The 56585-nt window shown below is 68.3% G+C and carries 53 protein-coding genes and 2 pseudogenes (1 of these 55 running past the window's edge); 19 read left to right on the top strand and 36 right to left on the bottom strand.

Translation table 11 applies throughout. From position 1 onward, the window contains the following. The 5 genes and pseudogenes from ABFX81_RS40360 to ABFX81_RS40340 form a co-directional block, all read right to left on the bottom strand. Positions 1-419, bottom strand: the 5' portion of a protein-coding gene (locus tag ABFX81_RS40360) for a hypothetical protein (protein WP_086851842.1). 136 nt of this gene lie to the left of the window's left edge; 419 of the gene's 555 nt are visible here — the first part of the coding sequence; the start codon lies at positions 417-419; its stop codon lies off the left edge, out of view. Position 420: 1 nt separating this feature from the next. Then, positions 421-1161, bottom strand: a complete 741-nt coding sequence (locus ABFX81_RS40355; RefSeq protein WP_346139510.1) for a hypothetical protein — start codon at positions 1159-1161, stop codon at positions 421-423. Positions 1162-1173: 12 nt separating this feature from the next. Further along, on the bottom strand, positions 1174-1344 hold the full coding sequence (locus tag ABFX81_RS40350) for a hypothetical protein (protein WP_346139509.1): 171 nt from the start codon (positions 1342-1344) through the stop codon (positions 1174-1176). Positions 1345-1627: 283 nt separating this feature from the next. After that, the gene (locus ABFX81_RS40345) at positions 1628-2068 is read right to left on the bottom strand and encodes an ASCH domain-containing protein (protein ID WP_086851905.1); all 441 of its coding nucleotides are present in this window, start codon (positions 2066-2068) and stop codon (positions 1628-1630) included. Further along, positions 2065-2373 (bottom strand): annotated as a pseudogene (locus tag ABFX81_RS40340) (nucleotidyl cyclase domain-containing protein); the annotation flags it as partial. The gene ABFX81_RS40345 and the pseudogene ABFX81_RS40340, both read right to left, overlap by 4 nt. 124 nt (positions 2374-2497) lie before the next feature. On the opposite strand from ABFX81_RS40340, the gene ABFX81_RS40335 reads away from it, so the two are divergent. After that, positions 2498-3127, top strand: coding sequence for a methyltransferase domain-containing protein (locus tag ABFX81_RS40335; protein WP_086851846.1), 630 nt, complete (start codon positions 2498-2500; stop codon positions 3125-3127). 44 nt (positions 3128-3171) lie between these two features. Here ABFX81_RS40335 and ABFX81_RS40330 read toward each other — a convergent pair whose 3' ends face one another. The 5 genes from ABFX81_RS40330 to ABFX81_RS40310 form a co-directional block, all read right to left on the bottom strand. Further along, complete coding sequence (locus tag ABFX81_RS40330; protein ID WP_346139508.1) at positions 3172-4587, bottom strand: tyrosine-type recombinase/integrase; 1416 nt, start codon at positions 4585-4587, stop codon at positions 3172-3174. A gap of 74 nt (positions 4588-4661) precedes the next feature. After that, entirely contained in the window at positions 4662-5063 is a 402-nt protein-coding gene (locus tag ABFX81_RS40325; RefSeq protein ID WP_428837264.1) for a GGDEF domain-containing protein, read from the bottom strand. 90 nt (positions 5064-5153) lie between these two features. Next, positions 5154-5456, bottom strand: a complete 303-nt coding sequence (locus ABFX81_RS40320) for a hypothetical protein (RefSeq protein WP_086851907.1) — start codon at positions 5454-5456, stop codon at positions 5154-5156. 103 nt (positions 5457-5559) lie between these two features. Next, on the bottom strand, positions 5560-5895 hold the full coding sequence (locus tag ABFX81_RS40315; RefSeq protein ID WP_086851850.1) for a hypothetical protein: 336 nt from the start codon (positions 5893-5895) through the stop codon (positions 5560-5562). An 11-nt stretch (positions 5896-5906) separates the two neighbouring features. Beyond that, complete coding sequence (locus ABFX81_RS40310) at positions 5907-6371, bottom strand: Pycsar system effector family protein (RefSeq protein ID WP_086851852.1); 465 nt, start codon at positions 6369-6371, stop codon at positions 5907-5909. 372 nt (positions 6372-6743) lie between these two features. Between ABFX81_RS40310 and ABFX81_RS40305 the strand changes: the two genes are divergently transcribed. Both ABFX81_RS40305 and ABFX81_RS40300 read left to right on the top strand, forming a co-directional pair. After that, on the top strand, positions 6744-7406 hold the full coding sequence (locus ABFX81_RS40305; protein ID WP_086851853.1) for a hypothetical protein: 663 nt from the start codon (positions 6744-6746) through the stop codon (positions 7404-7406). A gap of 272 nt (positions 7407-7678) precedes the next feature. Then, positions 7679-8233 (top strand): YrhB domain-containing protein, encoded by a 555-nt coding sequence (locus ABFX81_RS40300; RefSeq protein WP_086851855.1) that lies wholly within the window; start codon positions 7679-7681, stop codon positions 8231-8233. Positions 8234-8891: 658 nt separating this feature from the next. On the opposite strand, the gene ABFX81_RS40290 is transcribed toward ABFX81_RS40300, so the two are convergent. Continuing rightward, positions 8892-10283 (bottom strand): Mucin-2, encoded by a 1392-nt coding sequence (locus ABFX81_RS40290; RefSeq protein WP_086851857.1) that lies wholly within the window; start codon positions 10281-10283, stop codon positions 8892-8894. Positions 10284-10861: 578 nt separating this feature from the next. Here ABFX81_RS40290 and murJ point away from each other — a divergent pair. Together murJ and ABFX81_RS40280 are read left to right on the top strand one after the other, a co-directional pair. Continuing rightward, positions 10862-12544: a murein biosynthesis integral membrane protein MurJ gene (murJ, locus tag ABFX81_RS40285; protein ID WP_086851859.1), complete on the top strand. Its 1683-nt coding sequence runs from the start codon at positions 10862-10864 to the stop codon at positions 12542-12544. A gap of 288 nt (positions 12545-12832) precedes the next feature. Next, entirely contained in the window at positions 12833-13315 is a 483-nt protein-coding gene (locus tag ABFX81_RS40280; RefSeq protein ID WP_346139507.1) for a hypothetical protein, read from the top strand. On the opposite strand, the gene ABFX81_RS40275 is transcribed toward ABFX81_RS40280, so the two are convergent. The 19 genes from ABFX81_RS40275 to ABFX81_RS40185 all read right to left on the bottom strand — a co-directional run bounded on the left by ABFX81_RS40275 (position 13312) and on the right by ABFX81_RS40185 (position 30879). Continuing rightward, a complete protein-coding gene (locus ABFX81_RS40275) occupies positions 13312-13761 on the bottom strand; it encodes a hypothetical protein (RefSeq protein WP_086851861.1) in 450 nt (149 codons plus the stop codon). The two genes, ABFX81_RS40280 and ABFX81_RS40275, sit on opposite strands and share 4 nt — an antisense overlap. Further along, on the bottom strand, positions 13761-15296 hold the full coding sequence (locus ABFX81_RS40270; RefSeq protein WP_086851863.1) for a hypothetical protein: 1536 nt from the start codon (positions 15294-15296) through the stop codon (positions 13761-13763). The genes ABFX81_RS40275 and ABFX81_RS40270 overlap by 1 nt, the downstream gene beginning before the upstream one ends. Before the next feature lie 11 nt (positions 15297-15307). Continuing rightward, positions 15308-15646: a helix-turn-helix domain-containing protein gene (locus ABFX81_RS40265; protein ID WP_346139506.1), complete on the bottom strand. Its 339-nt coding sequence runs from the start codon at positions 15644-15646 to the stop codon at positions 15308-15310. A gap of 45 nt (positions 15647-15691) precedes the next feature. After that, positions 15692-16717, bottom strand: coding sequence for a tyrosine-type recombinase/integrase (locus ABFX81_RS40260; protein WP_346139505.1), 1026 nt, complete (start codon positions 16715-16717; stop codon positions 15692-15694). Positions 16718-17364: 647 nt separating this feature from the next. After that, on the bottom strand, positions 17365-19548 hold the full coding sequence (locus tag ABFX81_RS40255) for a hypothetical protein (RefSeq protein WP_086851867.1): 2184 nt from the start codon (positions 19546-19548) through the stop codon (positions 17365-17367). Beyond that, a complete protein-coding gene (locus ABFX81_RS40250) occupies positions 19548-20621 on the bottom strand; it encodes a hypothetical protein (RefSeq protein WP_086851869.1) in 1074 nt (357 codons plus the stop codon). The genes ABFX81_RS40255 and ABFX81_RS40250 overlap by 1 nt, the downstream gene beginning before the upstream one ends. Positions 20622-20633: 12 nt before the next feature. Then, positions 20634-21872 carry a hypothetical protein gene (locus tag ABFX81_RS40245; protein ID WP_086851871.1) on the bottom strand — a complete coding sequence of 413 codons (1239 nt, stop codon included), beginning with the start codon at positions 21870-21872 and terminating at the stop codon, positions 20634-20636. A 2-nt stretch (positions 21873-21874) separates the two neighbouring features. Continuing rightward, on the bottom strand, positions 21875-22147 hold the full coding sequence (locus ABFX81_RS40240) for a hypothetical protein (RefSeq protein WP_086851873.1): 273 nt from the start codon (positions 22145-22147) through the stop codon (positions 21875-21877). A gap of 3 nt (positions 22148-22150) precedes the next feature. Beyond that, entirely contained in the window at positions 22151-23098 is a 948-nt protein-coding gene (locus ABFX81_RS40235; RefSeq protein ID WP_346139503.1) for a bifunctional lytic transglycosylase/C40 family peptidase, read from the bottom strand. Between the two features lie 215 nt (positions 23099-23313). Further along, positions 23314-25194 (bottom strand): FtsK/SpoIIIE domain-containing protein, encoded by a 1881-nt coding sequence (locus ABFX81_RS40230; RefSeq protein WP_086851877.1) that lies wholly within the window; start codon positions 25192-25194, stop codon positions 23314-23316. Positions 25195-25229: 35 nt separating this feature from the next. Further along, a complete protein-coding gene (locus tag ABFX81_RS40225) occupies positions 25230-26402 on the bottom strand; it encodes a hypothetical protein (protein ID WP_086851879.1) in 1173 nt (390 codons plus the stop codon). 26 nt (positions 26403-26428) lie between these two features. Next, complete coding sequence (locus ABFX81_RS40220; protein WP_086851881.1) at positions 26429-27286, bottom strand: hypothetical protein; 858 nt, start codon at positions 27284-27286, stop codon at positions 26429-26431. A 102-nt stretch (positions 27287-27388) separates the two neighbouring features. Next, the gene (locus ABFX81_RS40215; RefSeq protein WP_346139502.1) at positions 27389-27592 is read right to left on the bottom strand and encodes a hypothetical protein; all 204 of its coding nucleotides are present in this window, start codon (positions 27590-27592) and stop codon (positions 27389-27391) included. 145 nt (positions 27593-27737) lie between these two features. Then, a complete protein-coding gene (locus ABFX81_RS40210) occupies positions 27738-27926 on the bottom strand; it encodes a DUF5999 family protein (RefSeq protein ID WP_346139549.1) in 189 nt (62 codons plus the stop codon). A 208-nt stretch (positions 27927-28134) separates the two neighbouring features. Further along, a complete protein-coding gene (locus tag ABFX81_RS40205) occupies positions 28135-28311 on the bottom strand; it encodes a hypothetical protein (RefSeq protein ID WP_346139500.1) in 177 nt (58 codons plus the stop codon). Then, complete coding sequence (locus ABFX81_RS40200) at positions 28304-28570, bottom strand: WhiB family transcriptional regulator (protein ID WP_086851887.1); 267 nt, start codon at positions 28568-28570, stop codon at positions 28304-28306. Before ABFX81_RS40200 ends, ABFX81_RS40205 begins: the two co-directional genes overlap by 8 nt. 148 nt (positions 28571-28718) lie before the next feature. Next, positions 28719-29216 carry an ATP-binding protein gene (locus ABFX81_RS40195; RefSeq protein ID WP_346139499.1) on the bottom strand — a complete coding sequence of 166 codons (498 nt, stop codon included), beginning with the start codon at positions 29214-29216 and terminating at the stop codon, positions 28719-28721. A 210-nt stretch (positions 29217-29426) separates the two neighbouring features. Continuing rightward, positions 29427-30197: a hypothetical protein gene (locus tag ABFX81_RS40190; protein ID WP_346139498.1), complete on the bottom strand. Its 771-nt coding sequence runs from the start codon at positions 30195-30197 to the stop codon at positions 29427-29429. Positions 30198-30480: 283 nt separating this feature from the next. Then, positions 30481-30879, bottom strand: a complete 399-nt coding sequence (locus tag ABFX81_RS40185; protein ID WP_086851891.1) for a hypothetical protein — start codon at positions 30877-30879, stop codon at positions 30481-30483. A gap of 240 nt (positions 30880-31119) precedes the next feature. Here ABFX81_RS40185 and ABFX81_RS40180 point away from each other — a divergent pair, with 240 nt between their 5' ends. The 6 genes from ABFX81_RS40180 to ABFX81_RS40155 all read left to right on the top strand — a co-directional run bounded on the left by ABFX81_RS40180 (position 31120) and on the right by ABFX81_RS40155 (position 40056). After that, positions 31120-31878, top strand: a complete 759-nt coding sequence (locus ABFX81_RS40180; RefSeq protein WP_086851893.1) for a UTRA domain-containing protein — start codon at positions 31120-31122, stop codon at positions 31876-31878. Positions 31879-32413: 535 nt separating this feature from the next. Then, positions 32414-34120 (top strand): helix-turn-helix domain-containing protein, encoded by a 1707-nt coding sequence (locus ABFX81_RS40175; protein WP_086851895.1) that lies wholly within the window; start codon positions 32414-32416, stop codon positions 34118-34120. A 38-nt stretch (positions 34121-34158) separates the two neighbouring features. Beyond that, positions 34159-35142, top strand: coding sequence for an asparaginase domain-containing protein (locus ABFX81_RS40170; RefSeq protein ID WP_086851897.1), 984 nt, complete (start codon positions 34159-34161; stop codon positions 35140-35142). A gap of 27 nt (positions 35143-35169) precedes the next feature. Continuing rightward, positions 35170-35631 carry a PCC domain-containing protein gene (locus ABFX81_RS40165; RefSeq protein WP_086851899.1) on the top strand — a complete coding sequence of 154 codons (462 nt, stop codon included), beginning with the start codon at positions 35170-35172 and terminating at the stop codon, positions 35629-35631. A gap of 52 nt (positions 35632-35683) precedes the next feature. Beyond that, entirely contained in the window at positions 35684-36439 is a 756-nt protein-coding gene (locus ABFX81_RS40160) for a GNAT family N-acetyltransferase (protein ID WP_086851901.1), read from the top strand. A gap of 1148 nt (positions 36440-37587) precedes the next feature. Further along, positions 37588-40056, top strand: coding sequence for a hypothetical protein (locus ABFX81_RS40155; RefSeq protein WP_346139496.1), 2469 nt, complete (start codon positions 37588-37590; stop codon positions 40054-40056). A gap of 303 nt (positions 40057-40359) precedes the next feature. Here the strand turns inward: ABFX81_RS40155 and ABFX81_RS40150 are convergent, their stop codons facing one another. The 3 genes from ABFX81_RS40150 to ABFX81_RS40140 all read right to left on the bottom strand — a co-directional run bounded on the left by ABFX81_RS40150 (position 40360) and on the right by ABFX81_RS40140 (position 44758). Continuing rightward, positions 40360-41952: an ROK family protein gene (locus ABFX81_RS40150; protein ID WP_346139495.1), complete on the bottom strand. Its 1593-nt coding sequence runs from the start codon at positions 41950-41952 to the stop codon at positions 40360-40362. A 206-nt stretch (positions 41953-42158) separates the two neighbouring features. Further along, the gene (locus ABFX81_RS40145) at positions 42159-44495 is read right to left on the bottom strand and encodes a tyrosinase family protein (RefSeq protein WP_346139494.1); all 2337 of its coding nucleotides are present in this window, start codon (positions 44493-44495) and stop codon (positions 42159-42161) included. An 11-nt stretch (positions 44496-44506) separates the two neighbouring features. Beyond that, positions 44507-44758 carry a hypothetical protein gene (locus ABFX81_RS40140; protein ID WP_086850326.1) on the bottom strand — a complete coding sequence of 84 codons (252 nt, stop codon included), beginning with the start codon at positions 44756-44758 and terminating at the stop codon, positions 44507-44509. Positions 44759-45889: 1131 nt separating this feature from the next. Between ABFX81_RS40140 and ABFX81_RS40135 the strand changes: the two genes are divergently transcribed. Further along, on the top strand, positions 45890-46636 hold the full coding sequence (locus tag ABFX81_RS40135) for a DUF5131 family protein (protein ID WP_086850327.1): 747 nt from the start codon (positions 45890-45892) through the stop codon (positions 46634-46636). Positions 46637-46687: 51 nt separating this feature from the next. Here the strand turns inward: ABFX81_RS40135 and tcmP are convergent, their stop codons facing one another. Continuing rightward, positions 46688-47848, bottom strand: coding sequence for a three-Cys-motif partner protein TcmP (gene tcmP / locus ABFX81_RS40130; protein WP_346139492.1), 1161 nt, complete (start codon positions 47846-47848; stop codon positions 46688-46690). A gap of 691 nt (positions 47849-48539) precedes the next feature. On the opposite strand from tcmP, the gene ABFX81_RS40125 reads away from it, so the two are divergent. From ABFX81_RS40125 to ABFX81_RS40110, 4 genes are all read left to right on the top strand, one after another. Next, a complete protein-coding gene (locus ABFX81_RS40125; RefSeq protein WP_346139491.1) occupies positions 48540-49502 on the top strand; it encodes an IS481 family transposase in 963 nt (320 codons plus the stop codon). A 14-nt stretch (positions 49503-49516) separates the two neighbouring features. Then, the gene (locus tag ABFX81_RS40120; protein ID WP_086853835.1) at positions 49517-50062 is read left to right on the top strand and encodes a sigma-70 family RNA polymerase sigma factor; all 546 of its coding nucleotides are present in this window, start codon (positions 49517-49519) and stop codon (positions 50060-50062) included. After that, positions 50059-50727 carry a hypothetical protein gene (locus ABFX81_RS40115; RefSeq protein ID WP_086853837.1) on the top strand — a complete coding sequence of 223 codons (669 nt, stop codon included), beginning with the start codon at positions 50059-50061 and terminating at the stop codon, positions 50725-50727. Before ABFX81_RS40120 ends, ABFX81_RS40115 begins: the two co-directional genes overlap by 4 nt. A gap of 107 nt (positions 50728-50834) precedes the next feature. Continuing rightward, entirely contained in the window at positions 50835-51038 is a 204-nt protein-coding gene (locus ABFX81_RS40110; RefSeq protein ID WP_086853839.1) for a hypothetical protein, read from the top strand. A gap of 109 nt (positions 51039-51147) precedes the next feature. Here the strand turns inward: ABFX81_RS40110 and ABFX81_RS40105 are convergent, their stop codons facing one another. After that, positions 51148-51600 carry a hypothetical protein gene (locus ABFX81_RS40105; RefSeq protein ID WP_346139490.1) on the bottom strand — a complete coding sequence of 151 codons (453 nt, stop codon included), beginning with the start codon at positions 51598-51600 and terminating at the stop codon, positions 51148-51150. Between the two features lie 99 nt (positions 51601-51699). On the opposite strand from ABFX81_RS40105, the pseudogene ABFX81_RS40100 reads away from it, so the two are divergent. Next, a pseudogene (locus tag ABFX81_RS40100) lies at positions 51700-52708 on the top strand (telomere-associated protein Tap); the annotation flags it as partial. A 353-nt stretch (positions 52709-53061) separates the two neighbouring features. Here ABFX81_RS40100 and ABFX81_RS40095 read toward each other — a convergent pair. Next, positions 53062-53583 (bottom strand): hypothetical protein, encoded by a 522-nt coding sequence (locus ABFX81_RS40095; protein WP_346139489.1) that lies wholly within the window; start codon positions 53581-53583, stop codon positions 53062-53064. A gap of 234 nt (positions 53584-53817) precedes the next feature. Here ABFX81_RS40095 and ABFX81_RS40090 point away from each other — a divergent pair, with 234 nt between their 5' ends. Both ABFX81_RS40090 and ABFX81_RS40085 read left to right on the top strand, forming a co-directional pair. Beyond that, positions 53818-54264 (top strand): DUF6247 family protein, encoded by a 447-nt coding sequence (locus ABFX81_RS40090; protein WP_346139488.1) that lies wholly within the window; start codon positions 53818-53820, stop codon positions 54262-54264. 319 nt (positions 54265-54583) lie between these two features. Continuing rightward, positions 54584-55939 carry a hypothetical protein gene (locus ABFX81_RS40085; RefSeq protein WP_346139487.1) on the top strand — a complete coding sequence of 452 codons (1356 nt, stop codon included), beginning with the start codon at positions 54584-54586 and terminating at the stop codon, positions 55937-55939. Positions 55940-56585 lie beyond the last annotated feature (646 nt).

The raw sequence follows: 56585 nt of genomic DNA, 5'->3' as shown, positions 1-56585 counted from the left end.
AGCTCGGTCAGGTCCCCGATGGTCTCGGGGCCCAGGGCAACACCGTCGGGGTGTTCGTTGTCCATGAAGCAGTTCATGGCGTCGACGTAGTCGGCGAGCCCGTGGGCCATGGCCGGGGTGACGTCGAAGCTGTGGCAGTGCTCCAGGCCTGAACCGAGGGCACCTGTGGGGCTGATGTGGATGCGGATGCTCTGCCCGGGGCCAGGGGTGGCCTGTCCGAAGCCTGTGAGGACTTCGGCGAGAGCCGCGATCGCGCTGTTGCGGTCGGCGTCCGCGTCCGTCGCGGTCGCGGCGTCTGTGTCATCCCCGGCCGCGTCCAGCAGCGGTGCTTCCCAGAGCACTTCGAGGCTTTCGGCGTGCAGTCGGATGATCCCGTCGGCAGTGTGCGGGAGCGTGAGGTGGCCGATGACGCGCAGCATGTCACCGGGCTTCCTTGCTGCGCTTGCCGGTCTGAGCCGCCGGGGCCGGGGCGGGGGCCAGGGGCGTGGCGTCCTGCGCCGCCGTGGTGGCGCGGACGCCGGCCTTCACCTTGCGCAGCTGCGCCTGCGCGGCCTCGAGTTCGGCCTTGGCCTTGGCGACACGTTCCTCTGCCTCCCGCTGGGCGGCGTCGGCGGCGCGGCGCTCGGTGAGCTCGGTGAGGTCGGCGCGGACGCGGTCGGCCCGGTTGCGGATGCTGGCGGCGGGGTGGTTCTCCGCCCAGGAGAGCAGGGCCTCGATCCCGTCGAAGTCCGCCGTGCCGTCTGACACCGGGATAGCCGCCTCCGGGGCGCTGGGGCTGTCGTCCGTGTCCGGGGCCAGGACGGTGGCGGGCAGGTCGGCGTACTTCACGGCTTCGGCGAGCTCGCCCTCGGACAGTCCGAGCGTGCTGCGGACGCGCTCGGGGCTGTCGCCGTTCTTGAGCATGGAGGCGGCGGTGGCGGTGAAGGCGGTGACGGTCATGGAATCTCCGGTGCAGGTATCAGAACTGGCCAGGTGCGGAAGCAGCCGCACGAGGTCGTCTTCGGCACAGGGCAGTCCGAGCGCGCCCAGCAGGTCGGCCAGGTCGTCCTTGTCGCGGGCGTGGTGGGCGACCACCTGGCAGGCGGCGGCGGACTGGTCGCTGCCGAGCGGGGTGAGTTCGAGGTCCTCGGCTGCGAGGGCCTCTTTCATGTCGGTGAACATCGACTGGCCCTCCTACGCGGCGGTGGTGCGGGGCTTGCGCTGCGCGAGCACCAACAGCTCGCGGTTGCGCTTGCGCTGGGCGTCGGTGAGCGGCCGCACCTTCGCGCCGTGCCGGTGCCACAGCGGGGACGCGGGCGGCTCGGGGTAGGCGAGGGCGTGGTCGATGTCGCGGTTGCTACTCATGGGTCCTCCAGCTGGAGGTAGAGGTCAGGCGTGGTCGGTCGTCCCGCCGCCCTTGGGCGGGTCGGAGACGAACCGCAGCTCGCCGGGGTGCCGCGAATTCCAGAGCACCGCGCAGGCCTTGTGCACGGGCTCCTTGGCGTGGGACCTCAGCGGGGTGGTGGTGCCGCACAGCACGCAGGGCGCGGGCGGGCCGAAGTGCCAGTAGTGGCGTCAGTCAGGAGCTGGACCGGCGCCACAGGCTCGGGCGGCGTGGGCACCGCGCGCAGATGGCGGCGCCGGGCCGTCACGGCCGGAAGGAGGGCAGCTGCTGGAACACGCGCTCCAGCAGGTCCTGTGTCGGCTTCCAGGGCACGACCTGCCCGCGTGCGGGGACGGGCAGGGGCAGTTCCTGGACGTCGGTGAGCACCAGGTGCCAGGCGCCCGGGTGCGCCCACTCCGAGCAGAGCGGCGCTCCTTCGGGGTCCTGGTGGCAGTCGGTGATCCGGGCGATGCCGACCACCGCGCCCGTGACCAGCTCGCGGCCGCGGATCGTGCGGCCGATCAGCGGGATACGCAAGGCGGGATGGTCGATGGTCTTGCTCGTATGCAGCAGCACCCAGCCGGTCCACCACCGGCCGGGCCGGTTCTCCACGTCCTTGGCGCCGGCGAGGATGCAGGCCGCGTAGGGCTGCCTGATGCTGATGCCGCGGATCCAGTCGCCGCCGGGCAGAGTCGCGATGCTCATGCGGCTCGCCCCCACAGGGCCGTTCCCGGCCGGCCAGCCCGGCGGCCGTTGATAGACGGCACCGCGACGTTCGCAGAGTTGGCGATGACCGCACGGCCGGAGTGCTTGCCGTCGTACAGAGCAGCGTCGGCGGCCCTCTGCAACACGGTCAGGTCGCGGGAGCCGACCGAGTGCGGGGTCGCGGCGCCGACCGAGGCGGCGACGTCGACGGTGCGGCCGTCGTCAAGGACGACCGGGGTGTGGAGCATGCGGACCAACTGCGCGAGGCGCTGCTCCAGGCGCGCGTCGGGCAGCTGGAGGACGACGGCGAACTCTTCTCTGAACTAACGAGAGCGTCCCGTGATCAGGTGACGGGACGATCAGCCCTGAGGGGAACCGGTGTGGGGCCGGAGAACGGCTGCGAACGGCGCGGGTGTTAGTTTCCTTCCCGTGTTAGGACACCAGGACGAGACGAGGGCGGCCTACAACGGGGTCGTCGATCTGTACGCGTCGATGTTCGCCAATGGGCTGGAGACGCACCCGTTCGCGCGGAACATGATCGGCACTTTCGCCGAGCTCGTGCGTGGCACGGGGAACCTGCGGGTAGCCGACGTCGGGTGCGGCCCCGGTCATGTGACGGCGATGCTGCATGACTTGGGGCTGGACGCCTTCGGGCTCGACCTCTCCCCAGCCATGGTCGCCCACGCCCGGCGGGCCCATCCGGCGCTGCGGTTCGACGAAGCGCGGATGGAAGCCCTGCCGGTCGAGGACGGTGCGCTGGGCGGAGTGCTGTCCCACTACTCGATGATCCATACCCCACCTGGAGAATTGCCCGCGCTTCTCGCCGAGCAGGTGCGTGCCTTGGCACCAGGAGGCCTGCTCTTGGTGTCCTTCTTCGGGACCGAGGGACCGGAGCCGGTTCGCTTCGACCACAAGGTGACGCCCGCCTATAGCTGGCCGGCGGAGCAGTTTGCCGAGTTGCTGGCCGGGGCCGGTCTCGTCACATTTGCTCGGTTGCTCCACGACCCAGCTTCCGAGCGGGGTTTCCTCGACACTCATTTGCTGGCCCGCCGCCCGTAGAGCGAGGGTCGTGACCTGCGGATCATTCCGTGGATGAGGCTCGGCTAACTTGAAGGTCCTCTTGCCGTACTGATTCGTGTCGCGATCTGGCTGAAGCTGGGCATGCCCAGATCGATCACTTGGCGTTGACGGGCTTGCTCTGCATCGAGCTGGATGAGCTTCTCCTCTGCGCTGACGAGGCTGACTTGGAGTCCTTCGATCTCACCGAGCCATCCCTCCTGTTCTGCTTCGGTGATTCGGGCGATCAGGTTGTCGCGGATCTCGACGAGGCGGTGTCTCTGATCCGGGTCCGGCCGGAGCATGGAGCATCGAATACACGCGTGTTCGTGGATGCAGGGAGTTCCGAATGCGCGAGCGCAGATTCCGATGGACAGTTTGCGTCGCTCGAAGTGCCCGAGGAACGCATCCCATTCTTCGTTGGTGGGGGTTCGGTACTCCTCGCTCGGTCGGAGTGCTCGGCGCCGGGCGATGAACGCGCGATGGGCTTCGATAGCCTCGCCGGGGTAGATGGCGTTGTATCCCATGGTCGTGTTGATGCTGGTGTGCCCGGCGATGACCTGCGCGATGTGCGGGGGAAGGCCGCTGCGGATGGCATCGGTGATGAAGATCCGCCGGAAGTCATGGGGCGAGAAGTCCAAGGGCTGTCCGGCTGAGTCGGTCAGATTCGTGGAGGCCAGCACCTCTTGGAGTGCTTGGCGCAGGAGCTTCGGGGAGAGGCGGGAGCTCTCGCCACTGCGGCACCACTGGAAAAGTAGTGGCATCTGCGGATTCCAGGTCTTCTCGGCCATGTCATAGCTGGAGACGTAGGGGACGGCACCGGTGCGCGGGTCGCGGATGCGGGCGATGATCGCGCTGAGCACATCGGCGAGTTCCGGGCTGACCAGGATGACTCGTTCCTCATCGGTTTTGGAGGGCGCGATCTGCAGAAGGGGGACAGTCTCGCCGGTCGTGGGCAGTCTGTACTGGATCAGGCTGTGATGGCTGGCCTCCAGCATCTCCTCGATGCGGACACCGGTGTGCTGCAGAAACTCGACCATCGCCCAGGCCCAGAACGCGCGGCTCTCGGCGAGGGCCAGGTCGACGCGCCGGCCGGTGGCGATGTTCACCGCCCAGGTCGTTCCATCCTTCGCTGCCCGCCTGAAGGTGTCGCCCGCGAAAACAAACTGACCGCCTGGCGGGGTGTCCATCAGAGCCTGTAGTCGGGCTTTGGCCTCTTTCAAGCATGATGAAGCCGCTCGGGCGACGACAGGGAGAGCCGGAAGTCGTTCCCTCGTCCGGTGGTCCATCCGAGCTTTGCGCCGCTTGTTGTCTTTCACGACAGCGACATCCGCGTCCTTGATCGGACTCGGCACTGCCCACGGCCCCCAGCGCGTCGGCTCGTCGATGGCCCATTGGGCGATGTCGAGATAGAACGCCCGGACGGAAAGCATGATGCTGGCGACGTTGGCGCGTCCGGTCACTACTTCACGCACTTTGCCGTCTGGCTGGCGGCGCCGTTCGATGCGGGTCCGGCATCTCTGCTTCCAGGCCGCGCTTACCTCCGGCGCAAGGTGGAGAGAGTCGATCCCCGCGGTTCATCGCCTCCGAGCCGACCGACGGATGCGCGCGGGCCCGCCCATGCGGTGAGCCGGACGGCGGTCGCCGTGAGGACGGCGTCGCCGGCCGGATGGCCCATCGTGTCGTTCACGGCCTTGAAATCGTCCTGGTCGACCAGGACCACGGCCGTGTCCTCGCCGTGGCGGCGCAGGACCTGCCGGGCCCGGGCGATGTACGCGTCGCGTCGCAGCAGCCCGGTGAGCGGGTCGCGCTTGGCAGCGGCGAGCCGCCGGTGCAGCGCGACGGCGTGCACGGTCCAGCCGGCCAGCGGCACAGCGGCGGTCGTGATCAGGAGGGTGCGCTGCCCGATCCGGGCGTGTAAGCGCAGGACGGAGTCCATACTGGGGATCTCCCTCTCGTTTTGTACGGGTTGGGATGGGCCCGGGGCAGCCGTCAAGCCGCCAAGCAGAGCGGCTGTCCCGGGGCGTAGCTACAGCTCGAAGTCGCTGACGCGGGTCCAGCTGTACGGGTCGTTCCAGCGGCCGGCGGTCGCGGCGGGCCAGTCGAGCTCCCAGCCGGGCCGGTAACCGCAGGCCCCCCAGCCGTCCGGCCGTCCGTGGGGGATCTCAAATCCGGCCTCGCACGCGGCGCGTGCCGCGTCATAGACCTCGTGCGCGATCCGTACGGCGGCGCTGCGGCTGTCGGCCCGGCCGGTGAAGACGTGCACACCGCTCAGGCCGGGCTGGGCGGTGCTCCTTGCCGGGACGTCGACCTCGTAGACGGGCAGGGTCATGACGTCCATCTCCTCTCGTGCTCGCGGTAGTTGAGGGACCACCGCGACCGCCCCGGCCCGGCGCGTTGGCCAGGGGGCGGGGCAGCACGGAGGGTCCGTCAGCTCATCCGTGGACCGCTTCAAGGGAGTTGGCCGCCCAGATCAGGCGCATCCCGGCGTTGTCGGTGATCAGGGCGGCGGCCTCGTGCAGCGGGCAGGAGGCGTCGCCGTCACGGTCGGGCTCGATCTGCTCGGCTCGCCGCGCAGCGACGGTGACCAGCTGCGCGAGCATGCCGACGAGGCCGCCGGGCGTGTCGGTGTCCTCGCACAGCTCGCGCAGGATCGCGGCGAGCTCCACCTGGTCGACGTCGTCGGCGGCGAGATCGTCCTGAATCTGCTGGAGAGCCAGAGATGCGATCCCGACGGACGCGCGGACGCGGTCCAGACGGGTACGGGTCATCGCGGCTGCCATCACAGCGCGAGGCCAGTGGCGGCCAGAGCCAGCAGGGCCAGGGCGGCGAGCGACAGGTCGACCGCTCGCCGCAGGTGCGTGAACTTCCGCACCGCGAGGGTGGACAGGACCCGGATGCGGGCGGCTCGGGTGTCGCCGTCCATGCATGCCTGGATCTTGTCTTCGTCCAGGTGTGCCCAGTACGGGAAGGACGCCCGGTCGTCGCCGCGGAGGCGGGGCCGGACGACCAGAAGCAGCAGCACTGAGGCCACGCCCAGGGCGAGCACGGCGAGCGCACCGAAGACTTTGGTCACAGGCGGCAGATCCTTGTCGGCGACGGACGCGAGCCCGGCGAGCACGGCGCCGTTGAAGGCGAGCAGTAAGGATGCCTTGCCGTCCGTGCGGGCGATCTCACTGGCGACCGAGGCGCAGGCGCTGTCCAAGTTCTTGTCGGTGACGGAGTCGGGAGCTGTGAACGTCGTCATGGGCGGGTTCTCCTTGTCGTGGCGCGAGAGAGGCGGCCCGCGCGCTGCGGGCCGCCGGGAGGCTGAGGCTGCGGTGGTCAGGCCGCGAGCCGGTGAGGGCCCGGGGCAGTGGGTGTCATGTAGCTGCTGGGGTCCACGGGCGTTCCGTCGAACTCCAGGCAGCACCCGAGCTTCTTCGTACTGGAGCAGCGCACTTGTTCCGTGGCTGTCGTATTCCTGCGATGGCGCTTTCCCCCGGCCCTTTGCCTGGGGTGGGCAGACCTGCTCGCTGAGATCCCAGCAGCCCGTCGACGTCACGCACAGCCCCTCATGCGGTCCTGACCGGTGCGGCACAATCGCGGTCAACTGGCAGGCAGCGGTGGGGGTGGGAACATGGGGCTTTTTGGCTCGCGAAGCCGGCGTAAAGGCATACCGAACGAGCCGGCACTACGGGCGGCGGCTGCTGAGAATCCCGGTGGCAGCGTCGCCGAGATCGACCCGACGTATATCGACGACCCGAACGGCTACGTACCACCCGAGGCAATCCGCGGCGCATGGTTGGTGGACAGCAGCGGGAAACTGACAGGGGAGTATCAGGAGAATCCCCGTCACGGGGTGCCGCAGGACGACTTCAGCAAGCTCACTGACCCTGATCACTGGCTTGGCTGGCTGGGCGATGATCCCGCGACCGCCGTCCGGAAGGGCATCGAAGAGTCCTTGCGCGCCCAGGTGGCAGACGCAGTGGTCGAGTGGGTCAAGATCCTTGAAACGCCTCGGTTTCTCACGGGTGGGCGCCGACATTCTGAGGACGAACAGGTCATGTTGGTGACCCGCGCGGCACTCGCCGCACCGTTTGCGTTGTCCGTGCGCACCACGCAGCACGGGCGTTCCATCCTCCTGGGGGTGTTCTCGTGGGCGGCGGTGAACCTCTCACCGCCCGGAGTCCGCAAGGATCGGCACTGGTTCGACCTGGGTGTCGAGTTGGACTGGGCCGGTGAACGGCTTCAAGGGCGGATCTACGAGATTGACGGTGCGGACGGCACCGCCGAGCGGTAGAGCGGGAATGTCACTCTGTACCGGCGGTCAGAGCCGATACATGGGCGCCGTAGGCGCCCTTGACGGGGGGAGGAGCCGTCCGAACCCTCAACTAACGGGCGAATCTCGCCCCTTCGCCCACCGTGCAACAAAGTGGCGAACGCGAGCGGCCCTGGGGAACGCCGAGAATCCTCATCGCCTGAGTAAGAAGGTCGGTCAGGCCCCTCGTACGCGGTGCTCTTCCGGTGCGAATTCGCTGGTCGGCGGAGGGGCCGGTCCGGGATGCTGCACGCGTGATCGAGCGAGAAGCCGCCGTTCGGGCTGTCGAAGAGCAGCTGGAGCGCGACTATCAGCAGTGGCGGGCTGTAAGCGCGGAAGCAGTGAGGATGGCTGTGGTCCGTGTCGAGGAGCACGAGCTGGTGTGGATCGTCTCCTGCCAGTCCGAGGAGTTCGTACGCACTCGGAACCAGGAGCACATGCTGGTCGGCAATGGGCCGTATCTGGTCGACCGCGTCGACGGGGGACTGCACCAGATCGGTGTCGTCTCCGCGGTAACCGGGGAGTGGGAGGCCGACTACCGGACCCGGATACGTGGGCTGCCGGTGCGTACCGCAGTGGACGATCTACACGATGCGCTCCGCGGAGTCGCCGATACTCGCGGACGCATGCATGCTGTGCGGACATTGCGCCAGAGGCTGCCTGGGCTCTCGCCCGCGGAGGCCATCGAGTACGTGAGCGTGTTGCTGGAGGGTGATGCGTCCGCGCGCCTCGTGGCCGTCGCCACCAAGGAACTGGTGGAGCCCCTCAACCCGGTGCTTGCGGTGAAGACCATCCGAGCGGAGCGGTGATCCGAGCCGGTCAGAGCGCGGCCTGGTGCCACTTGCGCAGCTACGAGACCCGCCACGGGATCATCCGAGCCGACCTCACCCTCCGCCCGGCCGCTGAAGCACGACGGCAGACGCCCATCTCCGCCGCTGGCGTCCTGCGACCGGTGTGGAACATCGGCAACGGGACCGCGACCGGAGAACCGGCTCTCAACATCGCTCAGCTCTGGGTGGAGCTCACGCCCTCCCTGGAACCCGGCGGGCGAGCCTCGGTGCGGCTGGCTCCTCTTGACCCCTCGCAGTGGCAGCACCTTCAGCCCAACCAAGTCATCACCATGCACGAGGACCGAACCGTGGCAGGCACGGCAGTTGTCCTGGAGGTCCAGCGACCTCTGGCCACGCCCACTACCTAAGACCGGGCGCCTACGGCTCATGCCGTTGGTGCAGGCACAGTCGAGGTGGACGGCGCCGTTCAACAGGTCGCCGAGCTCCGCGACCAGCTCTCCGAACGTGAAGAAGACCTCCAGGCATCCCGAGCCACTAACCGTGAGTTGATGACTCAGCTCAACAGCATCCCTCACCGCCCCCGCTGACCTGCGAACCCAGTTATCAACCGCCTAGGACTGGTCGGTGGATCGCGGCTTTCGCTTTGGGGTGCGAGCAAGTCGGTTCTGCTCGGCGGTCAGGCGGGAACAACGGCCCGGTCCAGGACGGCGACCATCTCGTCCTCGGGGAGCGCCGGGTTGGCGCCCGCGCTGGAGGCCAGTTCGGGGACATGGAGCGCCTCGCGGAGCCGGTGGAGCGGGAGGCGCGGGTCACCGGCCGCCGCCTGGCGCGTCCAGACCGCGGGGTCATGGCTGAGCCGTTCGATCAGCGCGGGCGTGGCGGCCGGATCCCGGACGACCAGCCGACGGTAGTTCCCGTCCGGGTGGTCCGCATAGCGCGCGGCGAGACCCTCGCGGGGAAAGCGGGGGTGCGTCTCCGCCATCCAGGCGGAGAACGTCCCGCCGAGCCGCGCGTACACACGCATCAGGACCTCCTCCGGGGTGTCGGGGTGGTGCACACTCAAGAGGTCCTCGACCAGGGGGTCCTCGGTACGCGCGAGCAGGCGCACGAGGTCGGGTGGCAGGTGGGGGCTCTGGGCGGCGGCGCGCCGGAGCATCGGGTGGACGGAGGCCGCGGCCCGACGCAGTACCTCGGGGTCGGCGAGCCCGTCCCGTACCCACTCCACGTCCCCCCTGTCGAAGGCCTCCACCGTGAAGTCGATCGCCATGCGCCGTGTCTCGTCCAGCTCGGGCCTGAGGGAGACCGCGAGCCGTACGGCCTCGTCGGGGTCGACGGCGAGCCGCTCCACGAGGTCGGCGGGCAACGAAGGATTCTCGGCGAGGGCCACCAGGTGCGTCCGCTCGGCGACGCCCCGCTCGGCGTCGGCGCGGACGAGGAGCCCTCGACGCAGCGCCTCGGCTGCGGACTTCGGATCGCGGAGGAGTTCGGAGGTGACGCGTGCGTCCCGCCGGCACTCCCACTGCGCGGCGGCCCGCCGCACCTCGGGATCAGGGTCGGCCAGCAGCGCCGACCGCTCGCCCGGCGGCAGGATCTCCCATGCACGCACGGCTTCCCGGCGCGCTGCCGAACTGTGATGAGTAGCCATCGAGGCCACGAACGACGGCGCCAAATGGGGCGAGTCCAGCAGTGCCGTCCGGACAGAAGGGACGGGGTCGTCGAGCAGGCGGACGCACACGGCGTCCGGGAGCGGCGCGACCTTTGTGCGCGGGTCGTACACCTCGGGTCCGTACGCAAGAGCTGCCCGCACCTTGGGAGAAGGATCGTCCGCGAGCCGGGCCCGCTGTGCAGGCTCCGCCCTGGCGCTCATGGCGAAGTCGATCCGGGCGCTCGGGTTCGGGTGAGCCAGGATCGCCACGACGGCCAGCTCAGGGAGTCCGGCCCGCTGGAGGGCGTCACGGGGCGGACGGTCACCGTCCCCCTCGAAGGCGAGCAGGCGCAGTAGCAGCGGTGTCGGCAGCGCCGAATTGCGGGCGACTCCGTCCAGCGCGGATGCGTGGAACGCCACCATGATTCCCCTACCCCGTGTGTATTCCCCGATCGGTCCGCGACCATGATCTCCCGTAGGTCCTTCAGGAACCGCCGAACGGCACCAGCTGTCCGGCTGGGTCTGCGTTGTCCGGGTACCGGGAAAACCCGGCCATGCCGAGTGACATCGGCTCCTTGCCATGCAGGACATCTGTCAGCCACGGTTCCACCCGCCCTTTGAGACTTTGACCAGCACAGATCTGTCCGGCCCCTTCGCACCGTCCCCGGGCCAGCGCATGAGGCTGATCGGGGACGGCACGGGGAGCCGTCAGAACGCGGGTTCGTCGTAGGGGACCGAGCGGCATGGCAAGAGCCGAAGGGGCACATGTCCCGCTCCGCTACGGAATGGTGGTTGGTCACGCGGCGAGCCGGTGTGCGGCCGGGGCTGGGCTCGAAGCCAGGGGTCGCATCGGCCATCGGCTCTAGGTGCGCAGCGGTACTGGCGCGGAACGCTTGTTCCATTGCTGTCGTATACCTGTGGCCCCGGGCACGGCGATGGTCGCTGAACTGCTGTGAGAGGAGCAAATTGGGGCCTGAGACCTTGGGGCATAGGTTGACGGCATGGTGGAGGGGGAGAACTCCGCGGCGCAGACCATGTCGCAGGAGCAACAGAAGAGTGGGCGGCATGCCGCCCAGCGGAAGAAGGACAAGGGCGGGCTGGCTCGTTCGTCCTTGCTGATGGCTGTTGGCACGGTGGTGTCCCGGGCGACGGGACTGATCCGCCAGGTGCTGCAGGCCGCAGCGCTAGGCACGGGCTTGCTGGCCAGCACATACAACACGGCGAACACGGTGCCAACGAGCCTGTACACGCTGCTGATCGGTGGCGCGCTCAACGCCGTGCTGGTGCCGCAGCTGGTCCGGGCCAGGGCAACGCAGCCCGATGGCGGACGCGCTTACGAGCAGCGTCTGGTCACGCTCGTGGTCTGTGTACTGGGTGTGGGCACGGCGCTGGCGGTGTGGGCGGCGCCGCAGATCGTAGGCCTGTACATGCGGGACACCCCGGACAGTCACGAGGCGTTCGAGCTAACGGTGACGTTCGCGCGGTTCCTGTTGCCGCAGATCTTCTTCTATGGGCTGTTCAGCATCTACGGACAGGTGTTGAACGCCCGCGAGAAGTTCGGCGCGATGATGTGGACCCCGGTGCTGAACAACGTCGTGCTCGTCGGAATGTTCGCCGCCTATCTGGGGCTAATGACGGTTCCCGACCGGGTGGAGGACATCACCGCCGACCAGGTGCAGTTGCTGGGGATCGGGACGACGGCAGGCATCGCCCTGCAGGCCTTGGCACTGATCCCGTTCGCGGGGGCGGCTGGTTTCCGTTTCCGCCCGCGGTTCGACTGGCGAGGCGCCGGCCTGGGCAAGAGCGTCCACGCGGCAAAGTGGACGCTGCTGTTCGTCTTGGCCAACCAGGTCGCCCTGACCGTGGTCACGAACTACGCCAATGCCGCCGACCAGGAGCTGCCGCAGGCCGGCGCGGGCTACTCGGCCTACACCTACGCGCAGACGATCTGGATGCTGCCGCAGTCGATCGTGACGGTGTCCCTGGTGACGGCGCTGCTGCCGCGCATGAGTCGGGCCGTCGCTGAGGGGCGCATCACGGATCTACGCGCGGACCTGTCCCGGGTGCTGCGGATCAGCGGCGTGGTCATCGTGCCCACCGCGTTCCTCTTCCTCGCTCTGGGGCCGCAGATCTCCTCGCTGCTCTTCGCCCACGGTGCGGCGGACGCCGCCTCGGCCCGCCCGCTGGGGTACATGCTGCAAGCGTTCGGACTCGGCCTCATCCCGTTCTCCGCTCAGTACCTGCTGTTGCGTGGCTTCTACGCCTTCGAGGACACGCGCACGCCGTTCTTCATCGCGGCTTGGATCGCGGGCGTGAACATCGCCCTGGCCACCGCGTGTCATTTGCTCTTGCCCGCCCGCTGGGCGGTCGTCGGCATGGCCGGCGCCTACACCCTCTCCTACGTGGCCGGTCTCGCACTCACCGCGCATTTGCTGCGCAGGAGGCTTGGGGGTCGCATCGACGACGGCGGCCTGCGCCGCACCTACGTGAAACTGTTCTGCGCCGCGGGCCCGGCTGCTGGGCTGGGCTGGGCTGCAGCGCGTGCGTGTGCGGGCCTGGGAAGTGGAACGTGGCCTACGGCCGTCGCACTGGCTACCGGGGCGCTGGCGACAGCCGTGGGGTACCTCCTTCTCGCCCGGTTGATGAAGATCAACGAGTTGCGTCGCCTGCCCGGGATGCGCTGAATCCATGCAGACGATGCAAGGAGGCGTGCTGCAGGCCTTGCAGCACAGGGTCGCGACGGGCTCTTGCCCGCCGGTGCGCAGTTGCTGGGCGCGCAACTGGCGGCGCGTGGCCAGCGCGTCCGGGGCGGTGCGCCAGTCGTACTGGGAAACCAGCGGGTTCGCGGATTCTGACGGTTCACGTGACAGGAACCCGCTGGTGGGGTGTGGGTTCTGGAGTGGGGAGGCACGCGGGTTCAGTCGCGACGTGTCAGGCAAGATGAGGCTCCAATCGGTTGGGGAGGGCTCGGGGTGGGTTACGAATTGCAGGCGGTCATCGCGAGTGACGGGGTGCTGCGCGTCGGGTCGCGCGAGGTTCCTGGATCCCAAGTGGTGCCTCTTGGCCAGGGCCTGTCGCTGATGCCGATGACCGATGAGGTCTTCGATGCCGTCACGGACGGCAGCGACGGACGAGACCTGGGGTTCTGGCGGCTGCCAGGGGGCTTCGACTCGCTGCTGGCTCAGTGGTCTGCTGCGGGGCCGATCGCCTATGTGGAGGCCGAATACTTCGGCGGAGTCGGCGAGCAACGAGCCGCTGTCTGGGCTGACGGCGCGCTGGCACTGGGGCCGCTGGATGAGCCGACGAAGAAGCGGTTCTCGCGAGCAGTCAGCCCCATCTCCCAGGCCCTGCGGCGGCTGGGCGCCCGAAGGAGTCTGGGCGAGGACGAGTTCGAGGCCGTGGGGCTGGGCCGCCATCGCAGCAACGAGGACTGGATTTCGTCCAGCGCCTGCTAGGCCTGAGTGGGATCGATGGTGAAGCGCTCGGCGTAAGCCGTGCGGACGTAGTGGATCGCGGTGTGCGAGGTGATCCCGAACAGTCGCATCAGCCGGATCGGGTCGGCGGTTTCGCGGGCCTCGTCGAGGAGCCGGTCCTGCCGGAGCTGGGTGGGGTTGATGCCGATTCGGTCGCGGAGTGCTTTGAAGTTGGAGGGGCCGACGGCGGGCCGGTCGACGTGCAGGGCGGTGATGGGGCTGACGATCAGGTAGGGGTTGGTGCTCAGTGGCCACAGCTGGTGGCGCTCGATCAGCCAGTCCTTGACGAGTTGCAGTGTGAAGTCGTCCAGGTGGATCTCGTGGTCGAGCCGGTTCGGTCTGCGGATCCGCAGGCGCCCGATGGAGCGGTCGAGGTCGTCGAGCCGAATCTCGGCGACTTGTTTGGGACGGACGGCATAGACAGCCATCAGGACGAGAGCGAGCTTGTCTTGATGCCGGGGACCTGGTCCAAGAGACCCTTGAGCCGGTCCGCCGGGATGGGCCGCGGGACCCTGACGGGCGCGGTCAGGTGCACGTTCCTGGCCGGGTCGCGGAAGATCCGGCGCTCGCGCCGCAGGGCCCTGAAGAGCGACCGCAGCCCGGTGAAGTACGAGTAGTTGACGGCGGCCGTCTTCACCTCCTCCTCGGTGACTTCGTTGAGTGACCCGAGGTGGTCCCAGACGGGAAGGACGGCCACGACGTGCAGCATGTAGCCGCGGATCGTGTTCCAGGGCATGGCTGGTGAGGGCCGTTTGCCCTCGCCGCGGAGCACGGACACCCAGGCGCGAAGGTCCGCCTGGAACTGCGCGGGTGCCTGGCCCACCCACCGGTGCACGGATGCCTCGTCGGTGCCGACCGCCTGTGAATCCGGGGCCAGCAGGCCCTTGGTCTGCAGGAATCCGGCGACTCGGACGGTGTTGTAGTGCTCGGTGATGCTCCCGGCGCCGTAGACGTCGCGCTCAGGTATCGGGGTGTCGGTGCCTAGCCAGGCCAGCAGCACCCGCAGGGTGCGGAGGCTCTTCTTGCGAGTGGCGCTGGACCAGGACTGCGCTCGGGCGAGTCGGTCGAGTTCGTCGACGAGGTACTGCGCCTCGGGCGTGATCTTCAGTAGCCCGGGGTCGCGGATCGCTGTCCAGTCCCGCTCCGGCGCCGGGAAGAGTTCGAGTTGAGCGGGGTCGATCAGGTGCTCAGGCCAGTAGCGGCGGGCCGCTCTGGCTCGGCGAGCCTGATGCCGTCGTGCGGTTTTGAGGTCGCGACCGGTCTTGTTCGCGTAGATGTCGATTTCACCGCCGAACCAGAGTTGGTCGAGGACCGGGGCGTCGGCCAGAGTCTGCTCCAGATGGACGACACGGCAGCTTCGGCAGCGCCCCAATGAGAGCGGAAGGACTCGGTGGCAGCGCCGGCACTCGCCGGTGTCGTTGAACCGATTCCAGTTCTTGCAGGCGGAACAGAGCTTCGCGGTGGTGCCGGACCAGGACAGGCAGTGTTCGCAGCTCACAGCCGAGGCATGGGGATGCAGTGACAGATGCCACCGGTTCGGGCGGCGCCGCAGCAGCCCAGCGCGACGGAACAACTCCACCAACGGTCCGCGCAGTTCCGGGAGTCGAGCGAGGTCCTGCTCGCGTACCAACTGCTGGTCGGCTTCCCGGCCGGCCAGCGCGAGACGGGCCATGTGAAGGGCCAGGCGCTTCCATGCCTCGCCCAGCTGCCGTTCAGCCGCCATGTGATCGACCGCCGCGGCGACCGCGGGCAGCTCCGGGAAGGAGCGGTCCGCGATCCGATGCGCGTGCTCGATCGTCAGCGTCCGGGGCAGTTGCGTCCAGGACAGCTGACCGGGGATCTGCGGGGGACAGACTCGCGGATCGTCACAGACGGTCGGTGAGCTCGGCCCTGGCGACCAGGGGCGCCAGCGCGGGACCGGCAGGTCCGGGCCGAACCGGAAGACCACCTGACGCCAGTGCATCCCGTTGCCGATCAGTTGGGCGGAAGCCCGCGCAGGCCAGGGCCGTTGCCCGGAACGGGACGGACCGCGGCGCCGTGATCGGGCCGGGCGCCGGCCACCCGTCGTTCGTCGTGCTCGCGGGAGGCGAGATACGACTCCGGCTCGGCCTGCATAAGGTCAGCGACGGTGCAGTCCAACGCTGCGCAGATCTTGTCCAGGTCCTCCAGCCGGACCGTGACCGGCTTGCCGCTCCAGAGTGCCGCGACCTTGCTCAGCGACGGCGTGAACCCCACCTCCGCGAGGACCGCTTGCAGCTGCGTCGGCCTCCAGATGTCGCGCTGTGCGGCGACCATCCGCAGGTTCCACTTCATCGCTCATGCCTCCATGCTCAACCGTCGAACTGCCCGGCGTGCGGACTACAGGCTGGCCAGCTCCGGGTCCGCTTGGACGGTCGACAGGTAGCCGACCGTGGTACTGGCCCAGATGTGGCCAAGGACCTTCTGGACGTCCCACAGCGCCATGCCGCTCTCGTAGAGGTGGGTGGCCCGCGCGTGCCGCAGCAGGTGGGGAATCAAGCAGGTCACCGGCCCGGGAAGATAGAGCTCACCGGCCGTCCTGAGGGCCTTGCGGAACGCGTCGGGCTGCACGGCCGTGGACACGGTGATGCCCGCGGAGGCCAGCGCCCGGGGACGCCGTTCGGAGGGGAACAGCGGTGCTGCCGGATCCAGGGGGTCGTCGCTGAATGCCCCGCGGACTTCCTCGATGTACCACCACAGCAGTTCGCGTCCCTCGGCGAACAGGTACGCCTGCCGCTCACGCTTGCCCGAGCCGCCAGCCCCCTTGCCCTGGACCACGAACCGGCCCCACTGGCCAAGCTCCCAGTGGATGTCTCCGAGGCGGACCGCGCACAATTCGCTCGCGCGGACCCCGGAGATGTAGGCGAGTTTGGCCATCACGTAGTCGCGTACGGCCACCTGGTACTTGCGCGCCGCCGGGAGCGATGCCCGCCACTGCGCGAAGCACTCCGTCAACGCTCGCTGTGACGGAGGAATGCGCAGGCCGAAGTCACCCCGGTGAACTGGCCTGTTGAACGTGTCGACCGGCGACTCGACCGTCGCACCGAACCGTCGGGCGATCTCACCTGCATAGCGCTGTTCCAGGAACGCGAAGTAGCTGTCGACCTTGGTCAGTTTGCTCCGCACCGTAGAGCGGGCCCGGCGGCCCTGGCCGGTGTAGAAGCGGTCCACGTGCCGCGGCGTGAGCCGCCAGGGGACCAGGTCGTAGAAGGAGCACAGCTCCATCACCGGCTGGACCAGCTTCTCCAAGGTCGTGGGAGCAAGCCCGGCGACGTCCCGGGCCCACAGATACTCCGACACGGTCTCCAGGTAGAAGCCCTGCTCGTCGACGGCATGGGTCTGTGCGGCGGCCCGCCGCTGGAGCACCTGGACATCGGCCAGACCACTGCCGTCAGGCCCATCGGCATCGTGTAAGTCGCCGTCCCCCGACTGCCCGGTGAGCAACGTTAGGCGGCGGCGACTTCCCGATTCCCCCATAGCCTCGCAAGTTACTGGCCGTACTCGCAGAATCTGACAGCAACTCGGGGAATCCGACACGAACGAGTGACAGTCGACGAGAAGGCTCTCACCTCCTCACTTGCACTGTTCTCGCACCAGAGGGCTCCAAGGAACCCGCGTGAACTCCAGTTGGTAAGCCCTGCGGATCCGCTGGCTGTGCGCGTGCGGTCACCTCGTCTCCCACCGGCAGGGGCGGTAGGGGTAGCGAGGGCCGGGGCGGTGCGGGCGCGGCCGACCAATCCGGCGGCGCGGGCGGCGAGTGAGCACGGGCGTCTCCTTCACGCTGCCGGGGCGACTGGACAGCACCGCGCCCCGCCGACGTCGAACGTCGATCGGCGGGGCGTGGCTTGGACAGGAGCTGTTTTGAGGGGAGGCCGGGCGGCCTGTCCGGTCCTCGCATCCCGGGCCGGAGCGCGGGTGCGAGGGCCAGGCAGAACCTCCGGAGTGGTTTGGACGCGTTGAGGGCCCGCACCCCTCAAGGGGTGCGGGCCCTCAACGCGACTCCCTGCTCGGAGTCAGCGATCGGAGGAGAGATCGGATGGGAGTTTTTCACCGGTCTCTGCGTCGTACGCGACCCCGGTGGGCGAGAGACGCACCGTCCGGGAGTCGGCCCGGGCGCCTTCCTTCCAGGTCTTTCCCCCCACCGCGACTCGGACCGTCACGTCGGCGAGGGGGTCCGTCACCGGCAAGGCGACCTCAGGAGCCTTGGGGTACCAGCGGTCCTCACCACGGGTGGTGTAGGCGCTCTTCCCGGAGGCGTCGATCCGCAGATACTGCGCGTTGCGGTCGAAGAACGTGCGCAGCTCCACGATGACGCGGTCCCTATCGCCGCTCCACTGCGCAACTAGGTCTGCCTCCACGCCATCCATGTGCAGCGCTGCCCCCGACCGCCCCTTGTAGGCTTCGGCCTTCTCTTGCCGCTCCCGGCTCTGCCGGTCGTTCTCCGCGTTCTGGTACACCGCGGCGATGGTGATGGACAGGGCGGCGACCGCGGCGACGTAGGGCCAGCGCCGGCGCTTCGGCGCGGGCGCTGCGTCGTCGACGGGCAGGTCGGCGGGCGGCACGGGGGTGGATGGTTCGGGCCCACGGTGCCACTGCGGTGCTGTGCGGTCGTCGGTCTGCTGGATCCAGTCGCCTTTCCCCATGCGGGCGACGGTAGCGCGCAGTTGGGTCGCCTGGTCAGTGCTTCCGCTCAGTTCAGCCACCTGCGCCCGGGTCTCCAACCAGGCAAGGGCCTGGGCAGAGTAGAGGCCGTGGGTTTGGATGTCCTCCCGCTCGTGGAGGGCGGCCAGCTGAGCGGCTTCGTCGCACCGGCCGTCCAGCGCGGCCTGGATGACGGTCTCGTGCCGGGCGAGAATGGCGTCCCTGGTATCCACGACGTTCGGAGGCAGCTCCCAGTCCCAGTCCCCCTCGTCGGCAGCGTCTTCGGTGGCCTGCTCAACTGGCGCCGACAGGTCCTCAAGCTGGACTTCATCACTGCACTCGCCGGATTCCGCCACCACCGCGGCAGGTTCCTGTTCGACGACCAGGGGTTGCTGCGCCTTGCGGCGGCGGGACGAGGTGTCCGTGAGCTTGAGTTCCTCGTCGCTGAGGACGGTCTGGATGATGTCGACGTAGTCGGGGCCGACCTTCCACACGGCCTGTCCTGGTTCGAGCGTCGGGATCTGCTCGACCGCCCAGGCGGGCAGACCGAGCAGAGCTCCGACGGCTGCCGCTTCCTCCGGTCCCAGGCGGCCGACGTGCGCGATCTCGCACAGCCGCGCCAGGTCCTGCGCCTTGCCGTCGCCCAGGTCGGACAGCGTGTGCATCACGACGTCCAGGGACAGCCCCGCTTTCCGGGAGTTCTTCAGCTGCCGCTGGATCAGCTCGCTCGTGGCCGGGGACAGCAGGATCTGCCACGCTTCCTCGAGCACCAGGTGCCGGTGCACGGCGGTCGACTGGGGCAGCCACACGTGCTCCGCCCAGCACGACACGGCGGCCATCAGGGACGGGATCGCCGGGGAATTGCGGTCCAGGCCGGTGAAGTCGAAGCTCAGGATCGGCAGGTCCGTCTCCGGCAGGCTCGCGTCCTGCCCGTCGAAAAGTCCCCGCAACGAGCCTTCGGTGTAGCGGGACAGGGCGATCGCGGCGCCCTCGCCCCACTCGGTGAGCCTCGCGGCCGGCCACCGGCCGTCCTCGGGTCGGACCAGAGCGTCGACCAGCCCGGTCAGCGACGTCGCCTTCGGGTGGGTCAGGGCGTGCTGGAGCGCGTGGGCGGCCTGGGGAGTGAGCGCTCCGGGCTCGACAGCGGCGATCAGCGACCGGATCAGCTGCTCGCGGACCTCCGGCGGGAACAGGGAGCTGCACGGGTTGAGGGTGAAGGCGCCGGCCTCGATGACCCGCCCGCCCAGGGACCGCACGAGCGGTGCCCACTCTCCGGCGTTGTCCTCACCGAAGCTGTCGATGACGACGGCCTGGTGTTCGTGCTGGAGGATGTCGCGGCGGATCCGTGCCTTCGCCGTCGTGCTCTTGCCGGAGCCCAGGCCGCCCAGGCCGAGGCTGTTCGTCGACGGGAGCACCGCGGTGTCGGTCAGGACGGGGGAGAGGTGGAAGGGCCTCCCGTCCAGCAGGGACCGTCCGATCGGGATGCCGGGGAAGCTGCTGTTGGAAGCGACCAGCGGCGCCGTGATCGCGGCGTGAGTGGAGGGCAGGCGAATCATCAGAAGATCACCCCTTTCCGGGTGGCGGCTCCGTGGGGTGTGGTCATCACGTGAGCGCGGTGCTGCTGGCCAGCGAGCCAGTCCAGGTGAATGCGGTGCCGGTCGGCGGTGAGGGAGGCCTGCCAGCGGCCGTCCGTCACCGTCTCGGGGCAGTCGCCCCACACGGTGAGGTAGGCGTCGATGTCCACGAGGGTGGCGCCCTGGACCAGCGCGCCGTGGGTCGTTCCGCTGGCGATCTCGTGGGCGTCTTGCTTGACCTTGTCGGTGGTGAAGGCCTCCGCCGCAGCCCGCTGCCACTTCGCCGACCGGCGGGACTGGCCCGCCGGCAGCGGCCGGTACAACACCGCGAGGGAGCGGTCGGCCTCATGCCCGAGCAGGAGTTTGGGCATGAGGTCTCCGTCGGTCTCGTCGGGCCAGGAGGTGATCCGTGCGGTGGCCGCGTAGCGGCCGTCCTCAAGCGCGGCCCAGCTGGGGCCGCGTTCGGTCACGGCCGGAATGGGCTCCGGCTCGACGGGGGTCAGGGCACCGAGGGAGGCGAACTCGCTTGCCAGGGTGTCGATGACCCGGGCGGGCTGGCCAACAAGCCCCTTGGGCACGTGGACGGAGAGGGTCTGGGTGTGCGTGGTGTAGTCGCCGGTGGTGGCGTGGTGCGTGACGTGAACCTGGATCCCCGCAGTGCGGGCCTGCCCGCCGGCGAACACCAGAGCCTTGGAGAAGGCGGCGTGGAAGTCGGCCCGCCGCTGCGGGTCCTGCATCGTGCCGTGTTCCGGATACAGCGCCCACGTCGCGGTCGCTCCCGGGGCGGTGACCACGGAGTCGGGCACGGTGCGCTCGCGCAGGTGCCGGTAGCCGACCGCCGCCCACCGGGCGAGCGAGCGCGGCCCGGGCGCCACATTGAGCAGCGCCGCGGCCGCGCCCACCACGCCGAAGGTCCACACAGGCGGCGGGGTGATCATCGCCGACATCAGGACTGCACCCCCGACCCCGGCGTTCGCTTTCGTCAGCAGAGTCTCCATGGGGCTGAGCCCGCGCTGGAGGGCGGGGATGCGATAGCCGGGGGTCAGGGAGTACATGACTTCTCCTCCTTAGGGATTGCCCGGCCGGGCAGGTGCCGGCCGGGGATTTCGAACGGGGTTGGCGTTGGGGGTGGGTGCCGGAGACGGGACGGTGGCGCGCGCCTGCTGGCGCGCCTGGCGCATCTGCGTGTTGCGGGTCGCGCGGTCGGTCTGATCCCGCGTGGCCTTGGCGACGGCGGACTCGGTGGTCAGCCGTCCCGGCCGCTGGTGCGGCTTGAGGCCGTAGGCGGCGAACAGCACCCCGCGGTCCTTGGACATGGCCCGGCCGGGCGTGTCCACCGTGCGCGGCACCCGCGGAGCGTTCTCCTGCTCGTAGACGGTCGGCGCGCCGACCCGCACAGCGGCCCGGGCCAGGGGAATGTCCGTGTGGCGTTCCACCAGGGCCCGGGCGGCGCCGGCCACCTTGGGCCCGAAGTAGGGCACACCGTGGAAGATCATCCGCAGCATCAGGGCATCTGCGGCGACCAGCAGGACGGTGTCCACCACGAGCGAGCCCTTGGCGAACTCAACGAACGGCGAGACCAGCAGCAGCGCGAACGGGGCGAACATCAGCCCCAGCAACCGCTGGGCCCAGGCCTTGACGGCGGTCATGTCGCCGCCGCGTGCCAATGAGGCCAGCACTAGGGGCGCCAGGCACACGAAGGCGAGGATGCCGAGCTGGCGCGTGATGAAGACCAGCGCGGCGAAGGCCAGGGCGACGACCAGCGCGGAGATGATCAGCAGCATCGCCAGGGGGTTTTCTGAGTCCGCTCCGTTCTCCAGATCGTCGCGGATCGCGCCGAACAGGGTCGCCTCGTTGCTGTCGAACGCGGCCGTGAACGCGGCGCTCACGGCCTTGTTCAGGAGCATCACGGCCCCTGGGACCGACGCCATGCAGGCGACGGCCACGAGGGCCCATCCGGTGGAGGCGCCCATCTGCTTCAGGCGGGGTGCGCCCTGCCAGGCGGTCAGGGCGCACACGACGACCACGCACACGAAGATGGCGACCGCCAGGTGCTGACCGAGCCACAGGAACGGCTCGTACAGCACGCTGTCGGCCTTCGCCGGCGCCCACGCGTGCTCCGGCGCGATGAGCTGCTCGATCTTCTTGATCAGGATGTTGGCGAGGTCTTCGACGCGGCCGGCGGCGCCGTCGGTGATTCCACCGCCAGCGCCTCCACCGCCGCCGCCTCCTTGGTCGCCGGTGTCCTGCTCGCAGTACTGCCGGGCGAGCCCGTCCAGCTGGCGGCAGTTGTTCTTCTCCGCCATGGTCAGCCCTTGGCTTCGGTCACGGTGGAGAAGAGCGTGTCCCCGTACAGGGCCAGCACCACCGCCACGAACAGGGTGCCGATGGCCATCGAGCCCTTCCGCAGGGCGCCCTTGGGGTCGCTGGACAGCTGGAGCAGCATGCGGACAGCGATCACGGCGATCACGGCGGCGATGCCCTTGGTGACCAGGCCTCCGCCCGTGAGGCCGATGGTGTCGAAGAAGTCCTTGAAGCCGGTGGACATGTCGACGGGCTTGGCCAGGATGAACTTGCGCATGGATCAGATCTCCTTGTTGTTGGGGGATACGGGTCGTGCGAAGGCGTACAGGTCGCTCATGGAATCCAGGGGGGAGAAGCGGACCTGGGTTCCGGGCCGGGGGGCATCGAGCATGTAGCCGCCGCCGACGTAGATTCCGACGTGGTGAATTCCGGAGGCGCTGGGGCCGTAGAAGACGAGATCCCCGGGTTTCGCCTCGTCGCGTTTGACGGGTTCCGATGCGGCGTATTGCTGGGCTGCCGTGCGGGGCAGGGTGATACCGGCCTGCGTGTAGGCGTATAGCGTGAGCCCGGAGCAGTCGAAGCCAGTGATGGATTCACCGGACCGGCCCTTGGGCGAGCAGCAGGTGCCCGTGCTGGGGCCGTTCGCGTTTCCTCCGCCCCATGCATATGGTTTGCCGAGCATTTTTTGAGCCGCGTTGACAGCAGCAATGCCTTGGTCCGTTGTGGCGGACTTCCCGCCGCCGGAGTTCTGGTTGGCGAGTGCGGTGATTGAGCGGACGTATGTCTGTGTTTCCTTGTAGGGCGGTATGCCGCCGTATTTGCGGACGGCGCCGCTGCCTGCGTTGTAGGCGGCCAGCATGTTGCTCTGCTTGTTACCGGGAACGTCGTTCACGTCCTCGGCAATGGTGCAGAGATACTTGGCCGATGATGGGATCGCGTCTTCGGGATCCCACACGTTGCGCTTTCCGTCTCCGTTGCCGTCGATGCCGTGGGTTTCCCAGGTGGACGGCATGAATTGCGCGATTCCCTGCGCGCCGACCGGCGACGAGGCTTTCGGATTGAAACCCGATTCCTGCGTCAGGAGCGCGGCGAGCAGATTCGGGCTGACCTCCGGGCAGGTGTTTCCCGCGTCCTCGATCAGGCGTTGGTACTGGGCTGGGACGGCCAGGCTGAGGGCCGTGCCGACGGGGTTGTCGCCGGCGCCTTGCACGAGCGCGGCTGCGGCCACGGCCGCCGTGGCTCCTATGCCGACGGTGACCGCTGTAGAGGCTCTCAAGAGCGTCTTGCCTCCTTCCTCGGGGGTCTTGGAGTGTTTTCGCAGGTCAGCTCCGCCATGGCGGCCCGCCATGGCACCGCCATGTGCTCGTGCTGGACCGCCATGGAGCCGCTGAGATGGCGGTGTCGTGGCGGTCGGCGGCGGCGTGGTGGCGGTGCTCGTGGCGGTCAGGTAGCGGACTGCGCGAAGGCGATGAGGTCGTCCAGGCGGTAGCCACGGCCCTGCGCGTTCTTGTAGGTCCGAGGGCCGCCCAGAAGCTCGTTGAGCTTTTTTCCGCGCTTTACCGGATCGTCTTCCAGGATTCCGAGGGCGGGCGCCATGTCGGGTGTGGTCATGAAGTCCACGCCCTTGCTTCGCATCAGGTCGATGGCTTGCCTGAGCGGAGTTTCTTCCGGCACCGCTTCCACTCGCTTGGTGACTTTTTCGTCCACCACGTCCCAGATGAACTTGTCGTCGAAGTTGAATCCCCGGATGAGGGTGGATCGCCCGTTGGCAAAGAGGACCGCCTGACCCTTGATATCCGGGTCGAGGAGTACCGGGTTGATCGGTGCGACCGTTTCGAAATAGGTGTCGCCGAGAGCAACCTTGGCAGTTCCCGCCGATGCCACGTACAGGCACATGCGGTAGAGGAACTGGTCCCTTACCTCTACGGGAATGGCATTCACGGATGGGCGCTGCGTCATGAGCACCGTGGAGATTCCGGATTCCAGGGACTTGGAAACGAGCTGCCGTGTGTCCTTGGCGATCTCCTTGGCCTGGTCCTTTTCCTCGTTCGTGGAGCCTGAGGCGAAGAAGTCGGCCGCTTCGTCCACAATGAAGATGACCGGCTTGAATTTGGGAACGGGCTGACGGTTACGAATAGCTTCCGTAATTTCCGCGTACCGGCTGTCCGAGCGGGCGTTGAGTTCCTGCACCATGTCCCAGAACACGGCCGGGTCATCGGACGACTCGTAGCGGGTGGCGATCGGCTCGAAACGGGTCAGTCCGCAGAACTTGCCGTCGAGCAAATACAGCTCGAATTCGCCGTACGCGATCAGCAGGCAGGTGATGAGCCCGTTGACCAGGGTGGTCTTGCCCATCTGCGTCATGCCCGCGACCAGCAGCGACGCCTTGTCGAACGTGGGCACGCCGGCGAGCTGGCCGGTGACGTCGTGACCGAGCGGGACCCCGGCGAACGTCTCGATCTCTTGGCGGGTCGGGGCCGGGAACGGGCGGGTGAACGGGGGCTCGTGCAGCTTGAGCAGCTTCACCCGGCGTTCGTTGTCGCGGCTGCGCTCCAGGGTCAGGTGCAGGCGGGTCACGCCGAACATGCCCGCCACGGTGCCCAGGCGCTTCTCGACGTCCTCGTATGTGCGGCCCTTGGGGACCAGGAAGTCGTAGAGATCGCCGGTCTGCATCTGAGAGATCGTGACCTCGTCGGCCCGGATCACCTGTTCACTGCCGATGACGCCGGCCGTGCGCAGTGCTGCGGTGAGTTCCGGGTGCGCCGGGGTCGCCTCAGCGTCCTCCTGCTCCCCGTCCAGGGAGGCCGCGGGCACGTCCTGCTTGAGGGCTACGGAAGCGCTGCGCCCGCCGGCCGACGGCTTCGCGGTGCCCGTCAGCAGCCGGTTGGCCCCGGTACGGAGCCGCCATGCGCCGTAGCCGAGGGCGACCAGCGCCCCGGCGGTGAGCAGGACGGTGGCCGGCCAGGACAGGCCGAGTTTGTCCTTGATGGCGGCGAGGACGCCGAAGCTGGTGGCGAGGACGCCGATCGCGCCTGCTGCCTGTCCCGCCATGTCGTCGCTGGCCTGCTGTTTCTTCTTTGCCACACCCCTCTCCTTCACGATGATCATGAGCGGGTCGGCGGAACATATAGCCGCACGCGCTTTCGATTTCCAGTGGGTTTGTCCAGCGCTCGCCGGGTCTGCTTCCTGGGTCTGCGAACCAGGGGGTTCGCTCGCCGGGTCACTCGCCGGGTCTGCGCTGGTCGACTGCGGTTTCGCTTCCGGCAGTCGCAGCAAGGGCCAGCCCGCAACTGCGGGCTGGCCCTCACTGGTGGTGCCGGACATAACAGGGCGTTCACCCCGTCTGAGAGGGGTGTCAGTCAGGCGTCCGTTTCCGCGTCCTCGTCTTCGTCGGCCGTGTCGGTCTCCTCGGCCGTGTCGGTCTCCTCGTTCGACAGCAGTGCGCTCCAGGCGCGGCGCACTCGCTTCTCGCTGCCGACGAAACCGGCGTCGCGGAAGGCGGCGCCGGCCTGGCGGTAGGACGCCGGCGGGTCGTCGCGGTAGCGCAGGTGCCGCAGCACGACGTCGAGCTGCTGGTCGGTCAGCTGCTCGCCGGGCTGCGGGGTCGGCACGCCCGCGACGGCCGCGAGGTCGGCGAGCGTGACGGCGTCACGGTCGGCGTCACGCCCGGTGTGACGCTTGCCGTCACGGTCGCCCGTGAAATCGCCCTGACCTGCGTGACGGCGGTCAGCGCCCGTGCCGGAGGCGTCACGCCCGTCGGTCAGGGCCAGAGGATTCGACCCGGAGGCGTCACGGTCGGCCGTGACGGGCAGGGCGGGCGCGGTCGGCGTCCACGTCTCCAGCTGCTCCAGTTGCGGCAGGGCGATCGCCGCGACCGAGGGCGGCAGAGCCTTGTCCTGGACGGTCTTGGCGGTGGCCTCGGCCGTGGTGTGCAGCTCCTCGGTCATCTTCTTCTGGGCTTCCAGGACGGCCTTGCGGTAGTCCGTCTCGGCCTCGGTGACGCGCTTCTGGAGCTCCTTGGCCACGTCCAGGAGCTCGATGCGGTGGGCGGCCTCGGCCTCCATCGCCTCCAGCTGGTCCGCGACCTTCTGACGCTTCTCAGCGATCGTCTGGAGAGTCTCGGCCGACGTCTTGCGCCCGAGCGACGGCAGGGCCAGCCACCAGGCGCCCTTGGTCGCGACGATGGCGATCGGAGTGAGGACGACGGCCAGGTCGAAGCCGTCGGTCCGGGACACGATCAGCTCGGCCGTGGGGATGGCCGCATTGACGAACGTCAGGGCCAGACCGGCGTACTGGACGCGGCGGACACGGGCACGGTTGTTGCCCGCCAGCACTTCCGTGGCCTGGAACACGACCCACAAGGCGTCCAGGGCGCCCACGGTCGGCACTGCCCAGCCACCGAACCGGGGCTCCAGGATGTCGTAGGACACGGCCACCGACAGGATGGCCACCCCCAGGGTGATGACCCCCAGGATGCTCAGCACCACCCCGCGCGGGGATGGCCGCCAGTTCATGCTCTTGGTCTCGCTCACTGATGGGCTCCTTCGATTGCTTGAGGTCAGCCGGCGCCCATGCCGGACAGGCGGGCGACCTTGGTGACATGGGCGTCCTGCTGCTCGATGAGGCGGTCGACCGATTCCTTGAGGGAGTCGCTGAAGTGGCCGCCGAATCCGTCCCCGACGTGCCAGTCCTTGGCCTCGGGGTAGCCGGCCTTCGTCAGGGCCTGGACCCGGCCCAGGTCGGCATGCAGGTGCTTATAGTGGGCCGCGGCGATGTCCCTCGCTCGCTCGTCGAACGCGACGGCGGCGGCCCGGGCGCGCTCCTGCGCGTCGATCAGGCGGGAGATGGCGGCCGGCCACTCGGATCCGGCCTGCGGGGTGCGCAGGTAGTCGTACGCCGCCTGAAGCGCCTTCAGCTCCCGCTCGTAGGCCTTCCAGCGGTCGGGGGCGTCCTGGACGGCCTGGCGCAGGTCGGCAACGTAGGCGGCGTCCTTCCACTCCTCGTACGCCTGGTCGTACAGGTCGCTCAGGATGCGGTCGGCCGCTTTGCGCACCCGGTGTTCGGCCGGGTCCTCCGACTCCCAGACGTACTTCAGTCGAGGGTCGTCGTAGAAGGAGCGGGGCACGGCCGGCGCGTCTTCCCGGCCGGTGAACGGGAGGAACTCAAAGCGCAGGCCCCAGCCCGAGGGGTGGTTTTCGACCTTCCTGAGGTACCGCGGCAAGTGCGGGCTCAGGCGTTCCCAGATCTGCCGGTGCTCGTCGGGCGTGATGGTGAAGGTGTCTCCGGCGGGCATGGTGGTGCCTCCTTGGCCAGCGGTGCTCGGGCGCTGAACGGCGGGACCGCTCGCGGCGGTCAGGTTCTTGCGCGGCAGCCCGGTGTCGTCCAGGGGCGCGCGTAACGGGATGGTGTGGGACATGGGACCTCCCAGCAGACAGACGGAGCGCGGCTGCGCGGCTCCCCTGGACCGCGCCCGGACCAGCCCGCAGGGCGGGGCCAGGCCGGGCGGGTCAGGCAGCCGTCAGACAGCGGTCGCGGGCTTGTGATCAGTGCTGTAGCCGCGGGCGACCAGGGCGGCGGCCAGGTAGTCGGCGGCCTCCTCCTCGTCGATGCGCAGCTGATGCCGCGCGAACGCCAGGCAGGCAACCTGAGCGGTGGTGACCCGTTCGGGTCCGGAAGAGGACGTCACCGCCGCGTCTCGGATCAGGTGGTCGGCGACCTTCATCAGGCGGTTGTGTCGCCGCCTGGCGCGCATCGTCTTGAATATTTCCGGGGTCCTCCTACTTGTGCCGGGCTGTCCGGCTCCCTGGACCGCGTCCCGCCCCGCCGCTTGAGCAACTGCGGGCAGGGCCGGGCGGGTCAGGCCTCCGTCAGGCCAGCGCGAGGTGCCGGTGTGGGGCGATGACCTGGCCGTCGGGGAGGAGCTCGCCGTTGTCCTCGAAGATCAGGACGCCGTTGCACAGCAGGCTCCAGCCCTGCTCCGGGTGGCTGGCCACGGCGTGGGCGGCCTCCCGGTCCGGGCTGTCGGCGGTCGGGCACTTCGGTGTGTGGGTGCACAGCGAGTCCGGCAGCCGAGTGGCGCCCGTGGCGGTCGTCGCGGTGTCGAGCGGTGTGCTGCTGCGCATGGGCTCTCCTGGCGGGGAAGCGGGCCCGAGACTCTCCCGGACCGGAGGCGTGCGAAAGGCTGGCCGCCCGTGGTGCGGGCGACCGGCCTGGGGGAGCGGCATGGTGCGGGCGGGGAGTTGAGTTTCCGTTCCGCGCTGCGGGTCAGCCCCGCTTCTGCTTCTGCTTGGCGAGGTAGGCGTCCTGGAGTCGGGCGAACGACTCGTACAGACGCTGGCCGGGGTCGCACCGCGCGTCCGGCGAGCACCTGGTGCAGGTCTCACCGTGCGCGCGGTTGGCGGCACGGGCCTTCATATAGCGGTCGTACAGGGATTCAGCCACGGGCCTGTGCCGCGGCCCGGGCCCGGTTACGTGCGGCGCGGCGCTTCATGCGGCGGCGGTCGTCCTCGCTCAGCCCGCCCCAGACGCCGTGCTCCTGGCCGGAGTCCAGCGCCCACTGCAGACACTGCTCGATGACGGGGCAGCGACGGCAGACCGATTTGGCTTCCTCGATCTGCAGCAGTGCCGGGCCGGTGTTGCCGATGGGGAAGAAGAGCTCGGGGTCCTCTTCTCGACAAACGGCGTTGTGACGCCAGTCCATGTGTGTCCTCCGTAGCGGGCCGTTCAGGCGGGGTCGTGTGTGCGGGCAAGCCGAAGGGGCAGGGTGCGGTGATCAGCGGACCTCCAGCGCAACGTGCGCGCCATCACCGGGCTGACCTTCCTCACACCCGCCCCTTCGGCGGGAGGTGCTACTTCGTGCCGCCGACGTGGCATCGGATCTGCTTGCCGAGCGGTGTGGGGACGACGCGCCACCCGGAGGTGAGCACGTCCAGCAGGTCCAGGCCGCGCCCGGACTCCGCGTCATCGCTGTCCATCGCCACCGAGCGGCGGACCGGCAGCAGCTCGCCGACGGGGTCGTGCACGCTCACCACCACACCGCGGCCGGTGGCGTACACCTCCGCGATCAGCGGTACGTGATCGCCGCAGGCCCGCACGGCGTTGCCGAGCAGCTCCGAGACGACCCACTGCGCGGTGTCCGCGGCCTGCTGGTCGGCTCCGTGCGTCACCGGCACCGTCGCGGTCAGCCGGCGAACCTTGCTGAAGGTGTTCGGGGATGCCGTGATGTGGGCGGTGAACCCGCCCTCGCGGTGGCGCACGTACAGGCCGGGGACGACGGCGGGGAGCTCCGGGCGGGCCGCAGGCTGGCCGGAGTCGGCCCGGCGGGCCCGGCGCAGCATGTCGTCCATGCACGGGCTGCTGTCACCGCGCGCACCAGGAGGCGCGGGAGATGTCATCATGGGACTCAAGGTTTTTCCTCCACTGGATTGACCTGCTGACGGCCCTGGGGCGCTATCCCGGGGTCGTCTTCGTTTCGGCTGTCGTACGAGCAGCCGCGGCCCCGGCCTCCCCGATCGCTCGGGATGGCCGGGGCCGCGGTCGTTCGTGCGGCCTCAACCTCATTTGGCGTCGCGGCCGTCCGAGGCGGCGGTCGCGGTCCGGACGACGAAGCCATTGCGGGTGAGGTGGACTGTCGGGACCTGGCGTGTGGTGCGGTACAGGTCGGGACGGGTGCTACGCATCTGGTCCTGTGCGAGGTCGGACATCCGGGCGGTGAGTCGGCGGCCCCCCTCGCAGGGCGTGCCCGCCTTGCACGGCGAGCAGGTGGCGCGGTGCTGCTGCAGAGCCGTGCGCAGCTGCCCGTACAGAGCGGGGACTTCGGTCTGGACGATGCGGCTGATCAGCTTGCGCAGCTCGATCACCGTGGCGCAGTGCCCGAGGCGGCACTGCGAGCAGTCGTCCTGGAGGTGCTGGGCAAGCTGCTCGCGCGGGCTCCGAGCGGCGGAGTTCATCTGGACGGTCGCGGGCGGGGCCTGGGGGCGGGGCTTGCGGACCGGGTTGGTGGTGCGTCGGCTCGAGGCCGTGCTCTCAGCGGCGAGCAGCCGCTCGGTCCACTGCTCGGGGGTGATGTCGATCTCGATGCGCTGCGCGCTGCCGGGGCAGCGGCGGCCGTTGGACGGCTTGGCCTTGACGGAGGCGTCGCGGTAGCGGCGGCCCTCGGGCTTCGGTTGCTCCACACCGTCGCGGTGGGGGTGGATCATCGACCGGGTCAGCCGGTGCCAGGTCTTGCATTCGGGGCAGACGACCATGCGGGTCTCGCCCTCGCGGAGGTTGAGGTGCTCGGGGCGAAGGCTGCTGGCCTTGATGGGGGCGCGGCCGTTGTGGCGCATCGAGTTGACTCCCTGGGTAGCGATTGCGTTCTCCTTCAGCCAGGAGCCGGGCGGGGCCCGGTTTCCTGACCGGCGGGCAGCGCAATAGCTGCGGGTGGCTCACCTGGCTGTGGCTCCAAGGGACCGCGTCGAACTCGTCACCAAGGCCGGCGTGTAAGCACGGACAGCCAGACATATGAAGTTGATTCGGGATGACCGTGGGTCCGGCTCCCTCATCCGGCGCCGCCCGCGGGCGGTTCCGGGTGGGGGAGCCGGGTCCGAAGACCCGGCGGGAGGCGACCGGTCAGGCCGCGACCGGCAGGGCCGTGGCGGCGGCCGGCGGCATGACGCGCAGCTGCGCGGCGTAGGGGATGAGCGCGTCGACCAGGCGCTCGCGGACCAGCTCGTTGATCGAGGGGTCCGTCGCGAGGATGTCCTCGGCAGCCGCCCTGCGCGCCGCGAACTCGCTGGCGACCTTCTCCCGTGCGGCCTTCCCGCCCTTCTTGGAGCTGGCGGCGGCGTCCCAGCGAGCCAGCTCGCCGGGGGTCACGAACTCGTACATCTCCAGCGGCGTTCCGAAGGCCACGTCCAGGTCAGCGTCGCCGAACTCCGGAAGGTCCACCTCGATGGCGTCCAGGAGTGCGGCGGTCTCTGCGTCGAAGGGCTCGGAGGGGCCGGCGGCGGGACGACGGGTGACGTTCATGGAGTGGTCCTCTCGCAAGGGGTCTGACCTGGCGGTTCTGAGCGGTGAGTCGAGTAGGGCGGCACCGGGTGATCAGCGGATCACTTGTCGTGACCTCGCGATGCCTTCAGTAGAGCAAATCTCTTTATAGAGGTCAACGTTTCATTGGAGAGAAATCTAAAATTGTCGAGAGCGGCCTTCGTCCGCCTCGGCCGTATGCCCGTACGATCAGCTCTATAGAGAGCCGCCACAGGGAGACAGATGAGCCGCGAGGGACAGACCAGCCAGCCCAAGTACCTGCGGATTGCCGCAGAACTGAGGGGTGCGCTCGAACGCGGCGATTACCAGCCCGGCGACCGCCTCCCGGGCGAGAACACGCTGGCTGCCGACTTCGACGTGGCCCCCTTGACCATGCGCCAAGCGCTCGGAGTGCTGCGCAGCGAAGGCCTTGTGGGGTCCCGCAAGGGATCCGGTTGGTTCGTTGAGTCGTTCCGCCCGATCAGGCGCCGGGGCATTCCCCGGCTGGCCCGCGGCCAGTGGGGCAGCGGGAAGACGATCTGGTCCGCAGATGACCACCGCGCTCCAGACGTCGACCAGATCACGGTGCAAGAGGACACGCCCCCGCCGGAACACATCAGCGACGTGTTCGAGCTGGCGCCCGGCGAGACCGTCTGCGTCCGCAGTCGGCGGTATGTCATGGAGGGACGCCCGGTCATGGTGGCGGAGTCGTACCTTCCCCAGTCGCTTGTGGCAGGCTCGCCGATCACTCAGGCCGACACCGGCCCGGGTGGCATCTACGCCCGCCTGGCCGACCTTGGTCATGCACCGGCTCGCTTCCGCGAAGAGATCCGCGTACGGATGCCCTCCGCGGAAGAAGCGGCCCGGCTGGCCATTCCTGCTGACAGGTCCGTCATCAAGCTGGCCCGTACGGCGTTCGACTCCGAGGGACGAGCGGTGGAGATCAATGAGATGACCATGGACTCGGCGACGTACGTCTTGGACTACGAGTTCGACGCGTGAAGCTGACCGGCCGGCACCTGACGGAAGTAGGCGGCATATCCGCGCCAGGCGCGGTTGACGTCGCAGGCTGGACACTGCGCTCACCGCTCTCGTCGGCTGGCCGGCGTCAACAGGGATCGCAAGATCAGGCCGGTAACGCTAGTGCTGACCACGGTGGTGACGACGTCGCGGATCACCAAAAGCAGCACCGATGCGACCAGGCCAGCGGTCAGAATCACGGCGACGCGTATGACCACGGCGCCGGGTCGACCACGGGCCCGGGGTTCTGCAACAGGTCTCGTGCAGGGGCAGTTCGGTGTCGTCGTCGGCCTGGTAGGAGTGAGGTCGATGGTCCGACCGTGCGCGTCGGCCACATTGTGCGTCGCGTTGTGGACATGCCGAAATCCAGTCATCTCGCCCTCCCGGAGAAGAAGTTGGGGGTTCCGGCTGGAGGAGCCGTCACTCCAGGTGTAGGCGTGGTGTCCGGCGACTTCTACGGTTGCCGTGTATCCGTCCGCTGGATACACGGACTTGGATACATGGAGGGGGCCTCAAAATGGGGCAGCAGCCCAAGGCGCTGACGCCGGAACAGTCGCCCCAGCACCGTCTTGGCTACGTGATCCGAGAGCTGCGCAATGCGCGCGGTCTGTCCATGCGGGAGCTGGCCGCCAAGACGTTCGTTTCGCACGCCAAAGTGCAGCGATGGGAGAACGGCGACCGCCCACCGAAAGACCTGGCTGAGGTAGAGCTCATCGACCGGACCCTTGGTGCTGGTGGGTTCCTTGTCGAGCTGTGGCGGGAGATCCCACAGGGTGCCTCCGAGCCCAGCCATGTATCCGATGCGGCGCCCCATGTATCCGATACATCGTTAGACCTGGCCACCGCCCTGTCCCAGACGGCAGCGTCTGATGGCGAGGGAATCTTCGTCCCTCGACGTCTAGACGATGGAACGGTGGTGCTTGTGGCACTCGATCGACGCGCGCTGCTGCGCGCCGGGGCGGGGATCGGTGCAGCAGCAGTGGCTGGCTTCCCCATGCCGGCGACCGCAGTGGTCAGTTCGGCAGAGGATCCCTTCGGCTTCGCGAGAAGTACCACCGAGAACTGGTCCGGGCTTCGGCTGTCCCGCCCTGCCCCTGACTTCGGGATCGACTGGCAGGCGCTCATCCCGGGAGGCCGTTCCATGCTCGGCTCCCAGCTCTCGCTCCAGGTCCACCCCGCGCGCTCAGATGGGAGCCGGGTGATCGTGTCCATCCCGGACCAGCGACGCACGGAGGAGTTCCTGGCCCGGCCCCATCGCAGTCTGCTCGTCGGTGCAGTCAGCACCGAGGGCGCCGCGAGGTTCTACGCCCTGGATGGCCGCACGGCCCGCAGCAGACTCACGCGGAACGGCGGCGTGTACGAAGTCGCCGCACCCACCGCCTACGAGCTGGACGATCTCACCTACGGCATTCTGTGGGCGGTCAGCAACTACGACGATGCGCTGCAGGCCGATGACCAGGCTCTTGCCGAGACGCGCAGCGATCTCAAGGCCTACGAGCGGCTGTCCGCCTCTGCTGTCAGCCGGGAGGCCGCACCCGGGCTGAACACCGTCGCCCACATGTGGCTGGGCTCGGACTTCTGCGCCCGCCACATCATCCGGGCGCTGCCAGATCTACCGGCGCTGCCCACGTTCTGGACCCGGGAGCAGCGAGGGGAGGAGGCCAGCGCGTGGCTGATCTTCGATCACAAGTACCCGTACCTGCGGGAGACCACCAAGGCACTCGGCAGTACGAGCACGCGGGCCTTCTGTGTGCCGGAGGAGGTCGTCCGCTCCTCTCCGAGGTATGAGCGGATCCTGCTGTTCCTGGCCGTGGCCCTGATGGAGTCATTAGGGATCCAGGCCCAGTTCACGGCCGATCCCGCGTACGAGGCTGTCGAAGGCTTCGTGGTCGCGCCCGACAAGGAAGCCGTGATCGCCAACTGGGTTCGCGGGGACGGTATGTGGCATGTCGATGTGACAGCCCGGTCATCAGTCGTCCGCGAGTTCACGATCGCAGTGCGAGACGTCGACGCGGACTCGCTCACCGCGGCACCAACGGCTGCCGGACGGCTCCGCGCTCTGGCGCAGTATCTCGATCTGTCGTGGCCCTGGCTGATCCAGCGATGCGGCCAGCTCGCCCGATATGGATCGTCCGGGCTGATCCAGTCCCGCAGCCGACTCGTATCGGCGGCCGGTATCGATGCCGCTTGCGCGTACGTGGCATCTCTTCCTGCCGATCGTTGATCCACGCACACCCGCATGCCCACGAAGAGGAAGAGACCATGGCTGACAACGTCCGGCGCGTCGCGGTGATCTCGCTCGGCGGCACCATCGCGATGACCGCTCACACGGACGGCGGCGCGACGCCGACGCTCTCGGCCGACGACCTTGTCGCAGCCGTACCGGGTCTTGCAGAGACCGGTATCCACGTGGAGGTGCACGACTTCCGCCGCCTTCCCGGCGCCTCGCTGGCGTTCTCCGACCTGCTCGAGCTCGCCGTGGAGATCGACGCCCTTACGGTCGACGGTGTGGTCGTCACCCAAGGGACAGACACGATCGAGGAGACCTCGTACCTGCTGGACCTCGTCACCACCGGCAACATGCCAATCGTGGTCACGGGCGCCATGCGCACGGCGAGCATGGCGGGAGCCGACGGCCCCGCCAACGTGCTGGCCTCGATCCGCGCCGCGGCCAGCACGGAAGCCAGGGGCACAGGTTGCCTGGTCGTGTTCGGGGAGGAGATCCACGCCGCTCGCTGGGTCCGCAAGACCCACTCCACGAGCCCCACCGCTTTCACCTCGTACCCCGGGCCGATCGGTTACGTCGCGGAAGACCGCGTACGGATCCTGGCCCGCCCCGACACAGCCCCGACGATCGTCCCCCAGAGTGCCAAGGCTCCCGCCATCCGCACTACCGTCTTCACGGTCGGGATCGGAGATGATGGGACGCTCCTCCAGGCCCTCGGCGACCACGTCGACGGTTTGGTCGTCGCGGCGTTCGGAGCCGGCCATGTGCCGATGGCCTGCGTGGACGCCCTCACCGACCTCGCCAAGCGCATGCCGGTGATCCTGTCCACGCGCACCGGAGCTGGTCCCGTACTCCAGCAGACCTACGGCTTCCCCGGCTCCGAGTCGGACCTGCTCGCCCGCGGCCTGGTCTCCGGCAGCACGCTGGACCCGGTCAAGGCGCGCATTCTGCTGCACCTGCTCATGATGTCCGGCGCCGACAAAGACCAGATTGTCCAGATCTTCAGCACCCTCTCGTAACCGCCCCAATACCCCCGGGATCCCATCTTGCGCAGCTCCGAACTCACCACCGGCCGGACCTTCGGCGTGACCTTCGACCACGGCGACGACTTCTTTCCCACGCTCGCCGACTTCTGCCGCCAGAACGGCGTGCGGCACGGCTACATCCCCATGTTCATCGCTGGCTTCGCCGAAGCAGAGATCGTCGGATCCTGCGAGAAGCTCGAGAACCCCGAGGCCCCGGTTTGGAGCAAGGTTCATCTGACCGGGGTGGAGGCGATGGGGTGCGGAACGCTCGCGTACGACGCTGAAACCGACACGGTCCTGCCGCACATCCACACCTCGCTGGGGGAGAAGGCCCGATCGGCCACCGGCCACACAAGCCATCTACTCAGCGCCCAAGTGCAGTTCCTTGTCGAGATGCTCGTAGTCGAAGTTACCGCCCCGGCGATGACCCGCCCCAAGAACCCGAACCTCTATGACGTACCGCTGCTGACCTTTGATTCCTGACCTCCAGTCCTAGGACTGTGGTTGACTAGATCTGAAGTGAGGGGGATGCGGAATGGCTCCGAAGTGGCAAGACCTCGCGGACAGGCTCGCTGCAGAGATCCGTCGCGGCGACTTCGCGCCCGGCCAGCATCTGCCTCACATCCGGGATCTCGTGGCGGCCGGCGAGGGCTCGAAGGCCACAGTCCACACGGCCTACAAAGCTCTCGAAGCGCAAGGGCTCGTCACGTCGTCGCGCGGCCACGGCACCATCGTCCGTCCCCACGGTCCCGTGAGGCCGGTTCGCCTCGTTAGCAAGCGTGTTGTCCTGCGTGAGTTCACCCGCGATGACGTCGACGACGTCCTGGCGATCATCGGCGACGACAAGGTAACCGCGTGGCTGTCCTTCGACAGCCGTAACCGGGACCAGGCCATCGCCATGATCGAGGGGGCTCTCGAACGCGCTCAGCAAGAGCCGCGGACGGAGTACTACCTGGCGGTGACCAAGCAGGGTGACAACCGCGTCATCGGCTTCGCGCGGATCAGCTTCGCTGGCGTCAAGGCCGGAAAGCTGGGCTACGCCATCGCAGCACCGGAATGGGGCCGCGGCTATGCCACGGACGCGGCCCGCGCTCTGACCACCTTTGCGTTCACCGAACTCGGGCTCCACCGAATCAGCGCGGCCATTGGACCGGAGAACGCGGCCTCAATCGCCATGGTGGAAAAGCTCGGCTTTACCCGGGAAGGCGTCCTGCGCGACCACGTCTTCACGAACGGCTCCTGGCGGGACAGCATCCTGTACTCCGTCCTCGAGCACGAGTGGCAGGCGTGATGACTCACGCCGCCGTGCTCCTGAGTTGCACCCGAAGCGCGTTCGATGCTCGCGCGACGGGCGCGCTTTCGGCGTGCTTCCCGCCTGGCGGGAAGCACGGGCAGGAATCTGCCCGCCCCGGAGGGAGTCGCAGCGGCATTCGTAAGAACCCTCTTGGATTCGGCCCTGAAATCTGTTCGGATCATGGGCACGCGCCGTGCCACCAGCGCGTTTGTAGACCCGAATAGATTCACGATCTCTGTAAGGACGCACGGATCCTGATGCGCCATCAGCACTCTCTTGGCTTTGCGACACGTGCACCCCAGGGGCATCCGGAGTTCGGCGGGAACGGTACAGTGACCCTCAGCGTTGATCAAAAAGAGAAGTGGCCCCGTCGACCGGCCTTGGACAAGCCGGGAGGGGCCACGTGGCCGACGGACCTTGTAGTGGGGGTCCGAAAGCCTGCCGAGCACCCTTTTCGCGAGAAGGAAGGTGCCGACGTGATCAGGGTACCCGTACCCGTCACCCGACACACCGCACCCCGCCGTGGGGGCAGCAGCCATTCCGGTTGCTGGTCCTTCGACGGGGCGTTTGTGCTGTCCGCGCGCACCCCGGTTCGCCCCTCTGGTGAGGGGGTCGGGATGACGTAGGTCTTCGGGGGCGGCGCCCGTCTGGGTCTTCAAGCCGCCCCGGGCCGCTCAGCCGCCAGGTGATTGGGAGTCACCTCGGCTCAGCGCCCATCTGCCACCGGAAGGGCTTTGGGAGGCCCCTCCGAAGGGATTGTCCGCCCGGTTGGGAGCCGGCCGAACAGTTCGAAATCAGGTTTCGGCGAGAAACCAGAAGCACCCGAGTCGGGGCTTCGTCATGCCACACGACCGAAGTCCCGTGACTGGAGTCATTGTGCATGACCTCGTTCGGGGTCGCCAGCTTTGGCGACCCCGTGTAGCGCAGTTCCCCCCGCCGGAGCGGCCACAAAGTCAGCCCAGCGTGGCCGACATCACACGATCCGGTGTCCTCTCCCGGACGGTTGCCGCGGCGTGCCCCTCCCTTTTTCCGTCCGGTGGCGGCGCCGTCCACAGGTTCTCTGCCGGGGCGCGGACTCTGTCCACAGGTGACTTGGTCCAGGGTCGCCGGATGGTTCGCGTTTCGACCTTTGCCCGTGTGGGCCGGTGAGCGCCGTGACGGCGTCTTCCGCTGCTCTGATCGAGCCCCAGTTCGGCGATGTTCCGCGGCGTCGGCTGCGGTCGGTGCCCCCGCAGGCTGGCCCGGCACCGCAGCGCGGTCCGACGCACCCGCTCGCCCTGGGCCGGGACGCCCGTGGCCGGCTGGGTGGTGCGGCGCGTGCACTGATGGACGCTCCCGGCCTGGAGGGTGCGCCGGACGCGGTGCGGCTCGCGGTGATCGTGATCGCATCGCGTACGCCGTCGTCCTCGGGTGTGGCGGAGATTCGCACGCCGGAGCTGGGGCGGTGGCTGGGGCTGTCGGCGTCGTACGTTGCCTCGGAGGTTGTGCCGGCGTTGCGCCGGTCGGGCGTCGTCGATGTCGAGACGGCACCGGGTGAGTTCGGCCAGGACATCGGGCTGAAGTGCAAGGTGCTGCCGATGTGGGCCGCGCGCGGCGTGGTCGGGCATCCGCTGGCCCTGGCGAAGAAGGAACTCGCGACGCTGCTGCGGCTGTTGGAGGCCGTGATGGCGCCGGGCTGGGCGCACCGGGACGGGCGGGTGACCCCGGCCGGGCTGCTGGGGTCACGTACGGGTCGGGCTGCGGCGACGGACCGGTTGGCGCTGTTGTTGCTGGTGCTGGAGGCCCGCGAGAGCGGGCAGGTGCGGCAGTGCGGCGGCACGGTGGACACCCGGCGTGGCCGCACGGCGGCGACGGTGGCCCGGCTGCTGGGCTGCACGGTCTCGCGCGGTGAGCGGGTGCTGGAGCGCCTGGAGGACCGGGGCGTGGTGGTGCGGGTCCGCGTGCGTACGGCGTCGGGGCTGTGTCACCGTACGCGGTTGGTGGTGCCGGCGGTCGCGGCCGCGCACGGCAGGGACGGGATCGCCGACGCCCGGGAGGACCGTCTGAAGGCTGCGGAGCCCGAGTTCTCAGACCCCGCGCTTGCGGCAGGGGGTAGTGACGTCTCCGGGTCGGAGGCAGATCCGCAGGTTAACGGTGCGTCAGTGGCCGATGAGGCGGATGTGGCAGACCCCGCGCTTACGGCAGCCCTTCACACTGATCACCCTCCTGTGGTTACGCCCGTCTCGTCTCTTGCTCTCTCTTGTGGCTGTTCCGGCGAAGGCCGTGGCACGGAAGGCCGTCGGCCGGAGTGCGCGTGCGCGCGCGAGGACCAGGACGCCGACGACGGGACAGACGTTGCCGAGTCGACGCCGCCGGTGGCTGAGCGCGGCCCGCTGCGCGGGGAAAAGCCGAAGAAGTCCCCGGTCGATGAGCAGGATGGGCAGCGTGCTGCCGGGGCTGTGGCCGGTGGCCGGGCGAAGGCCGTGGGTTGGGAGAAGGCGCAGCAGCAGCGGAGGGTGGGCCTTCCGGCTGATCTTGGTCTGCGGGTGGCTCTGGGGCCGGTCGCGGGGCTGTGGGAGCGGCTGTCGGGCTGGCAGCAGGACCAGGTCGAGGCGGCCGTGAAGGCGGAGGTGAAGCGGCTGGCGGGCATGCTGGAGCGGCCGGAGATGGCGCCGCAGCTGCTGGCCGACCGGCTCACCGACCGGCTGGAGGAGACCGGCGGCGAGGCCCGGGTCGACCGCCCGTTCCCGTGGCTGATCCGGCGGGGCCTGGTGCAGCGTCAGGCGTGCTCGGACCGCCGGTGTGATGACGGGCTTCGGTTGGACACCGGCGGCGAGTGCGAGAACTGCAACAACATCGTCCACATCCGGCGTGCCCAGCGGGCGAAGATCGCGGCGGAGGTCGACCGGGAACTGCCCGGCCTCGGTGGGCGCCAGCGCCGCCAGGTCCTCGAGAAGCGGCTGTGGGAGCACACCCAACGTGAGGCAGAGCAGGCAGGCGCGCGGCACGACCAGGCGGTGGCCGAGGTGGAGATGCGGCGGGCGGCGGCCGCCCGCCGCCGGGCAGCCGAGAAGGCTGCCGCGCTGGAGCGGCGGGCGGCTGCGTGCGTGGAGTGCGGTCTGCCGGGTGCGGCGGGGTTGTGCCCGGAGTGCACCTATCGGCGGCGTACGGACGCTCTGATGCAGGAGGCGGTCGACCTGGCCGTCGCGGTGCGGGCGGATCTGAATGACCCGGCACAGATCGCCTCGCTGTCGGAGCGCTGCGAAGCCGACACCCGTGCGCTGCTCGATGACGTGTGCCGACGCCAAGCCGTGACCGATCAGGGGCTGATGGCGTTCACCGCCCGGGAGGTGGCTGAACGGATCCGTGACGAGCGCCGAGCGAGCGCGCACAGCCGGCTGCTGCGGAGCGAGGAAGCCGAAGCCGAGGCCGAAGCCGTGTACGACACGGTGCTGCGCCGCCGCCCCCGCGGTCATCAGGCCGCGGAGGAAGCAGCGGACGAGGCCCGTCGACGCACTGCGCACTACCTGCTGGAGCGCAAACTCGGGCTGCTGCGGGCCCAGCGGGCGCGGATGCAGGCCGGACGGGCACCGAAGCGGGTTGGTGATTGTTGGCGAGATTATGCCGGGCGCTGACCCGGTTTCGTCGTGCTGCCCCGCCGTTAGGTGGTAGAACGCTCCTGGTCGGGGATCATGCGGGCCCGTCGTCACTACCCACGACCACGAGTGCCTCCCTGAGATAAGCGAGTTCCTGATCACGTAGGCCGCCATCACGCTGATGACCCGAGCTCACATCGGCCATAACACCCCTCCAGTCGAATGTCGTGACGTCGCCCCCGGCTACGTGATGCCAAAAACCGCCTGATCAGTGCTCTGGACTGCCGAACTCGACCAGTCGGTTCAGACCAGTGGCACCGGCAGGATGTGTGTCGCCGCGGCTCAAGTATCCGAGTGCTGCTCGTTCAGACGTTCTTCACCATGGACGGCTTGCTCTCGCGCTGACGAGGGCGTCGCTGAGCGTCGCTCTGAAGCCGTAAAGGGCTGACGCGTGGATCCGGGAAAGCGGCGGATGTAGTAGCCGGGATCGCGGGGCAGCAGCGCGGCTCCGCGCCAGCCCCACTCGCGCATGTTGCCGAACAAAGGGTCGACAATCGTCCCCATGACGTTGCCTGCCAGGTGCTGGCGAAAGGACCGTTGGAAGTGCTGGTTGCCGTGTAGGTACTCGGGGATCGTTCCGCATAGGCCGACATAGGGCAGGTCGAGGGCGTCGAGGATCGCGGTGATGCCTACGCAGAAGAGCTGACCGTACAGCTCCATCAACCGCTGGAGGTGCTCGTCAAGGTCCTCCTCCGAGCGGGGGAACTCATCGAGATCGAGGAGCCCCGGCCGGCGGAGTACCTCGAGAAGGATCATCCCTGAGACCTCCTCTGAACCCAACTCCGCCCGCAGGTCCGCGGCGCGTTGCGGGTCGGATACGTATGCGCGTTCGATGTCCTTCTGGATTCCGTGGTCCAGGGCCATGGCCAGGTGACCGAGGCCACCGAGGCCGACCAGCGACTCGAAGTGGTAGCCCTTCGTCCCGCAGGAACACTTACGCCGTTGCAGAGCCATCTTGCCCAGCATCAGTTCGTCGCCCATGTTGAGGTCAACGTGACCCACCTCGCCTGCGCGGAACTTGGCTCCGTAAGACACTCGACGGTCGAAGACCAGTCCTGATCCCACGCCGGTTCCGGCGAAGAGGCAGACGAAGTCTGCCCACCTGGGTCCCTGCTCGGTGATCAGCCAGCGGGCGGCACAGCGCGCGTCGTTGTCGAGGTGGATGCGTTGCATGAGCGACTCTGCATCCCTGACGGGGAAGACCCGCTGCAGGAGTGGCATACCGCACCTGTTCACAAGGGCGTCGGTGATGGTCTGGGACACGAACTCGCCGGCCTCGAAGGGGACACCCCCAACGGCCCCGTTGAAATGGCCGTTATGGGGTACCACTCCGCCGGGCACAGCAATCCCGATCGACTCGACGTTGAGGTTGTGCAGTGCGGCCCGCTCGACCTGCTTCTGCAGCACCTCGCAGAGTTCGTCGTACATTTCGGCACGAGAGTAGTGCCCGCGCACCGCCTCCTTGAGGAACACATCATCCGACTCATGCACCACGACCTGACCTGCCTCCGGCAGATTGGCGGTCGACTCGACTACATGAAGCAGACCGCATTCCAGTCGCCGCCTGCCGACCCGGCAGCCGATGTGACGGCCGGGCGGCATGCGGTCGTCCACTCTCAGCTTCCTTTCGACCTCGACCAGTACTTCCTGGTTGGCAGAAAGGGTGCCGACGATCGCGACACTCAGGCCGACGAAAGCGATAACTACAAACGCGAGGGCCCCGGCCCACACGACGGCCCCCTCAATTGCCTGACTCGCGACGCCTAGCCAAGCAATTGCGAAGACGACGCTGATGATGGACAGTCGGATGGGGTTCTTGACCCTCTCAGGCATCTCGTTCGTCATTCCACTGAGTTTGTCCAGCCAGTCGAACATGACCGCCCCTGATGTGTGGTTCCGAGGTCTCGCGCCATACTCTGCAAGACGCCTCCTGCCGGGCCGACGGTCGCCACGCACCTGCTGGCCCCCCCGAAGGCCGGCGTTCCCCGAGCACCCCCGCCCACTACCGACTGCTGCGGTGGTCGTTCTGGACGTCACCCTGTACGCGTCTGGCACCCAGAACCTGATGCCGACAGCGGCGTTCATGAACCAGAACTGGACACTGCTGCGGCGATGTTCCACGGGGGCCCGACCTGGATGCCGTTGCCGTTTTCGTCGACCACGCCATTGCGGCCTTTGATCTGCGAGCCGTTCATGAACCAGAACTGCAGGTCCTTGCTCACGCTGTTGCGCCACAGGATCGCATTTGCGTCGGCAAGGCCCGCTACTCCGGCGATGTTCCACGGGGGCCCGACCTGGATGCCGTTGCCGTTTTCGTCGACCACGCCATTGCGGCCTTTGATCTGCGAGCCGTTCATGAACCAGAACTGCAGGTCCTTGCTCACGCTGTTGCGCCACAGTATCGCGGTCTCGTCGGCAAGGCCCGCTACTCCGGCGATGTTCCAGGGGGGCCCGACCTGGATGCCGTTGCCGTTTTCGTCGACCACGCCATTGCGGCCTTTGATCTGCGAGCCGTTCATGAACCAGAACTGCAGATCGTTGCTCGCGCTGTTGCGCCACAGTATCGCGGTCTCGTCGGCAAGGCCCGCTACTCCGGCGATGTTCCACGGGGGCCCGACCTGGATGCCGTTGCCGTTTTCGTCGACCACGCCATTGCGGCCTTTGATCTGCGAGCCGTTCATGAACCAGAACTGCAGGTCCTTGCTCACGCTGTTGCGCCACAGTATCGCGGTCTCGTCGGCAAGGCCCGCTACTCCGGCGATGTTCCAGGGGGGCCCGACCTGGATGCCGTTGCCGTTTTCGTCGACCACGCCATTGCGGCCTTTGATCTGCGAGCCGTTCATGAACCAGAACTGCAGATCGTTGCTCGCGCTGTTGCGCCAGACAATAGCGCCGAAGGAGAGGGTGCTCCTGTTTCCGACGATGTGCCATGGGGGGCCGATGCGGATGACGTTGCCGGCTTCGTCGAGCACGGTTGCCCGGCGGGTTATCCGTTCGCCGTTCATCTGCCAGATCTGAGTGTCATTCGTGCTGCTGTTGTGCCAGACGATGTCCGCTTTTCCGTCGCCGTTCATGTCGCCGGTACCGACGATGTGCCATGGGGAGCCGATGCGGATGACGTTGCCGGCTTCGTCGAGCACGGTTGCCTGGCGGGTTATCCGTTCGCCGTTCATCTGCCAGATCTGAGTGTCATTCGTATTGCTGTTGTGCCAGACGATGTCCGCTTTTCCGTCGCCGTTCATGTCGCCGGTACCGACGATGTGCCATGGGGAGCCGATGCGGATGACGTTGCCGGCTTCGTCGAGCACGGTTGCCCGGCGGGTTATCCGTTCGCCGTTCATCTGCCAGATCTGAGTGTCATTCGTGCTGCTGTTGTGCCAGACGATGTCCGCTTTTCCGTCGCCGTTCATGTCGCCGGTACCGACGATGTGCCATGGGGAGCCGATGCGGATGACGTTGCCGGCTTCGTCGAGCACGGTTGCCCGGCGGGTTATCCGTTCGCCGTTCATCTGCCAGATCTGAGTGTCATTCGTGCTGCTGTTGTGCCAGACGATGTCCGCTTTTCCGTCGCCGTTCATGTCGCCGGTACCGACGATGTGCCATGGGGAGCCGATGCGGATGACGTTGCCGGCTTCGTCGAGCACGGTTGCCCGGCGGGTTATCCGTTCGCCGTTCATCTGCCAGATCTGAGTGTCATTCGTATTGCTGTTGTGCCAGACAATATTGGAACCAACAGCTGCCGTGGGCTCTACGTCGTAGCTATAGCCTAGTGCGTGGTGATCGAGCACCTTTTCTGGCGTGCGATCAGGCCATCCCATGAGAGGGTCGTTGAGGCCTTGACCCGGGCGGCTGGCTACGAATGGGGCGCCAGGGTGGGCCAGTTGCCATCGCACCCAAAGCAAGTCAATCCAGCAGTGATGCAGATAAAATACGGGATCACCAGGGGAGGCCGCACTAGCCATAACACCACCAACCCAGCGGTGCGGGGGATTGTGAATATCGCTTTCCAACTCAGCCCAGAAGGCATCGTAGAATCCACGCCCCTGATTTGCTTGCACTTGTTGGGGCGTGGGCAACGTGTCCGAGCCGAGGGACCGCGTCAGACCCCAGGGCAAGTTGAACTGCCCCAGGAAGGCGTTCTGCCAAAGCGGATCACTCGGACTTTGATCAACTGACGAATCCCAATAGGGCAGTGTGATGTCAGGATGAAACTTACGCAGTTCCGCCTCGAAGCGCAGAATGAATTCACGATGCCACGGCAGGAAGTGCGAGCCTCTGTGAATTCCATGACTGAAGTGCTCTTCGTGCATCGCGGCGAATTGATCAACGATACCCTTCGACTTCAGGTCAATGAGGGCCTGGACGAGTCGGTCGCGCTCAACACTCGTGAGGCTACGGTAGTTCTTTCGGATACCCATTGTGCTCACCCTTAGCTGACTTCGCCTTCGGATCGGTTGGCCATAGCGCGAATATCGTCCGCCCTTGTCCGGTGATCTATCCATTTTCGGGCCAGCTCGGTCAGATCTTCAGTCCAGTCGTACGCATACTCGTACAGGAAATATCGCCCGTCCGGAAGTTGGCCGTACCGAACCTGTTCGCTATCAACGAGGAGCTCGAGACCCTGCTTGATATCGCGCACCTCGATTGCATACCCTTTGTATTCCCGATAGCTTTCAGTCATCAGTCTTCACCCACTTATTTCCCCTGATCTGATGCATAGACCAGCGAATGTCCATCCTGGCCAATTCCCCTGGCAGTGCAGGTCATGTTCGTCTGATAGAACGTCACCATCAACTCGCTCGACGGCCCTGCTGTGGCGGGAGGTCCTCTCGACGCCATGCTGGCCAAGCAACAGCCCAGTGTTCGCGGGCCCCGATACAGCTGCCTCGAAGTGAGTGGCGAGCTCCCTGGCCTCATTCTTGGTCCATTCGACCTGCACGCCCCGTTTTTCTTCGAAAGATGGACCGTCTTTAAGACGTCGCTGGCATGCCAAGTTCCACGATATGATCGGTTATGCGTGATCGCATCCTGCCAAGGCGATGCACTCTCAGCGGCGAGATGAGCGGATCAACTCAGGCCGCGCTTCCCCAGCTCACGCCACTCAGTTGGGTCTGATCAGCTCCCGGATCATCGCCACGGCGAATCAGGCGGTCGGCACCGACGCTGTTCGCTCAGTCCGGGTCCCTGCGGTCGGCGCTACGCGCGCGCCCCGCGAGGCGGAGCCGGCACCGCAGGCCGCGGCTGTGCGCCCGGCGCCGGTGAAGACCGGCGACACGGCGTCGCCGGGCTATCAGCAGGTGATGGCCGCGCACTTGGCCGTCGCCCCGGGGAGCGGGGTGGACCGGGCATCTCGGAAGCAGTGGAGCGGCAGGCCAGGGCGATGCGCGAGCTGAGTCGGCGGGTGTTCCCCGAGTCGGAGACGTCCTCGGACGATCGGTCGGCGCCGACCGGGTCGGCCCGTGTCCAGCGTCCCCGCGAAGGCTGGCCGTTCGCGCGGCTGCCCTTCGCCGGTCCCGTGCCGAACGCACCCAGATGGTCGCGGCCGCAGCGTTGAGTTCGCTGCGGCCCACAGCACGAGCGCTCGGGTGACCGGTGCGTGCGTCAGCAACGCCTCGTGAGGTGGCTGGTTTTCAGCACGTGTACTACCACAAGCAGGGGAACACATGTTCGATGATTGGGGTAATGAGTACGGTGCGGCTGTCGGATGGTTGGATGCCGGTGTCCGGTGGTGTGACGGGTCGTTGGGCAAACAGCGGGCCACGGCTGCGCCGTCGGTGATGAGGCTCGGTTCGAGGGGATGGAGGGCCGGCCGGTGAGTGACCGCAGTGCGATCGAGTGGACCGAGGCGACGTGGAACCCCACCACGGGGTGCGACCGCGTCTCCCCGGGCTGCGACAACTGCTACGCATTGACACTGGCGAAGCGGCTGAAGGCGATGGGATCGCCGAAGTACCAGGCCGACGGTGACCCGCGCACGTCCGGTCCCGGATTCGGCCTGACCGTGCACCCAGACGCGCTGTCCGTGCCGTACGGGTGGAAGAGCCCGCGGACGGTGTTCGTGAATTCCATGAGCGACTTGTTCCACGCGCGGGTGCCGCTCGACTACGTGCGCCGCGTCTTCGACGTGATCGCCGAAACCCCGCAGCACACCTACCAGGTGCTCACCAAGCGGGCGCGGCGCCTGCGGCAGGTCGCTGACCAGTTGGAGTGGCCGGACAATCTGTGGATGGGTGTGTCCGTGGAGAGCGCGAAGGAACTGCCGCGGGTGGATGACCTGCGGCAGGTGCCGGCGGCGGTGAGGTTCCTGTCGTGCGAGCCGCTGCTGGGGCCGCTGGACGGTCTGGAGCTGTCCCGGATCGACTGGGTCATCGCGGGCGGCGAGTCGGGGCCCGGACACCGGCCGCTCGACGAGGCGTGGGTGACGCAGATCCGGGACACCTGCCAGCAGGCTGGGGTGGCCTTCTTCTTCAAGCAGTGGGGCGGCCGGACCCCGAAGGCCGGCGGCCGCGAGCTGGAGGGCCGGACGTGGGACCAGATGCCTGTTCCGGCCGCGGTCTGAGACGAGGCGGGCGCGGCCGCCCGGCAGTGCCGGCGGCCGCGCCTGACGCTGTCAGCTGGCGGCCGGCGGGTGCACGACCAGTTCGCGGGTGCGTTTCTCGCCGATGCCGGTGCTGGGCGTCTTGCCCTCGCCGTGCAGGTACTTGACGGCCTTGCGGGCCACGGGCTCGGTGACCTGCCCGTAGTAGGAGCCGAAGACCTCCAGGGTGTGCTCGACAAGCTTCACCGGCCGGCCGGCGCGCAGCAGCTGCTCCAGGTTGGCCGCCATCACCGGCACCGCCTCCTTCTCCACCACGTCCGGATCCGGCCGCAGCACGGATGCGGTGGAGAACAGGGTGCCCGGCTCGTTCTGCTCTTCCTGGAGTTCGAGCGTCTTCCACCACTCGGCTCGTGCCCGGGCCACCGCGTCGCCGAACACCCACAGGCCGTACGGGCTGCGGGTGGCGAACACCAGGTGGTAGACCGGCTTCCAGTGGGGGGCCTTGGCCACGGGTACGGACTGCACGAACATGCCGGTCACGCGTTGCAGGCGCCGGGCGTACTCGGCAGCCACGGCTTCCGCGGCGTCCTCGTGGCCGCTCGCGTCGGTGAAGTACTCCCGCCACCAGGGGCCGCCGCAGACGGCGTCGAACCGTTCCAGGGTCTTCTCGTTGCCCCTCGGGGATCGCATGTGGCCGCCCAGGCGGCGTACGGCCATCATGCTGAAGTTCATCAGCAGTTCGGTCGCCGGGCGGCGCTGGGGCCGCTGCCGGGCCAGCACGTCGACCAGCCGGTCGCGGGGCAGGCACAGTCCGCACGGGTCGAGGAACAGGAACAGCGGCACGCCGGCCGCGCGGCGGACGACGTCATCGAGGACGTCGTCGACCTCCCCGCGGTGCGCTCGGGCGTCCACGCCGCGGGCTGTGTAGCCGCGCAGGACCTGCTGTAACCGGTCGAACGACTTGGCCTGCTGTTCGACGAAGAAGCAGGACAGGTGCAGGCCGCGGGATCGGTAGTAGGAGGCGACCCGCAGCGCGATCTCCGCGGATCCCGGCTCGCCGCTCTCGTAGCGGCCCTCGCCGGCGTAGCCGTCGAGGTACACCACACGCCGGTCCTGGGACTGCGTGCTGGTCATGCCGCCGAACGGCGGGATGTAGCGCCGCAGCAGCTCGTGCTTGAAGACGCTCGGCAGTGCTTTGCCCTGCCAGTAGTTGCCACCGGTCCCGCTCGACATAGCCCCCCACTCCGCCCTTCAACTACCGCCTGTGACAGACAGTGAGGCATTCGGGGATGCCCCGCGCAAGATGGCCATCCCGCCACTTCGGGACAGACCGGGACGGCCGTGCCGGCCGGCGAGGCAAGGACGGCACGCTCGTGCGGGGCGTGGTGTGAGTGATCGGGAGGGCGCCTGACGTGGCGGCGCGCTGGTGTGCGGCTGGCGCGCGCCGGGTGGAACAAGGGGGTGTCGCAGAACACGTTCGGTATACGGAGGGGTGTTCGCAGCCTCGTTCGGCCGGGTTATGCCTGGTCAGAAGGCGACAGAGAGTGACTAGCACTGCTTGTTGAAGATTGCACGGCGCGGTCGGGTGGGTGCGGTCGGTGATTTTCTGCGGGGCGGCATGAGTGATCGGGCCCGCGAATCACTTAGCTAGGTCCCAGGCCCAACCGGCAGTCGGGGCATGTCAGTTGGCGCCGGGTCCCATGAACCTCAATGGAGAGGATCTCGCTCATGTCCCCTGTCGACGGGAGGCTCTGGTGAGCCACAACGACGCCCAGGAGGGCTCCTCGCAGGAGTACCGCCTAGGTGTGCTGTCCGGGGACGTTGGTGACAGGCGACACGCCTTGAGTGGTCCTTGAACGGGGTGAGGGCCTTCTGGTTTCGGTGTGGATTGCGAGATCTACAACCGGCGCCCAGGAGGCCCTCGTTGTTCCACCGTAATGCTCCGCTGACTGCGACCGGCAGGCTGCGTCTGGCCCGGTGTGTCGTCGAGGACGGCTGGCCGCTACGACGAGCGGCGGAACGCTTCCAGGTCAGCCACACCACCGCGGCCCGCTGGGCAGGCCGCTACCGACTGCACGGCACAGCGGGCATGCAGGACTGCTCCAGCCGCCCGCACCACCAGCCCTTGCGCACCCCGGCCACGGTCGAACAGCAGGTCGTCCGTCTGCGCTGCGAGCACCGCATCGGCCCTGTCCGGCTGGCCGCCCGATGTGACATCGCCCCTTCCACCGCCCACCGCATCCTGCGCCGTCACCACCTGCCCGCCCTGGCAGCCACCGACCGGGCCACCAGCGAACCCGTCCGCCGCTACGAACGCACCCGGCCCGGCGAACTGATCCACATCGACGTCAAGAAACTCGGCCGCATCCCTGACGGCGGCGGCCACAAGGTGCTGGGCCGCGCCGTCGGCAGCCCGAACAAGGACCGCCGCAACGGCGCCGGATACGCCTGCCTGCACACCGCCCTGGACGACCACTCCCGCCTGGCCTACACCGAAGACCTGCCCGATGAGACCGCCCCGACCTGCGCAGGCTTCCTCACCCGCGCCACCACCTGGTTCGCCGAACAGGGCATCACCGTCGAACGGGTGCTAACGGACAACGCCTGGGCCTACACCAAGAACACCTGGCGCCAGACCTGCCACGACCTGGGCATCAGCCCCCGCTGGACCCGACCCTGGCGGCCGCAGACCAACGGGAAGGTCGAACGCTTCCACCGCACCCTGCTCGACGAGTGGGCCTACCACCGGCCCTACACCTCAGACGCCGAACGCCAGGCAGTGTTTCCCGACTGGCTGGACTGGTACAACTACCACCGACCCCACACCGGCATCGGCGGCCACACCCCAGCCAGCCGCGTCACCAACCTGTCCGGTCAGCACACCTAGGGCTGGCCCAGTCCATGTACGTGCCGCTGGACCTGCCGATCGACTTCGAGGCGTTCTACCTCGGGCACCAGGAGGCCTTCCACGGGTATGCCGAGGTCCACTTCGGTACCCGCGCGGCCGCCGAAGAGGTCATACACGAGGTCTTCCTGGAGATCCACGCCGGCTGGGCGGAATTGCTGAGCGCGGGATCCCTCGAACAGGGCGCGTGGGCGATCGTACGGAGGGCCGTGCACGACCGCCTGGAGGCGGAGGGCCGGGCGCCGGCGTTCATCATCAACGGACCCATCGCCCAGGCGCTGGCCACGACCAAGGACCGGCTGCAGAGGATGCAGTCCACGACCGGCCTGTACGAGGCGATCGCGGACCTGCCCAACCGGCAGTTCGAGGTGATCGTCCTGCGCTACCTGCTGGGCTACCCCACCGCGAAGGTCGCCTGGTTCATGGGGATCGACGAGCGCACCGTCGGCCACCACCTGCGCCGCGGCAAGGAACGCCTGCGCCTCAAGCTCGGCCTGCCCGAGGAGCGCAAGAAGCCGAAGCAGAAGGGAGAAGGACCGTGACCACCACCCTCGATACCCTCCTGACCGACGCGCGGATCCCCCTCTCCACCATCCAGAGCTTCGATGTCGCCGCCGCCCTGCGGCGGCTGGCCGCCGACGCCTCGCGCCGCACTCCCACTGCGGAGATCGTCCGCGTCCAACAGGCCGGGCAGCGCCTGGAGGTGGTGTGCCGGTGGGTGCTGAACGAGCCGGACGCCGCTGTCCACGTCGACAAGATCGCCGAAGGCCCGGACCGCGGGCCGCTGACGGCAGAGATGGACGTCGACGGCGCGCTCGTCCTCGCCTGCCTGCTGTATCTGACCGGGCACAAGGAATCCGCCCAGTTCTGGTGGCAGCTCGCCGCCGGCGCCGGCAGCCGGGCCGCCGCCTACTGCCTGCACCTGCACCACCTGTGCATGGGCGAGTCAAAAAGGGCATGGCACTGGTTCCATCAGCTCACCCACTCCATGGCCGACACCGCCCCGCCCGACGCCGCGTTCCTCGAGGGCCTGGAGATCTTCGCCCGGTACGTACGCGACAACGGATCCCGCGCGCTCGCTCCCAGCGGCCGCCTGGAGAGCGAAGTGGACCGGCTCGCCGCCCGCACCCCGGGCTGCTCCGTCATCGTCGCCCGGCCCGACCGCCAGCTGGTCGCCCGGCTGGAGGAGTTCACCGCAGGCCGCTGACCCGGCCACCAGACACAGCGAAGGGGAGCCCTGCCCCGGCCACCGGTTCCGAGGCCACCGGCCGGGCGGGCTCCCCACACGACGCCGCCCCAGAAAGGGACGTCTACATGCACCACCCTAACCACCGCCCGCCCCGCGCGGGCACGAAACAGCACACCACGGCCCTGCGATGGGCCGCCCGGCACCCGCGCACCGCCCTGACCCACATCCTGCGCGGCGCCTGCTACGGACTCGGCACCGGAGCGATCGGCCTCGCCTTCATCTGGCTGGAACGCCTCATGGGACGGGTCCTTCACATCGGCGCGTCTTGAGCCGCGGAGCCGCCGACCGGTGCGGCGGCTCCGCGAGATATCAGCCCTGCTCCGGGATGGTGTCGTCGATGATGATCTCCGGCGCCGGGTCCTCATCCGGGTACTCCTGTCAGGCCAGCCCCACCCAGGTGTAGGTGGCCGCTGCGATGCAAGTCGCGAGGCTCACATACACAACCCAGCGCCCAAGGTCGAGGCCCAGGAAGCGTCGAGAGGGCGGATTGCTTTCGCATTCGCGCTGGTAGAGGCGTAGGGCCTGGACACCAGTGGCGTCAGCTAGACGTGCCTCAAGTTCGGCGACGGCGTCAGCTGCCAGTGCTGCAGACGCTCTGACGCGAGTGGCCTCACGATCAGCTGCAACCAGACCGACCGCAGCCAGGATGCCTATCGCGCCGCCCAAGGTGTACAGCTTTGCCTGCAGAACGGCACCATAACCTGCGCCCAGAATTGCCAGCCACAGAGTGACAACTTGAAGCAGGGCCACTGTGCGGCTACGGCGGTTCTCATACCAACGCCATGCATGGTCCAAGGCGATGGCCAGCGTTTCGCGCTCCCCCTCGCTCACGGGTTCACCATCGCAGAGTCGCGAGTGCTCGTCCACGGTGCGCAGCGCAGGAGGTGAGGTTGGGACGGGTCAGCACTGTCGACATCCCGAAGAGAGCCGGTGCGGCGGGCCACCGTGTCCGGCTGGGAGTCCGGCAAGACCGAGCCCCGCCCGCCGGAGCGCGACGCCTACGCCCGGCTGCTGGACAAGCTCGCGGAGCTCTACCCCGCCGACGACGCCTCGCCCGTCCAGGACGCTGCGGTGCCAGCCACGTTCACCGCCGCGCCGACCCGGCAGGCCAAATGCCAGCGGTTCCGGACGCTCTGATAGACGAGGTTGTCGAAGGCCGCTTACGCCCGCTCCCACCCCGGCAACCGATATGCCAGCGGTTCCGGACGATGCCATTGACCGGGCGTTCGCCGAACAGCCCGCCGCGTCGCGGCGCCCGGCGAGCACCACCCGGACCACGTCGACGTCGCGCCGTCCCGGCGTGCGGAAGGCAGCTACGGCAGGAACTCCATCGGGCGGCACCGAGCTGCGCTTTGAGAACGGACCGCTCGCGGTCGTCGATGTCGAGGACGAGAAGGTGCTGGCGTACTGCACCGGCGGCCTGATTCTGGACGTGCCCGCCAAGCCCCTCCCGTCCCTGGTGGACTGGACGCTCAAGGAGGCGAAGCTCGGGCAGCCGAAGTTGTCCGGCCCGGGCAAGGACGCCGACCCGCTGCTCGTGCTCACCGAGGCCGCCCTCGAGCGCTACGGCCTGCCCGTCGCACTCACGGAGGAGGAGCGGATCGCCGGGCGGATCCCGGAGGGCCACAAGGTCATCAAGCAACTGGCCCGTGCGGACTGGAAGCTGACGAAGCGCGGGTTCGGGCCGCGGATCTACCGCCCGGCGCAGGGCTCCGAGCTGGCTTGCGTGCAGCTGCGCATCCCGTCGTGGCACGCGCTCGACTCCCGTCACTTGGGCGAGGCCGGGCAGTTGCCGTCGGCGGAGCTCACCCGGCTCCTGGGCGTGTACGCGTCCCGGGTGATGACGCCGCGCGGCTCCACCGCCGTCACTGGCCTGGAGCTGATGACCGCGCTGCACCCGCCGACCCGCGCCTCCGAGCCCGACGCCAACGGCCGCCGGCCCGCCGTCCCGTTCCCCGTGCGGCCGCGCCCCGTGAGCCGGTCGACCACGCCCGCATCGGCCAGCGTGTGGTCCGCCGCTGCACGAAGGGCATGGACGCGGCCGCCGTCGCGGCGGCCCTCGAGGACGCCCGGTTCGACGCGCGCCAGGACTCCCGCCACGAGCACCGGGCCGACGACGAACGCGGTCGGGCGGAGCTCGCGGAGTGGGAGCGCATCGACCAGCTGCTCGCCGCCGCGGCCCCGGGCACCGTCTACGACCCGGAGACCGGCGGCGCTCGACGCCGAACGCATAACCCGGCGGCCGTGCGGGCCAGCAGGCATCGGCTACGCAGCCGGTCTCCGGGCCACGACTCAGGGACGCCTGCCGAGGGTGGGCAGTCCCGCCGAGGTAGCCCGCACGCTCCGGCCGCGGCGCGCGGCCCGGCCGTCCTTGAGGATCCGGCGAGCCCGGGCACGCCACAGCTGCGCCTCTTCCGGGCGGCCGGCCTCGCGGTGTGCTGCGGCGACGCGCAGTACGGCGGCGCGGGTCTGGGCGGTTAGTACCTCGGCGACGGGAGTCAGGGGGCCTTCCACCTGTACGGTCCCGGGGGCTCCTCGCAGACACAGCACGAGGCGCCGGTCCGGCTCGACGGTGCCGAGGTCGGTTACGTACACGCGGGCCCGGGTCAGGCCGGTAGCGATCTGCGCCAGGCGCTCCAACTCCGGCCACATACAGGGCAGCAGGACATCCTCCAACACAGTGTGCGGGGCCGGCCGCCAGGACGCCGCCCGCGGGCGCCCGTCCTCGCGGCGCACCCGTACACCGATCACCGGCCAGGGCCCGCCGGTCAGCGCCGGGTGCTCGACCTCGTCCCTCGCCACCTGCTCCTCCACACCGCTCGGACCACCTCCGCAGTATCGCCGCCGAGTCCCGCGATGCCGACCGTGCGCGCGGCGCAGGAGTAGCGCTGGAGCGAGGACAGGTCTCGCTCGCTTCTGGGAGTTGGCCTGTGGGAGACGGAAGGTACGTCGGGTCCGGGCACGGTCCGGTGAAGGTTACGGGAGCAGGTCGGGCGCTGCCACCATCGGCTCACCGCGCCGGACGCACTCGCTCGGCGCCGGGCCGTCGTGTCGATCGTCTTGAAAGGCTCCCGTCATGTCCGCTGTCCCGACCACTGCGGAGCCCGCCGGCCGTCTTCGCCGCTGCTCCCCGCACCGGCACCCGTCACCCCCTACGCCCCTGCCCCGGGAGCTCCGGTCGAACTCTTTGCGCAGCTGCGCGCCAGCGACCGTGCGGATCGGTGGGTGCTGGCCTTCGAGCGGGAGTGGACGGCTGCGCTGGAGGAGTCCGGTAAGACGTCTTCCCTCGCCGAACTGTATGAGGTCGTCATGTCTGGCAGGCCCGCGTCGCTTCCGCCCCGGCGGTCGACGTGTTCCTCGCCTCCGGCCGTGACGAGACCGGCTTCGTGGACCTGGAGGAGATCCCGAGCAGGCACCGGTGACCGGACAGCGGCCGTACGCGGTCCGGTTGTCGCCTCCGGCTGCGAAGGTGCTCGCCGCGCTGCCGGAGCGTGAGGAGCAGATGGTCTTGGACGTCCTGGACGCCGCGGCTGGCCACCCCTGGGGTTTCCCGCAGCGGGACGCGGGCGACCTCGAGGGCGAGGACGTGCATCGCGTCTGTCGGCCAGCTGTCGGTCATCTTCTTCGCCAACCGTGCGCTCAGACACCAGTCCGTCCTGGGACATCGTCTGGCTCGGGTAATCTCCACGCTTTCGGCCCGAAGGCGTGCGACGTGGGCTGGTTTTCGACGCATACCTAAGTCGCGTGCGGGCTAGCGTTCCCCCGATCTGCCAAATGAGCGTTGAGGGGGAACTTCATGCTCAGGATTCGTCCAGTGGCCAACGGCACCCGCACCGATCACCCCAGCCCCGGGCTTCCGTTCATCAACGATGGCCGTCTGCCATTGGACAACCCCGACGCGATCGAGCGCACCGGGCGCAAACAAGGTGATGGACTGTGGGGCAGGACTGACTCGCTTCCTGACGGGGGCTGGGTAGCGTTCACCACCGAACCCAAGAACCCGGAGTTCGCGTGGGCGGTGCACTATCACCCGGTGCACGGCCGGACGGTCTTGCTCATGCACGACCGCGACTGGACCACACTCCATCACGCGTGGAAGTTCGACCCCAAAGGCATCGTCTACCGCCACGGCGGATATTGGTGGGACGGGGAGCGCTGGAACCGCCCTGCACTGGTTTCGGACGCCGCGTACGAGCGCTACGACGTGCGGCCCGTCGAACGCCAGGTCACCATCACCGCAGCCGACGTGCTCCGAGCCCCCTGCAACGCTCAGAACGCCACCATCGCCACCATCGCCAGCTTCACCGCGCCTGAGGCGCCGGTCACAGACTGGCAGGATCACTTGGCCCTGTGGGCACAACTTCGCGCCGCCAACCACAAGGCCCGGCCGCTCGACGCCTGCGTCGTCGACCTCCACGCGCCCGAGCTGGAAGCGGACAGTCTGATTGACATGGCAGGGCTGACGAAAATCACCGCAGTGCCTGCCGACGACATGCCCAACCTCCGCTACGGCGGCGCCAAGGAACTCCCCGAACCACAGGAGGGAGCGGGGGGATCAATGCCTTGGTCAGTACCCGTGGCGCGTGACTGGGCTGAGGACTATCACCGGAAGAACGGCCCGAGAAAACTGCTATCGGCGACCACCTCGTACGGCACCACTCAACCCGTCGGTCTCGTGGACAGCCACAACAGACTGCGCGGCAACTTCCTGGAAGACCTCACAGAGCGCAGCGCTACGCGCCGTAAGCCCTACATGAAGGGGGACGACGCCCGGCAGGCTGCTGACGATCTCGCGTGGACCGCCGCGAGCACTTTGATGTACGGCTCCGACCAGGGCCTGATACCTCACAGCGCTCTGCGCGAGGTCCTTATGGACGCGGTTCTCGGTCACCTCGCCGAAGATGCCGAACGCAAGCGCGAAGCCGAAGACCTCACATGGTTGCCCAAAGACACGGTGACAATGCTCGTGTGGTTCTTCCAGCACCGTCCCGACAGCACCGCAGGCATCCTCGGAGAAATGTGCCTGGAGGCACGCGTGCGCTTCGGGATCAGCCCTGCGCACGTCGGAGAGATGCTGCGCACCTCTCTTCTTCACGACAGCGTCCTCGGCAGCAGCACCGTCAACACGTTGATGGACATGGCACTACCTCCGTCCGCTCATAGGCAGTAGATCGGCCCTCGCTCGCCCGGCCGTCAAGTATGTGTCCATGAGCTCATGACAGACACGGCGCCCCGGGCGGCCCCGCGCCATGTACGCGGACGACGTCGCCGAAACGGCGCAGCCGCCGCTCACCGCAGCCCGCGCGGGAGGTGAGGGCGGGGCTGTGCGAGGCGAGGACGACGTCCAGCGCTCCGTGGCGGTGCTAATGGTCTGCAGCCCCTGGGCGTGGGAGGACCTGGAGTAAGCCATGAAACGGGAACACATTCTGTACGTGCTCGAACACGCATACGATCCGCCTGACCGGGAGGAAATGTCGTGTCGAAGTCACCGCGGGCTGATGGGTCCGGACATCAAAGGAAGCGAAGTGATGACCAAGAGGGTTGCTGCCTGGGAGCACTCGACACCTATATCGGGTGCAGCCGGTGCTGTCCTGCCGCGTGGCTGACGGTCCTGTTTCTCGCTGTCTTCCGCCCCACTGCGTTCGCCGGATCAGGCGAGGACTGTGCAGCCCCACGGCCGGCGGGCCGCCTAGGACTTGTCCGGCCGATCATGTACGGAGCCAGATGACGAGGGCCGCCGCAGTGGCAGTGCCGAGGAAGACGTAGCCGCGCTTGTCGTATCGGGTAGCCACGGCCCGTGACTGCTTGAGCCTGTT

The sequence above is a fragment of the Streptomyces coeruleofuscus genome, assembly GCF_039532725.1.
Lineage (GTDB): Bacteria > Actinomycetota > Actinomycetes > Streptomycetales > Streptomycetaceae > Streptomyces > Streptomyces coeruleofuscus.
The sequence above is the reverse complement of the archived record's forward strand: the minus strand, read 5'-3'. Positions and strand labels throughout refer to the sequence as shown.

What these genes read in the sequence shown, in the direction of transcription:
- ABFX81_RS40355 (WP_346139510.1), bottom strand. Translation starts at nt 1,161, where the DNA reads ATGTTCACCGACATGAAAGAGGCCCTCGCAGCCGAGGACCTCGAACTC.
- ABFX81_RS40350 (WP_346139509.1), bottom strand. Translation starts at nt 1,344, where the DNA reads ATGAGTAGCAACCGCGACATCGACCACGCCCTCGCCTACCCCGAGCCG.
- ABFX81_RS40345 (WP_086851905.1), bottom strand. Translation starts at nt 2,068, where the DNA reads ATGAGCATCGCGACTCTGCCCGGCGGCGACTGGATCCGCGGCATCAGC.
- ABFX81_RS40325 (WP_428837264.1), bottom strand. Translation starts at nt 5,063, where the DNA reads ATGGACTCCGTCCTGCGCTTACACGCCCGGATCGGGCAGCGCACCCTC.
- ABFX81_RS40320 (WP_086851907.1), bottom strand. Translation starts at nt 5,456, where the DNA reads ATGACCCTGCCCGTCTACGAGGTCGACGTCCCGGCAAGGAGCACCGCC.
- ABFX81_RS40315 (WP_086851850.1), bottom strand. Translation starts at nt 5,895, where the DNA reads ATGACCCGTACCCGTCTGGACCGCGTCCGCGCGTCCGTCGGGATCGCA.
- ABFX81_RS40310 (WP_086851852.1), bottom strand. Translation starts at nt 6,371, where the DNA reads ATGACGACGTTCACAGCTCCCGACTCCGTCACCGACAAGAACTTGGAC.
- ABFX81_RS40305 (WP_086851853.1), top strand. Translation starts at nt 6,744, where the DNA reads ATGGGGCTTTTTGGCTCGCGAAGCCGGCGTAAAGGCATACCGAACGAG.
- ABFX81_RS40290 (WP_086851857.1), bottom strand. Translation starts at nt 10,283, where the DNA reads ATGGTGGCGTTCCACGCATCCGCGCTGGACGGAGTCGCCCGCAATTCG.
- murJ (WP_086851859.1), top strand. Translation starts at nt 10,862, where the DNA reads ATGGTGGAGGGGGAGAACTCCGCGGCGCAGACCATGTCGCAGGAGCAA.
- ABFX81_RS40275 (WP_086851861.1), bottom strand. Translation starts at nt 13,761, where the DNA reads ATGGCTGTCTATGCCGTCCGTCCCAAACAAGTCGCCGAGATTCGGCTC.
- ABFX81_RS40270 (WP_086851863.1), bottom strand. Translation starts at nt 15,296, where the DNA reads ATGCACTGGCGTCAGGTGGTCTTCCGGTTCGGCCCGGACCTGCCGGTC.
- ABFX81_RS40265 (WP_346139506.1), bottom strand. Translation starts at nt 15,646, where the DNA reads ATGAAGTGGAACCTGCGGATGGTCGCCGCACAGCGCGACATCTGGAGG.
- ABFX81_RS40255 (WP_086851867.1), bottom strand. Translation starts at nt 19,548, where the DNA reads ATGATTCGCCTGCCCTCCACTCACGCCGCGATCACGGCGCCGCTGGTC.
- ABFX81_RS40250 (WP_086851869.1), bottom strand. Translation starts at nt 20,621, where the DNA reads ATGTACTCCCTGACCCCCGGCTATCGCATCCCCGCCCTCCAGCGCGGG.
- ABFX81_RS40245 (WP_086851871.1), bottom strand. Translation starts at nt 21,872, where the DNA reads ATGGCGGAGAAGAACAACTGCCGCCAGCTGGACGGGCTCGCCCGGCAG.
- ABFX81_RS40240 (WP_086851873.1), bottom strand. Translation starts at nt 22,147, where the DNA reads ATGCGCAAGTTCATCCTGGCCAAGCCCGTCGACATGTCCACCGGCTTC.
- ABFX81_RS40230 (WP_086851877.1), bottom strand. Translation starts at nt 25,194, where the DNA reads ATGTCCGGCACCACCAGTGAGGGCCAGCCCGCAGTTGCGGGCTGGCCC.
- ABFX81_RS40220 (WP_086851881.1), bottom strand. Translation starts at nt 27,286, where the DNA reads ATGTCCCACACCATCCCGTTACGCGCGCCCCTGGACGACACCGGGCTG.
- ABFX81_RS40215 (WP_346139502.1), bottom strand. Translation starts at nt 27,592, where the DNA reads ATGAAGGTCGCCGACCACCTGATCCGAGACGCGGCGGTGACGTCCTCT.
- ABFX81_RS40200 (WP_086851887.1), bottom strand. Translation starts at nt 28,570, where the DNA reads ATGGACTGGCGTCACAACGCCGTTTGTCGAGAAGAGGACCCCGAGCTC.
- ABFX81_RS40195 (WP_346139499.1), bottom strand. Translation starts at nt 29,216, where the DNA reads ATGGACGACATGCTGCGCCGGGCCCGCCGGGCCGACTCCGGCCAGCCT.
- ABFX81_RS40190 (WP_346139498.1), bottom strand. Translation starts at nt 30,197, where the DNA reads ATGCGCCACAACGGCCGCGCCCCCATCAAGGCCAGCAGCCTTCGCCCC.
- ABFX81_RS40185 (WP_086851891.1), bottom strand. Translation starts at nt 30,879, where the DNA reads ATGAACGTCACCCGTCGTCCCGCCGCCGGCCCCTCCGAGCCCTTCGAC.
- ABFX81_RS40180 (WP_086851893.1), top strand. Translation starts at nt 31,120, where the DNA reads ATGAGCCGCGAGGGACAGACCAGCCAGCCCAAGTACCTGCGGATTGCC.
- ABFX81_RS40175 (WP_086851895.1), top strand. Translation starts at nt 32,414, where the DNA reads ATGGGGCAGCAGCCCAAGGCGCTGACGCCGGAACAGTCGCCCCAGCAC.
- ABFX81_RS40170 (WP_086851897.1), top strand. Translation starts at nt 34,159, where the DNA reads ATGGCTGACAACGTCCGGCGCGTCGCGGTGATCTCGCTCGGCGGCACC.
- ABFX81_RS40160 (WP_086851901.1), top strand. Translation starts at nt 35,684, where the DNA reads ATGGCTCCGAAGTGGCAAGACCTCGCGGACAGGCTCGCTGCAGAGATC.
- ABFX81_RS40150 (WP_346139495.1), bottom strand. Translation starts at nt 41,952, where the DNA reads ATGTTCGACTGGCTGGACAAACTCAGTGGAATGACGAACGAGATGCCT.
- ABFX81_RS40145 (WP_346139494.1), bottom strand. Translation starts at nt 44,495, where the DNA reads ATGGGTATCCGAAAGAACTACCGTAGCCTCACGAGTGTTGAGCGCGAC.
- ABFX81_RS40140 (WP_086850326.1), bottom strand. Translation starts at nt 44,758, where the DNA reads ATGACTGAAAGCTATCGGGAATACAAAGGGTATGCAATCGAGGTGCGC.
- tcmP (WP_346139492.1), bottom strand. Translation starts at nt 47,848, where the DNA reads ATGTCGAGCGGGACCGGTGGCAACTACTGGCAGGGCAAAGCACTGCCG.
- ABFX81_RS40120 (WP_086853835.1), top strand. Translation starts at nt 49,517, where the DNA reads ATGTACGTGCCGCTGGACCTGCCGATCGACTTCGAGGCGTTCTACCTC.
- ABFX81_RS40110 (WP_086853839.1), top strand. Translation starts at nt 50,835, where the DNA reads ATGCACCACCCTAACCACCGCCCGCCCCGCGCGGGCACGAAACAGCAC.